Raw genomic sequence first — 55,009 nt, forward strand, 5'->3', positions numbered from 1 at the left:
GGCATCCGCCCGCGACAACGTACTCGCGGCGCCAGGGCCAGGGCCAGTGCCGTCGGCGTTGGCTGCCGCAGCCCCGGCAGCCATGCCGGCGGCCGCACCTGCGGCGCCGGCGCCGAGCACCGGCAGTGCGGAAGTGGACGTGGCGGAGCTGTCCTTGTGCCCGCCGATGATTCCAGTGGGCGCGGTGGCGACATTCACCGGAGCGGTGATGGGGCCGGTGGCAGCTTCGAACAGGAGCATGCCGGGGACGGCGGCGTGGGCCGCGCTGATGTCGCCGTTGCGGATGGCCTCGGCGGCCTCGGACAGCTTGATGGCGTTCGCCGGCCGGTTTTTGGGATCCTTGGCCAGCATGGACATCAGCAGGGCGCGGACAGGCTTGGGAAGGGTTTCGGGCAGCGGCGGCGGGGCGTCGTTGACCTGGGCCAGGGCGATGGCGATCTGGGATTCGCCGGAGAACGGCCGGTGCCCGGACAGGCACTCGTAGCCGATCACGCCGAGGGAATAGATGTCAGAGGCGCCGGTGGCGGTCTGGCCTGTGGCCTGCTCCGGGGCAAGGTACTGGGCGGTGCCCATCACCTGCCCGGTCTGGGTCAGCGGCACCTGGTCGGCCAGGCGGGCGATGCCGAAGTCGGTGACCTTGACCCGGCCGTCGGGGGTGATCAGCAGGTTGCCCGGCTTGATGTCGCGGTGGACCAGACCCTGGGCGTGGGCAACGGAAAGTGCCCGGGCGGTCTGCGCGATCATGGACAGTGTCCGGTCCGGGGACAGCACCTGCTCGTGCTCGATGATGCTGCTCAGTGGCTGGCCAGGGACCAACTCCATCACCAGGTAGGCCGAGCCCTCCTCCTCGCCGTAGTCAAAGACATTGGCGATGCCCACGTGGTTCAGGAGTGCGGTGTGGCGTGCCTCGGCGCGGAACCGCTGGAGGAAGCCGGGGTCGCCGGTGTATTCCTCCTTGAGCACTTTGATGGCGACGATCCGGCCAAGGACCTGGTCCTTTGCTTTCCAGACCTCTCCCATACCGCCGATCGCAATCCGCGTGGTCAGCTGGAATCTGCCGCCGAGGGTGATTCCTGTTGTAGGCCTCACTTATTCAACACCGCCTCAAAAATCTTCTTCGCGTTCGGACTGGTTAGCTGTGCGCCGGTAGTGATGTCCACGCCTTCCATGACGATGGTCACCGCTACCTGCGGGTTGTTCGAGGGGGCAAAGCCCGTGAACCAGGAATTGTTCAGGCCGTTGCCCAGTTCCGCGGTGCCCGTTTTGCCGGCTACCTGGACGCCAGGCACAGCCGCACCGCGGGCGATGCCCTGGCTTACCGCACTGGTCATCCACTCGGTGATCTGCTTGGCGATGTCCGGCGTGGTGGACGTGCGCAGCGCCGTCGGCTGCGGTTCGTCCAGGACACGTAGGTCCGGTGAGCGAAGGGTCTTGACCAGGCTGGGGCTCATCTGCACCCCGCCATTGGCAATCGCCGCTGTCATCAGGGCGATCTGCAGCGGGGTGGCCCGGACGTCCTTTTGGCCGATCGCAGACTGCGCCAGCCCTGGTTGGTCCAGGTCATCGGGGAAGCCCTGCAGGGCGTAGTCGAGCTTCAGCTGATCCCCCAGATTTTCGCCGAAACCGAACTTCTTCGCCTGTTCCGCGATGGCATCCCGGCCAAGGTCCAGGGCGATGCTGGCGAAGGGCGTGTTGCAGGACTGCTGCAGGGCGAACGCGAAGCTCGCGGTGTTCTGGGTGTAGCAGTTGCCGCCGGCGTAGTTGGGGAGCTTGTACGAGATCCCGGGGAAGGGCATCTCGGCCGGGTTGGGGAGTTCGCTGTCCTTGTTGTACTTGCCCGAACTCAGCGCCGCCGCCGTGTCGACGAGTTTGAAGACGGAACCGGGGGCGAGCAGCTCACCGGTGGGCCCGCTGACGGACTGGTTCAGGTTGATGCCGGGAACCTTGACCAGTTCGTTGATGTTGGTGCTCTCCGCCGTGGGGTCCTGCGTGGCGATGAGGTTGGGGTTATAGGACGGCTTGGACACCATGGCCAGGATTGCGCCGGTCTTGGGATTGGTCACCACGATCGACCCGCGCTGCCCGTCCGGAATCAGGTCGTAGGCGAGCTGCTGGATTTTGGGATCGATAGTCAGTTCCACCGAGGCACCCTTGGGCTGGTTGCCCAGGAACAGCTGGCCTATCCGGTCCAGGAACTGCTGGTCGGAGCTGCCGGCCAGCTGGTCATTCATGGCAACTTCCAGGCCTGTGGCACCGTAATTCTGCGAGAAATAGCCGGTGATGCCCGCATACAGCTCAGGCTGGGAGTAGGTGCGCTGGAATTTGCATGTCTCCGAGCCTTCAACAGATTCGGCGACCGGGGTGCCGCCCACAATGATGGCGCCCCGGTCATTGCAGTAGTCCTGCAGGATGGCGCGCTTGTTCCACGCATTGGCCTTGAGGTCGTCCGCGCCTACCACCTGAACGTAGCTCAGTGCGCCGAAGATCAGCGCGAACATGGCGATCGCGGCGACCCATGAGTTTCGTATTGCCTGGTTCACAGGTGCTTCACCGCCTCGGTTGGTGTGTCAATGCCCTTGGATTCGGCGCCTTTGGCCGGCGGCAGTGGCGTGGTGTCCACCGGGCCCCGGGCGGTGTGCGAAATCATCAGCAACAGGCCCACGATGATCCAGTTGGCCAGCAGCGAGGAGCCACCGGCCGCCATGAAGGGAGTGGTGAGGCCGGTCAGCGGGATGAGCCGGGTGACGCCGCCGATCACCACAAAGCACTGCAGGGCGATGGCAAAGGAGAGGCCGCAGGCCAGGAGCTTGCCGAAGGCGTCCCGGGTGCCCAGGGCCGCGCGGAAGCCACGCGTGAAGAGCAGCAGGAACATCATGACGATGGCGAACAGGCCGATCAGTCCGAGCTCTTCACCGAACGAGGCGATGATCATGTCGCTGTTGGAAAAAGGCACCAGGTTGGGCCTGCCCTGTCCGAGTCCGGTCCCCACCAGGCCGCCGTTGGCCATGCCGAACAGGCCTTCCACAATCTGGAAGCTGCCGCCGAACTGGCGGCCATAGACCTCGTCGGTGAACGCGTTGAGCCAGCCGTCGATGCGCAGGCCGACGTGGGAGAAGACCTTGGAGGCCACAAAGCCGCCACCCAGGATCAGGGCTACGCCGATCACTACCCAGCTGATCCGGCTGGTGGCAACGTAGATCATCACGATGAACAGGCCGAAGAACAGCACGGAGGAGCCGAGGTCGCGCTGGAAGATGAGGACGCCGATGCTCACCAGCCAGGCGGTGATCATGGGCCCCATGTCCTTGAACCGCGGGAACTGCAGCGGCCCGATTTTTCGGCCCGCCAGGAGGATCAGATCCCTGTTTGACGAAAGGTAACCTGCGAAGAATATGGCAAGCGTGATCTTGGCGATTTCACCGGGCTGGAACGTCATGGGGCCGAGTCTGATCCAGACCCGGGCGCCCAGGATTTCGCCGGCCGAAATTCCCGGAATCAGCGGGAGGACCAGCAGGAGTGCACTGGCGGCCAGGGAAATAAAAGTAAAGCGGCGGAGGATCCGATGGTCCTTGAGGAACCAGATGACGGCGATGGCCACGGCCATGGCGATCAGGGTCCAGCGGAGCTGGTTGTTGCCGGTATCGTCCCCCGGCGCGTCCAGCCGGTGGATCATGGCGAGGCCGAGACCGTTGAGCGCGACGACAAGCGGAAGTATTACCGGATCGGCATATTTCGCCCGGATCCGCAGGACCACATGGAACACCAGGGCTGCGAGGGCAAGCAGGCTGGACTGGAACCAAAAGTCGGTGTCAAAGGCCTTCTCCTGGTCCACGCCCACCAGCATGTTGGCGCCGATGCCGACAGCCAGCGCGAGCAGAAGCAGCACGAGCTCCACGTTGCGCCGTGGTTTGGGTATGGTGCTCAACTGGCTCATGGGGCCCCCTCGCAGGTGACTGTGGGACTTGGTGAGGGGGACGGTGAGGTGGGTACTGCCGCCGGATCCGACGGAGCGGGTGCAGGTGCAGCCGAGTCAGTTGGCGCAGGAGTGGCCGCGGGTGTTGTCTCCGCAGGAGTGGTGGACGGTGCCGGGCACTCGTCCGCCGGGGAGGTGGTGCCCGTGCGCTCCAGGTTCTTGACGATCCGCTGGGCGTCGTAGAGATCCCGCGCCGGGACCGTCTGCCGGACACGCTGCTGCGAGAAGGGCGGGAGTGAGTCCATCCGGATCTCCGTCACCGCTTCGAGGCTGGAAAGCTGGATGGGGCCAAGGCGCTGGGAAACTCCGTTGTAGATGGCTACCCGGGAGTCGAATTCCCCGATGTAGTAGCGTGTCTGCGTCCATGCGTACCCAAGCCACAGCCCGACCGTGAGGACCACCAGGACGGAGGCGGCGATGGACCAGGTGACCCAGCGGCGAGGCCCCGGAAGCTGCGGCGAATCATCCGCTTCCCCGGCAGGCTGGTCGGCCTTGTGCGTGAGCACCGTGGCCGCGCGCCGGGCTACGGTGCGGCCGGCGATGGTGGGAATGGAGCCGGACTCGGCCGCAGAGGCTGCTGCGCCCACGAGTTCGTGCGGGCGGGATGACAGCTCCTGCCGGAGGACTTCGGCAGAGAGATGTTCGCCGAGATGGGGGTCGGTGGAATCGGAGGGTTCCTTGCCCTGCTGTTCAGCCTCAGCCTGGCCTGCATCAGGTTGGCCAGCATCAGATAGGCCTGCGCCGGATTTTTCGGTGCCCGGCTTTCCTGCATCCATTATTTCGTCGCTGGCGTTCTGCGCGCTGGCCTTTTCCCCGCCGGGCTCGGTGGCGTCCGGAGCCGCTGCTGCATCCGGTTCGGCTTCAGCCGCCGGCTTCGTCGCGCTCGGCCCCGGAGCATCGGCAGCGGTAACCGGCGCCGCCGGTACGATTTCGACGGCGGCGGTGCTGACGTCGTCGGGCGTTTCCTCGACTATCTCCAGCATCACCACGGTGACGTTGTCCGGTGAGCCAGCTTCCAGGGTCAGGTTAACGAGCGTTTCGACGCATTCGCGCAGGTCCTTCGTTTCCCGGACCGTCCGCTCCACCACATGCCCGGCAACGTAGTTGAGCCCATCGGAGCAGAGCAACCACCGCTCCCCGGGCTTGACCTCCAGGGTATCGAGGTCCAGTTCCGGGCTGGCATCAACGTCGCCGAGGACGCGCATCAGGACGTTTTTGTGCGGGTGGGTCTCGGCTTCCTCGGGCCGCAGCCGGCCTTCGTCGATGAGCCGCTGCACAAACGTGTGGTCGATGCTGACCTGCTCGAAGGCGCCGTCGCGCAGGCGGTAGGCGCGGGAGTCGCCGATGTGGGCGAAGTGAAGTTTGCCTTCGGCCAACAGGAGGGCCGTAACGGTTGTGCCCATCCCCGCGAGCTTGGGATTGATGTGCACCAGCTCGGACAGGAGCGAGTTGGCAGTCTGGATCTCATCGGCAAGGACCGTGCCGGCGTCGCCGTCGTAATCCCCGTGATCCAGGTGGAGCATGTCCAGGACGGTGGCGGCAGAGGCCACATCCCCGCCGGCGTGTCCACCCATGCCGTCAGCGACGACGGCGAGGTGGCGGCCCACGTAGGCGGAGTCGTCATTCTTGGCGCGGATGCGGCCCACATCGGAGCGCGCTGCGTAGCGCATGATGAGGGGCCGCTGCACGGGCTGGGCCTCGTCTGCGGGAATTTCGGCGGCGGCCATGGCTACGGCCTCAATTCGATGACCGTCTTGCCGATCCTCACGGGTACGCCAAGCTCAACGGGCAGGGCGCGGGTAAGTTGCTGGTCCGCCAGGTAGGTCCCGTTGGTGGAACCCAGGTCCTCGATGAACCATCGGCTGCCCTGGGGGAACAGCCGGGCATGGCGGCCGGAGGCGTAATCGTCTTCGAGCACCAAAGTGGCTTCCTGGGCCCGGCCGAGCAGGATGGGGCTGGCCGCCAGCGGGATGGTGGTGCCTTTGAGGGGTCCTTCGACGACCACAAGCTGGTGGGCCTGCTGCTTGATCGGCTGCGGCGGCGCCTCGGCCAGTTCCGGGTTTTTCCTGACCTGGCGGGCCGTGGGTGTTCCGACGGCGGCTTTGCGGCCCACCATCAAGTCCCGGCGCATTGCCGACACGATACTGAAAATCAGCACCCACAGCAGGAGCAGGAAGCCGAAGCGGAGGGCGGTAATGGTCAGTTCGCTCATGGGCGGCCACCAGTGTTGGCGGGGAGCAAGCGGAAGATGATCTTTGTCCGTCCCATCGTGATGGTGGAGCCGTCGGTAAGTTCGGTGCTGCCGGAGACTTTGTGCCCGTTGACATAGCTGCCGTTGGTGGAACCCATGTCCACGGCGCTGGTGATTCCGTTCGTCGTGCGGATCTCAAGGTGGCGGCGGGAGACTCCGGTGTCGTCAACCAGGATGTCGGCCTCGGAGGACCTGCCCAGGATGATCGAGGGGGCATTAAGCGAGTAGCGCTGGCCGTCGATGTCGAGGACAGGCTGCAGGCGCGTGGGCTGGCGGCTTGGGGCCGCCGGGAGGTTGGGGCGGGAAGGCGCGCTGGCCGGTGCCCCGCCTGATTTTTCCGTGGAGGACTTGATGTCGAAGTCGCCGGCGCGCAGCTCTTCGGAGCGGCGGAATGAGATCCGCACGGATCCCTGGAGGGTGTAGCCCTGGCTGCGTACGTGGTTGATGACGACGTCGCACAGTTCCTCAGCCAGCGGAGTTCCCCACTCCTGAGCCCGCTTGAAGTCGTCGTCGCTGAGCAGGACGTCGAAAACGTTGGGCGCGAGGGTGCGGCCGGCGGCGATGGTGATGGCCTTGTGGTCCACCTCGCGGCGAAGCCGGCTTGCGATCTCAACCGGTTCAACCTGCGCCTTGGAACCTGTGGAGAAGACACCGCGGACGGCCTTTTCAATGCCGCGCTCGACCTTGTCCAGCAAACCCATGGTCCTTCTCCTTTCCCCCCGGCTGCGGGGCAGTTTTCGTTCCGGAACTCAACCAGCAACACAGTTCACTGCGGATCGGCAGGCCGGCCGGTGGCAGGCACTACTACATCAGATACTACTGGGCAGGCCTGTGAATGACCTTAATCCACAACGGCCCGGCCCGCGGAAAAGTTCGGTCCCGGACGTCTTCCGGGGCTCTGGCGCGGTTCCCCCGAGGGCCCGGTTGGTCCGCTGATTCCTGTGTCCGGCGACCGCGTGGACGGGGCTGCGGACGCCAATTGGTGTTTTGCCGCTGATGTCCGTTATGCTTGATCTCGCTGCTTTTACACAGTTGAGGATCAGGGAAACCGGCCGCAATTGTGGAAAAGAAGTTGCGCGCGAGTGGCGGAACGGCAGACGCGCTGGCTTCAGGTGCCAGTGTCCGAAAGGGCGTGGGGGTTCAAATCCCCCCTCGCGCACGCAATTGAAAGAGCCCCGGTCTTAGGACCGGGGCTCTTTTGTGTTTGGGCCCGAGGATGCAACGACTTATCCCCGCCGCACGGTCTTTTCCCCCGGTAATGCCTGGGGGATTGGACCATGGGGCGGGGAAAAGCCGCTGGGGCGGGTGCTTAGCGGGCTGTGGCCGGCTGCAGGGCTTCGCCGGCCTTAGCCTTGCCAGAGTCCTCCTCGGATGCGGGCGCCGGCGTTGCCGGGCTGCGGCGCTCCTTGAGGAAGTAGACGAGTCCGGCCGCAAGTGTGGACGCTGCAGCGAGGGCGAACAGGCCGGGAACTACGCTGCCGGTGGTCTCCTTGATGATGCCGAACCCGAACGGGGCCACAAAACCGCCCAGGTTGCCCAGTGAGTTGATGATCGCAATGGCCGGGGCGAGGACCAGCGGGTGCAGTCCGGACTGCGGGATGGTCCAGAACAGCGGCGACGCGCTCTTGAAGCCCATGGCTGCGACGGCCAGGAACACCAGGGCCAGGAGCGGGGTAGCGACTGCGGCGGCGAGGGTTCCGACGGCAGCGACGAGCAGCGCTGCCACCAGGAGCGGCTTTTTGGACTTGGCCTTGTCCTGCCACTTTGCGGCGAAATACATCGCGAACACGGCGCAGACCCACGGGATCGCCGACAGGAAGCCGACGCTGAGGTCGGTGGTTCCGGGAATCTGCTTGACGATGGTGGGGAGCCAGAAGGTGTTGGCGTAGATGGAGAGCTGCACGGAGAAGTAGATGCCGCAGAGCAGCAGGATCTGCGGGTTGAGCAGCATCTTCCACCGGTTGACCTTCGCGCCGGAAGTGCCGGCGTGCTGCGCGTCCTCGTCCGCGATGGCATTGGCCAGGGCGGACTTTTCGCCGGCGGACAGCCACTTGGCATCCTGGATCTTGGCGTCCAGCAGGAAGAACACGATGATGCCGACGACCACTGAGAGCAGGCCCTCGAAGCCGAACAGCCACTGCCATCCACGGATGCCCAGGACGTCGTGGAGGCTCAGGAGCATGCCGGCGATGGGTCCGGACAGTGCTGCGGCGATGGACGAGCCGGCGATGAAGATGGCGGTTGCCTTGCCGCGCTGCCCTGCCGGGACCCAGCGGGCGAAGTAGAAGATCACTGCCGGGAAGAACCCGGCTTCGGCGGCGCCCAGCAGGAACCGCAGCACGTAGAACATCATTTCGTTCTGCACGAACGCCATCAGGAAAGACACGATGCCCCAGCTGACCATGATGCGGGCCAGCCATACCTTGGCGCCGTACTTCTCCATCATCACGTTGCTGGGGAGTTCAAAGATGGCGTAGGCGATGAAGAACAGCCCGGCGCCGAAGCCGTAGGCGGCGGCGCCGATCCCGACGTCCGCTTCGAGGTGCTCGTGGGCGTAGCCGATGTTGGACCGGTTCAGCTGGTTGCAGACCAGCATGACCAGCATGATGGGCAGCACCCGCTTGAAAAACTTTTTCGTGGCCATGGCCACATCCGTGACAGCGGTGTCTACAGACTGCATGGGGGAAATTCCTTAGGCATTGCGGTGGAGGTACAGAGACCAGATTCGAGTGCGGTGGTCCGCACCACAGCGAGAGAATCCACCTTATTCAGAAATTTCGATGCGCGTCCAACACGCATATGGCATTGTTTGATGCCCTCAGGGCATTACAGCGGCTCGACGGCGACTGGGTCCTCGGCCAGCGGTCGCACCGAAGCCTTGAATCGGCGTCGGGAGTTCGCCAGGTGGCTGCGCATCGCGGCGGCGGCCGCCGTCTCGTCACCGTCGGCGATCGCCGCGGCGATGGACCGGTGCTCGTGGATCACCTGGTCGAAGTGGTCGCGGGCGTAGTGCTCGACGCCGGTCATCAGCCGGGTGCGCGGCATCGCGATCATCGTCTGGCCCAGGGCCGCCAGGCAGTCCGAGTAGAACGGGTTGCCGCTGGCTGCGGCGATGGCGCGGTGGAACTCAAAATCGAACTTCATCGCGTGCCCTGGATGGTCCGGGCTATTGGTGAACTGCTCCAGGGCCGCGTTGACTGCCCGGAGTTGGCGGTCGGTGTGGTTGCGGGCTGCCAGGGCGGCAGCTTCGGCCTCTACTCCCATCCGGAATTCGAGCAGGTGGAGGCGGTCTTCCACGCTGGCCACCGGCCGGCTGCCCGGGACCGGCTGGGGCCCGTCGTCGGGCGGGGTCAGCGCGAAGCTGCCCCGCCCCCGTTCGGTTTCCACGAGCCCTTCAGCCTGGAGCCGGGTCAGTGCCGAGCGCACCACGGTGCGGCTGACGCCGAATTCGCCCATCAATGCGTTCTCGCTGGGAAGCTTGTCGCCGGGCTGGATGACGCCGTCCACGATGCGGGTGCGAAGGTCGGCGGCGAGGTCCGCGGTCAGGTTCCGGCTCATGGGTTCAAGGTTACGCGCCGAACTCCACGGACTCGGTGGTCCAGGCGCGGGCCTGGTCGCTCAGGGTAACGCCCAGGCCGGGGCGGTCCGGAACCAGCATGCGGCCGTTCTTCGTCTCGAGGCGTTCATTGAAGAGCGGGTCCAGCCAGTCGAAGTGCTCCACCCACGGCTCCCGCGGGTAGGCCGCGGCGAGGTGAAGGTGGATTTCCATGGCAAAGTGCGGCGCCAGGCCCAGGCCACGCTCGTCCGCAAGGGCGGCAAGGCGCAGGAACTGCGTGATACCGCCGACGCGCGGAGCGTCCGGCTGGATGATGTCGCAGCCGTTGGCGTTGATCAGGCCCTTATGTTCCGCGACGGACGCGAGCATCTCGCCGGTGGCGATGGGGGTGTCCAGGACGTTGGCCAGGTGGGCGTGGCCCTCAAAGTCGTAGGCATCCAGCGGCTCTTCGATCCAGACGAGGTTGAATTCCTCGAGTTGACGGCCAAGGCGCAGCGCGGTGGCGCGATCCCACTGCTGGTTGGCGTCCACCATGAGGGGGACGTCCCAGCCGATGTGCTCACGGATTCCGGCTACGCGGCGAAGGTCTTCCTTGCTGTCGGGCAGACCCACCTTGATCTTGATGCCGCCGATGCCTTCGTCGAGCGACTGCGTGGCGCGGGCCTTGACCTCTTCCAGGGAGGCGTTGAGGAAGCCGCCGGACGTGTTGTAGGTCTGGACGGAGTCGCGGTACGAGCCCAGGAGTTTAGCCAGGGGCAGTCCGGCGCGCTTCGCCTTGAGGTCGTAGAGGGCGATGTCGATTGCGGCCAGCGCCTGGGTTGCCACACCCGAGCGGCCCACGGACGCGCCGGCCCACAGGAGTTTGGTGTAGATCTTGCCGATGTCGTTGGGGTCCTCGCCGATGATGCCCTCGGCGACCTCCTTGGCGTGCGCGTACTGGGCGGGGCCGCCGGCGCGCTTGGAGTAGCTGAACCCGATGCCGCTGTGGCCCTGCTCCGTGGTGATCTCGGCGAAGAGGAAGACCACTTCCGTCATGGGCTTCTGCCGTCCGGTGAACACCTTGGCATCGCTGATCGGGACTGCGAGCGGAAGCCTCGCAGTGGAAAGTTTGACGTGACGGATGAGGTCTACGGTGCTCATGGGTGCTCCTCGAAAACAGGCTGGCCGGGCTGCATTGCCCTCCCACTTAGAGTACAAGTATAAAACTTGTAATACAAGTGATTGAGCAAAGCCGCACCACCTTCGCCATCTGCCTGGACCTGAGTAGCGGCTTACGTTTGATGGTGGTTTCGTTGGGGCTTCTGACGGGGGTCGATGTGGGGTGGCGGGATGAACCAGGGGATGCCGGTTTTGACCTGGATTTGCCATTGCTCTTTGTGGACAAGGTGGTGGTGATGGGTGCACAGGAGGGTGCCGTTGTCAGTGCTGGTGGTTCCGCCGTGTGACCAGTAGGTGATGTGGTGGGCTTCGCACCAGGGTGCGGGGATGGTGCAGCCGGGGAAGGCGCAGCCTTGGTCCCGGGCAGTAATGGCTTTGCGGATATGGGCCGGAAAGATCCGTGTGGTGCGGCCGATGTCGAGGATGCGTCCTTCGCTGCCGAGCAGGACAGGAATGATGTCGGCGTCGCACGCGATCTTCCGGACCGTGGAGGCGGTGACGGGGCCTGTGAACGCGAACGACCCGGTGCCTGGGATCCTGCCCGAGCCCAGGTCCAGGCCGGTTCCTGGAGTGCTGCCGGGATCCGGCGCCAGGCCGTAGCCGCCGCCGGCGCCCTGCCTGGAGTCGGTGTCGCTGCCGGGGTCTGTGGCGGTGCCTGCTGTTCGGGAGCGGTAGCGGGGTCCTTGCTCTGTGGCGTGTTCGAGGCGGTCCAGGAGGTCGCGGTAGTCGATGGTGACCATTACCTGAGGGCGGAGTCCTCCTGCGGCGGGGAGTGCGTCAGTGGTGAGGGCTGCCTTGCAGGCGCCGACGAGGCCGTCGAGGAGTTGCTGGGGTCGGGTCCGCCGGTCCAGGTCGATATCAGGGTCCCCGGCTTCGCTGGCCCTCCCTGCCTCGCAGGCCTCTGTTGTGGGGGTGATGCGGGGGTTGGTGGCGGTGTTCATGACGGTCAGGAGGTGTTCGTATTGGTCGGGTGTGGCGAAGATTTCGATGTGGTTGAGTCCGCGGCGGGCCGGGCGGAGGAAGGCGCCCTGGCGTTGGCGGAGTTCGTGTTCGGTGGGTTCGGCGCCGTCCTGGTCGATCGCTTCGGTCCAGCGGCGGGCGATGCGGGTGAGGAAGTCGGTGTCGTTTTCTGTGGCGGTGCGGGTGAGGACGTGTTCCATCCGGGTGGTGGTGTCCTCGGTGGCGTGGTGCCGGACGCGGTCCAGGGCGAGGGTGATGATGGTCGCGGCGCGGGACGCGACGGTGCCTGCGGCGAGGGCGGTAGCGAGTTCCGGGCGTTCTGGTTGTTGGGTGAAGCCGGTGATCCCGGGCCGGGGAAGCACCGCGGCGGCAAGACTTATCCGGCGGTGGGCTTCGCTGACGCTGATCCGGAGCCGGGCACGAAGGAACTCGGCAGTGTTCCGGCACCCGTCATCGGCCGGCGAGGCCGGAACAGGCGCAGCTGAATAAACAGACGAAGCTCGGGCACCAGACTGGATAGCGGGGGCGGTGAAGCCGGCGTCGCCAGCTGTGGCGGGATCGGCAGTGCCATGAGGCCAGGAAGGGTCGGTTTCCGTGAGTGTTTCGGTGCTGTTGTCCCACCCGGTGATCCAGGTCCGGCCGCCTGTCCGGACGCATGCTGCTGCGTCCGTGATGGCCCGGGTGCGCGTGCGGTCCACCGCGCCGGCACCGAGGATCTGCAGGTATTCCACGGTCCGGGACAGATCCTCGACCTGGCCGGCGTACTCGGCAGCTCCGGTGTAGTTAGCCAGGGCCAGTACCTCCGGAGCGGCCGCTGCGGCCGCCTTCACGACGGCGATCGCGTGGGCGAGCCCGGCAGCATCGGGCAGGCCCGCACCTCTAGCCTCGGCAATCGGGGGCACTTCGGCGACTGCAACACCTGTTGCCTGGGCACTTCCGGGAGCTCCGCGGAGCCCGGACTCCTGGGTGCTGGACGCGTCCCAAACTGGAGAATCAGCTTGGGTGAGCAGCCCGGCGTTTCCGCCGTGCCCCGCGTGCTGAACTCTAAGAGCGCCCATAAGGACACTCTTCCAGAGGGGTACGACATTTAAGGTCCGCTCGCCTTCCGGGACCAAGAATCACCTCGTGGACCATGCGGATCCACTGGGCAGGCGGAGCCAAGCGCTCGAGTCCACCGACGTCGGTGATCGACGGGGCTGTTCCTGCTTCGCCGCTTCCGTCGGTCCCCCAAAACTCTAAGAGCTTCCATAGGAACACTCTGCCAAGGGGGTACGACATTTAAGGTTCGAGGCCTTTCGGGGCCTGAGAATCAGCTGGGTTCAGCGCTTAACCGCAGCGGACTCAGCCGGCCAAGCCCGGCATCCCGGCGCGCACTCTGTGGCGGACATGCTGGCTTGCCCAGGCGCCGCCGTCGGACGCTAAAGCGTCCTGATCCGGTGATGACCCGGGAACACTGTCTCAGGGGGTCTGACAATTAGGGCCGTGGCGGGCCCTCACACCCGCATTGCTAGTGAACCAGCCAAGCCACAACCAGCAGCGCGCCGATGCTCAGCACGGTGGTACACAGTATGACGTCCCGGGCCACGCTCATGCCGCGTCCATACGGGGAGGCGAAGAGAAAGACGTTCTGGGCAGTGGGCAGCGCGGCCATGATGACGCTGGCGAGAAGGTGCTGCCCGTCGAGCCCAAAGACAAAGCGGCCCAGAACCCACACCACGAGCGGCATCCCGGCAATTTTGAGGAAGGTGGCCACGAGAGTTTCCACCCTGCCGTCGCCTTTCTGCAATGGAGCACGGCCCGCGAGGGAGAGGCCGAAGGCCAGCAGCACCATGGGTACGGCACCACCGGCCAGCATGTCGATCGGTTTTTGCAGCAGGTCCGGTGCGGTCCAGCCCGTGAGGGCCACAACAACACCCAGTCCCGAAGCGATGATCATCGGACTGGCGAACGGCTGCAGCAGCACCTTCTTCCACGAGACCTTGGATCCTGAGGCCAGCCCAAGGACGGTGAGGTAGAACGGGGCCAGCACCAGGAGCTGGACCAGCAGCACGGGCGCGACATGCTGGGCCGTGCCCACGGCGTACAGGGAAACCGGTATGCCGATGTTGTTGGCGTTGGCATAGCTGCTGGCCATGGCCCCGACGGCGGTCTCCGCCACCGGACGCCGAAAGAACAGGAAGCTGGCCAGCCAATAGAGAAGCCCCACTATCGCTGCGGAGAGCAGCGCGAGCGGGGCATCGGTTCCCAGGGCGGCGCGGATGTCGCTTCCGGCCACGACCGTAAACAGCAGCGCCGGGTTGGTGATGTAGAAGGCCGTCCGGGTCAGCGCGCCCTGGACCTCCGGTCCGAGGATTCGCAGCCGGGCGGCGAAATAGCCCACAGCAATGACCGCGGAGACGATCAGGATTCCGGAGACAACGCCGCCCAAAGTGCGCCCTTCTATTTAACTGTTGGGATTCCGCACGGCCGTCTCCTGTTGCGAAAGGAGGGCCGGCCGTGCGGAAGCTGGATGGACGTCCTTAGCGGACCAGGCAGGGCCGCTTCGGGTCAAAGGACCAGCCATCGATGTAGTACTGCATGCCGATGCTGTCGTCGCGGGCATCGAGGCCGTGCTGCAGGTACAGCTCGTTCGCCTTGTTCAGGGCGTCCCGGTCCAGTTCGATGCCCAGCCCCGGAGCGTCCGGAACTTCGATGGCGCCGTCGCGGATCTGCAGCGGGTTCTTGGTCAGCCCCTGCCCGTCCTGCCAGATCCAGTGCGTGTCCAGCGCCGTGATCTCGCCCGGAGCGGCTGCCCCGGTGTGGGTGAACATGGCCAGGGAGATATCGAAGTGGTTGTTCGAGTGTGATCCCCAGGTGAGGCCGAACTCATTGCACAGCTGCGCCACGCGGACCGAACCGGACATCGTCCAGAAGTGCGGGTCCGCCAGCGGGACGTCGACGGCGTTGCTGCGGATGGCGTGGGACATCTCCCGCCAGTCCGTGGCGATCATGTTCGTGGCCGTCTTGAGCCCGGTGGCGCGGCGGAATTCCACCATCACCTCGCGGCCCGAGAAGCGGCCTTCCGCGCCGCACGGGTCCTCGGCATAGGCAACGACGCCCTGCGCATCCGCTTGCCCAGGCGGATGGCCTCCTCCAGAAGCCAGCCGCCGTTCGGGTCGAGGGTGACCCGTGCCTCGGGGAAGCGCTTGGCCAGGGCGGTGACCACATCAACTTCGTCGTCCCCGGACAGCACGCCGCCCTTGAGCTTGAAGTCGCTGAAGCCGTACCGTTCCTGGGCGGCTTCGGCCAGGGCCACAACAGCCTCCGGCGTCATGGCCTCCTGGCGGCGCAGCTTCTCCCAGCGGTCGGCGGGTGCGTCCTCCACCAGGTAGGGCAGGTCGGTGCGGGCGTGGTCACCAATAAAAAAGAGGTATCCGAGCATGGGCACCGAGCTGCGCTGCTGCCCGTCGCCGAGCAGTTCGGCGACGGGGACGCCGAGGAACTGGCCGTGCAGGTCCAGCAGGGCGGATTCGACGGCGGTGACGGCGTGGACGGTGGTCCGCAGGTCGAACGTCTGCAGCCCGCGGCCGCCGGCGTCACGGTCGGCGAACTCTGCAGCAATCTCGCGGAGCAGGGAACGGAAGCGGGCCACAGGCTGGCCGGCGATGAGCGTCCCGGCTTCCTCAATGGTGCCCTTGATCTTCTCGCCGCCGGGGACCTCGCCGAGGCCTGTGCGGCCCTCCGAATCGGTAATGATGACCACGTTGCGGGTAAAGAAGGGTCCGTGGGCGCCGCTGAGGTTCATCAGCATGCTGTCGTGGCCGGCGACAGGGACCACCTCAACCTTGGCGATGGTTGGCTGGGTGCTCATGCGTTGACCTCCACATCTGCGGCAACAACGCTGCCGTCGATGCGGCGGTTCAAGTTCCAGGGGTTGGCGTCCTGCAGTGCGGCAGGCAGGAGTTCCTGGGGCAGGTTCTGGTACGCGACCGGCCGCAGGAAGCGGTTGATCGCGAGGGTGCCGACGGAGGTGGTGCGGGTGTCGGACGTGGCGGGGAACGGGCCGCCGTGGACCATCGCGTGGCCTACTTCGACGCCGGTGGGCCAGCCGTTAACGATGATGCGCCCCACCTTCTGTTCGAGGGCCGGAAGCAGCAGGGCCGCCGTCGGGTAGTCCTCCGCGGTGAGCTGCAGCGAGGCGGTGAGCTGGCCTTCGAGCCGGTCGGTGGCTGTGATCAGTTCCTCCACCGAGCCGTACCGGATGACCAGGCTCGCGGCGCCGAAGATTTCCGCGTGCAGTACGTGGTTGGAGACGAATTCGCCGATGTGGGTGCCGAAGATGGTGGGGGCGGGCGCGTTCTCGGTGGCTCCGGGAGTGCCCTGTCCCACGATGTCGACGCCGGCGGCGGAACCGAGTGCCTCGGTTCCGGCATGCCAGGAACCGGCGATGCCCTCGGTCAGCATGGTCTGGCCCGCGCAGGCAGAGACGGCGCGTCCGACGGCGGCGGCGAGTTTGTCGCCTGCCTCGCCGGCGGGGGCGAACAGCAGGCCGGGGGAGGTGCAGAGCTGGCCTGAACTTCCGGTGACAGCGGTGACGTACTGCTGTGCCAGGGCATCAATTTGGTCGGCGGAACCGCTGAGCGCGCCGTCGAACACGAACACAGGGTTCAGCGATGACATCTCCGCGTACACCGGGATGGGTTCCGGGCGGGCCGCGGCGGTGCGCATCAGGGAGATGCCGGCGCTCTGGGAGCCGGTGAAGCCGACGGCCTTGATGGCCGGGTCGGCCACGAGGGCCTGGCCGATGCTGGCACCGGGGCCGTAGATCAGGGAAAACACGCCCGGGTGCAGGCCGAAGTCTTTGACGGCCTTCACAATGGCCTGGCCGACGAGTTCGCTGGTGCCGGGGTGGGCGTTGTGGGCTTTGAAGACGACGGGGCAGCCGGCGGCGAGGGCGGAGGCGGTGTCGCCGCCTGCCGTCGAGAATGCTAGCGGGAAGTTGCTGGCGCCGAAGACCGCGACGGGGCCGAGCGGGATCTGGCGCTGGCGGATGTCGGCCCGGGGCATGGGCGTGCGGTCTGGGAGGGCCGGGTCGATGCGGACGCCGCGGAAGTCACCCTGGCGGACTACCGTGGCGAAAAGGCGCAGCTGGCCGGTGGTGCGGGCGCGTTCGCCCTGCAGCCGGGCGGCGGGCAGGCCGGTTTCCTGGCCGGCCCGGATGACCAGTTCATCGCCGATGGCTTCGATGTTGTCAGCGACGGCCTCCAGGAACGCGGCGTGCGTCTCCGGGTCCAGGGTACTGAACGACGGGTAGGCAGCTGCGGCGGCGGAGGTCGCCGTCGTCAGCTGTTCCTCGGTGATCAGCGTGTACGTGGGCTCGAGTGCCCCGTTGGTGGCGGGGTTGAAGCCGAAGGCGGTCTTGCCGTCGCCGACGACGGGTTGCCCGGCGATCAGGGAATGTCCGGTGAGTGTCATAGAGCTGACTCCTTGGGAGAGGTGTTTATCAGGAGGCGGTTGTTCAGGAGACGGTGGCGATGAGGGCTTTGAGGTCCGCCAGATCCTGGGGTGCCAGGTTCTGCAGCGGCGGGCGGACCCCGCCTGCCGAGCGGCCGATGGCGTCCAGACCGCCCTTGACGATGGAGACAGAGTAGCCCTTCACGCGGTCGCGGATGTCCAGGTACGGGATCACGAAGTCGTTGAGCTTCTTGTTCACGGCGACGCGGTCGTTGTTGCGGACATCCTGGTAGAAGTCCAGGGCGAACTGCGGGACGAAGTTGTACATGGCGCTGGAATACGTGCTCATTCCAAGCTGGAGCAGCGGGAGGGCGAAAGTTTCCGCCGTGGGCAGACCGCCGAGGTAGAAGAGGCGGTCGCCGAGCTTGGCGTAGACGCGGGCGTCGTGTTCGAGGTCGCCCACGCCGTCCTTGAAGCCGATCAGGTTTTCGTGGCGGTCCGCGAGCGTGGCCACGGTGGTGTCCTTGTAGATGGCGTTGGCCCGGTTGTAGATGATGACACCGAGCGAGGTGGCGCTGCAGATGGCGCTGACGTGGTCGATCAGGCCGCCCTGGTCAGCTTCGGTGAGGTACGGGGGGAGGAGCAGGAGCCCGTCGGCGCCGGCGGCCTCGGCAGCCTTGGCGTTTTCGATGGCCTGGGCCGTGGAACCGCCGGCGGATGCCAGCACGGGAACCAGGTTGCCCACTTCCTCGACGGCGGTGCGGACCACACGCTCGGATTCCGCCGGCGTGAGGGAGAAGCCTTCGCCGGTGCCGCCCGCTGCGAAGAGTCCGGCGACGGGGAAGCTGGCCTGCCAGGCGAGGTGCTTGCGGTAGTTCTCCTCATCGAACTGCAGCTGGGCATCGAACGACGTCACCGGGAAAGACAGCAGGCCTTCCTTGAGGGTGTCTGCCAGTTCCTGGGGGGAGTACTTTGCCACGATGTTGTCCTCTGTGTGAATGCCGCTGCCGGCTGGGGATGTTGGTTCGTGACAACACTAGGCAGGCCAAGTGATGCCTGTCTAAGTGCCATTTCGTATTGATTGATACCCAAAGTGCATCGAGGTGCGGGGTTGGTGGTTCTTCGCGGCGGGGCTACTCCGTCCTGAATTCGAAGTCCTGAAGGAGCCGCCGCAGGGCCGGGTTGGCCACCTTGCGGTTCCAGATGGCATGGAGCTCAACCGGATCATCATTGCTGCTGCCGGCCAGCGGCAGGAATTCGACGCCCTTGATCGCCAGGAGCGTGGCCGAATGCGGGACAAAAGCCACACCCCGCCGGGCGGCAACCAGGGAGACCATGGTGAGGATCTGGCTGACGGTGTGGATGACGTTGCCGTGCTGGATGTTGTGCATGCGGATCACCAGGTCGTAGAAATAGGCGGCCTGGGTTGGTGAGTGCATGATGAGCGGTTCGTCCCGGAGGTCAGCGTCCTCGATGGGCCGGGAGAGGTCCGCCAGGCGGTGGCCCGCAGGCACGGCCAGCACCATGGCCTCCTTATAGAGCAGGTGCGAATCGAAGACCTCCCGGTCGAAGGGCGGCCGGGCCAGGCCCATGTCGAGTTCACCCGTCAGGAGGCCCTGGATCTGCTCCCCGGTCACCAGTTCCTGGAGGTCAATGTCCACGTCGGGCAGAATTTCCGCGATCTCTTCCAGGAGCGGCCCCAGGATGCTGAACCCGCTGGCCGCCGTGAACCCGACCCGCAGCACGCCCGAGCGGCCCGTGGCGATCCTGCGGGCGGTGAGGGGAGCGCGGGTGGCCAGTGCCATGAGCCTTTTGGCCTCTTCCAGGAACGCCTTCCCGGCGTGGGTGAGCTCGACTTTGCGGTTGTCGCGCTCGAGCAGTTCCGTGCCGATGCTCTTCTCCAGTTTCTGGATCTGGCGGCTCAGCGGCGGCTGGGTCATATTCAGTCTTTCCGCGGCCCGTCCGAAGTGGAGCTCCTCTGCGACTGCTATGAATCCGGCCAGCTGGTCGAAAGTAAACATGATGCCTTTCCGGTATCACCCGATGCATTTTGGGGCTTAGACATGCATCATAACGGCTCCCTACCCTCGTCAAGCGAGCCACAGTGATTCGGTTCACAACAGCAGCCGGTTCCGATCCGGAGATTTCCCCAAGGAGTTCCAATGATGCACTTCCCCACGCGCCGCACAGTTCTCGGTGCTGCCTCCGCCCTGACGCTTCTGGCCCTGACCGCTTGCGGCAACGTGGCCGGTGGCAAGGCAGACTCCGCAAAGTACCCGTCGGGCCCCGTCAATTTCACGGTTGGCCAGGCTGCCGGCGGCAGCACGGACCTGATCGCCCGGGCCCTCGCTGAAGGTGCCTCCAAGTCCCTAGGCCAGCCCATGCCGGTAGTGAACAAGCCGGGCGCCAACGGCGCGCTGGCCACCAAGGAAGTGGCCGGCAAGCCGGCCGACGGCCAGGAATTGGTTCTCCTCACCGCGTCCCTCATCACCATTACTCCCCTGGCCGTCAGCCAGGACGAAGCCGTGAACATCGACGACCTGGACATCATCGCGGGGCTGTCGCAGGACGACTACGTCCTGGTGGCCAGCACGCAGTCGGGATTCAAGACGTTCGACGACGTAGCCGGCGCCGGCCGCAACGTCACCTTCGGAACTACTGGTGTTGGCACCGGAAGCCAGCTCGCCCAGACCGTGCTCTTCAAGCAGGCCGACGTCAAAGGCACCGACATTCCCTTTGACAGTGGCAAGCCGGCCCTGACGGCGGTCCTCGGCAACCAGGTTGAGCTCGCCACCATCCAGCTCGGCGAGGCGATGCCGCAGATCGAGGCCGGCAAGGTGGCACCGCTCCTGGTCTTCTCGGAGGAGCGCAACAGCTTCCTGCAGGACACCCCCACCGCCAAGGAAGCGGGCTATGACGTCCCCGTTGCGCAGTACCGGGCCGTCGCGGCTCCCAAGGGCACTCCCGCCGACGTCAAGGAAAAGCTGCTCGCCGCGTTCCAGGACACCTTCAAAACGGAGGCCTACAAGGAGTTCAACAAAAAGAACCTGCTGACTCCGAAGGAGATTTCCGGTGAGGAAGTTGTCGCCGAGTGGAAGGAATACGCAGCGAAGTACAAGGAACTGGTGGAGAAGTACGACATCAGCCTCAGCGGGACTAAGTGATTCCTATGAAGGAAACTCCTGCAGAGTCGGTGGTCGGGCCCGTCGAAACCCCGACGTCGACAAGCTCGATCACCGAGGATGACCTGACTCCCGAGCAGCTCGCCGCCCAGTGGGAGGAGGAAAAGCCTCCCGCGGCCGGTGCCCTGGCCAATGCTGCCTCATCCCTGGTGGTCATCGGTGTGGGCGTCGGGGCCACCATCCTGTCGGCAGCCATGGGGCTGGGCACGCCCGACAAACCCCAGCCCGGTCTGTGGCCGTTCATCATCAGCCTGGTGATGGTTGCCCTCGGCGTTTTTCAGCTGGTCCTTGGCCGGCATAACAGGGATGCGGAGAAGTTCACCCGCATGTCCACCGCGCCGCTGACCGGCCTGGTGACGCTCGCCGCCATGGTTGCCCTGATGCCTCTCATTGGCTTCGAGCTGCCGGCGCTGGTGCTGTGCGTCATCTGGATGCGCTTCCTTGGCGGCGAAACGTGGCGCTCCACGCTGGTGGTCAGTGCCGCCGTCGTGATTGCCTTCTACGCAATCTTCGTGCTCGCGCTCAAGACCTCCATCCCCCACCTCTTCTAGGAGACCCCCGTGGATTTTCTGAATCCCGTTATCAACGGATTTGCGGTTGTCCTGGAGCCGACCAACCTCCTGTACTGCCTGGTCGGCGTCGTGATTGGCATGCTGATCGGTGTGCTTCCAGGCCTGGGGCCCGCGGCAACCATCGCCATCCTGCTTCCGCTCACCTACAACGTCGAGCCGGTGACGGCCATCATTATGCTGGCCGGAATTTTCTACGGTGCACAGTACGGCGGCACCATCACCTCCGTGCTGCTGCGGCTTCCGGGTGAAGCGTCCTCCGTGGTCACCGTCTTCGACGGCTACCAGATGGCAAAACAGGGCAGGGCCGGCACCGCGCTGGGGCTGGCTTCCATCGGTTCGTTCATCGGTGGAACGGCGGCCATCATCGGACTGACCTTCCTCGCCCCCATCGTGGCCAGTTTCGCCCTGGACTTCGGCCCGCCCGAGTACACCGCGCTGGCGATGCTCGGCATCCTGCTGGTGGCCACCATCAGCAGCGGATCGAAAGCCAAGGCGCTCGTCGCCGCGGCCCTGGGACTCCTGCTGGCCACAGTTGGCCGGGACATCTTCACCGGAGAAAGCCGCTTCACCTTCGGCAGCCTGCAGCTGGCCGACGGCATCGATTTCGTGCCGATCGCCATGGGCATCTTCGGCCTCGGCGAAATCCTCTACAACCTTGAGGAACGGCACCGGGCCGCCAAAGCGCCGTCGAAAGTCACGAATGTCTGGCCCTCCCGCCAGGACCTCAAGCAGGCGTCCGGAGCCATCGGCCGCGGATCCGTGCTCGGCTTTTTCCTGGGAATCCTGCCGGGCGGCGGCGCCACTATTGCGTCGATGGCCTCCTACGCCATGGAGAAGAAGCGGGCCAAGCAGCCTGAGCGTTTCGGCAAGGGCGCCCCGGAGGGCGTCGCCGGACCGGAAACCGCCAACAACGCTGCCGCGACGTCGTCTTTCATCCCGCTGCTGACGCTTGGCATTCCGGCCAACGCCACGATGGCACTGATGTTCGGTGCGCTGCTGATCCAGGGCGTCACCCCCGGCCCGCAGCTGGTGGAACAGAACCCGGAGCTGTTCTGGGGCGTGGTGAACTCCATGTACATCGGCAACATCCTGCTGCTGATCATGAGCCTGCCGCTGGTGGGGATCTTCGTGAAAATCCTCCGGGTCCGGGCCGCCATCCTGGCGCCCGTCACGGCCCTGATCACGCTGTTGGGCGCCTACACCATCAACAACAGCATGTTCGATGTCACCCTGGTCGTGGTGTTCGGCATCATCGGCTACCTCATGAAGAAGTTCGGCTTCGAACCGGGTCCCTTGGTGTTGGCCTTTGTGCTCGGCGAACTGCTGGAGAGCTCGATGCGCCGTTCACTGCTGGTCTTCGGCGGAGATCCCCTCGGCTTCTTCGGCCGCCCGATTTCGGCGACCCTGCTGGCGGTCTTCGTGCTGGTGGCGGTCCTCCCGGCCATCCGCGGTGCCCTCACCAAACGGAAACCCATTGCCATCACGGCCGTCACGCCTGAAATCAAGGAGAAGGTATGAGCATCATCGTCGGATTCGTCCCCACACCCGCAGGGGAAGCCGCGCTGACAGCGGGCATCGCGGAAGCCAAGCTCCGCAACGAGGACCTGGTGATCGTCAACTCGGCCAGGGAAGGCGCGCTGGTGGACAAATCGGTGGCCGCCGACGACGTCCTGGAACAGGCAGCCCGCCGTGCTTCGGAGGCCGGCGTCAGTGCCACCGTGATCCAGCCTCCGTACCAGCACGATCTGGCCGACGAGTTCCTGGATGTCGCGCGTGAGGCTGATGCGTCCCTGATCGTCATCGGGCTCAGGCACCGTACCCAGGTGGGGAAGTTCATCCTGGGAAGCCACGCCCAGCGGATCCTGATGCAGGCCGACCGCCCCGTTCTGGCGGTCAAGGCCGAGGGAGCCGGTTTCTAGCCGAGAAGACGGTGAGTCCCGCCGTCGTGGGGCACTTTGGGCAACAAAACCCTGGGAGCAGGCCGAAACCGCGGCGTGTCCGTGTCAAAGTGCCCCAGTTCGGCGCGGCCCACCCTTCAAGAGCCGTCAGCGCCGCAGCGCCCCGAGCCCGGTGATGAGGGCCTCAAGCCCCAGGCCGAAGGCCACGTCCGCCGGACGCTCGTCACCCCGCGCCGCCAGGCTCCGCACGGCCGCCGTGAAGTGCGGGGTGGCACCGGCCATGCTGCCGGCGTCGAAAATATCCGCGGGCGCCGTGACGTCGTAGGCCGAACCGAAGATGAACGATTCCAGGGCCACGATCGCCGACACTATCCGTTCCTCCGGGAGGCCCGCCGCCAGGAAACCGCCGCTCACGGTCTCGTACATGGCCAGCGTCTGTGGCGCATCCGTCACGGGCAGGACTGCGATGACCGGAATGAGCGGCGTGTGCTGGGCAAAAACGTCCCGGTAGCTCCAGGCCCACGTCCGCACGGCATCCTCCCAGGACCCCGCTCCGAATCCCGAAACGTCCACCAGCGCCGCGAGGTGGTCCTCCACCAGCAGCAGGACATCCCGTTTGGAGGCCACATGGTTGTAAAGGGCCGACGGCGCCACGTCCAGCTGGCGTGCCAGGGCAGCCATCGTGAGGCCGTCGTAGCCCTTCCTGCCGATGAGTTCCAGGGCTGCGGCCGTGATTCCTGCCTGGTCCAGCAGGGCCGCAGAGGGGCGGCCCGCCCGGCGTCGAACGCTTTTTGACGCGCCTGCGGAGTCGGCGCTGCTGGTGCCGGCCGTTCCGGCGGTGGTTCCTGGGGCGGCGGCTGCCGGCATGGTGCGGGCCTTTCGTGGGGGTTCCCCAGCATTATTCCATCCGCCTCTTCCGGAGCCGCGGACAAACCGCTATAGTTCTTATAAATGAATGCCATTCATTTAGTGATGCGCATCACCCGCGCAGCCACAGAGAGGACATCATGCTGAACCTAAACCGCGACGTTGTGGTCGTGGGAGCGGGACCCTCCGGGTTGACCGCCGCCCGTGAACTGACAAAAGCCGGCCTGAGCGTGGCCGTGCTGGAAGCCCGCGACCGCGTGGGCGGCCGGACCTGGACGGACACCGTTGACGGGGCCGTGCTGGAGATCGGCGGCCAGTGGGTCTCGCCGGACCAGACAGTCCTCCTGGACCTGCTGGACGAACTGGGCCTGAAAACCTACTCCCGCTACCGCGACGGCGAGTCCGTCTACATCGGCGCCGACGGCAAACCCGTGCGCTACACCGGCGACTCCTTCCCGGTGGACCCGGCCACCGCCGTCGAAATGGACAAGCTCATTGCCCTGCTGGACGGCCTGGCTGCCGAAATCGGTGCCACCGAGCCTTGGGCGCACCCGAAGGCCCGCGAACTGGACACCATTTCCTTCCACCACTGGCTGCGCGCCAACTCCGACAACGAGGAGGCCTGCAACAACATTGGCCTGTTCATCGCCGGCGGCATGCTCACCAAGCCCGCGCACGCGTTCTCAACACTGCAGGCCGTGCTCATGGCCGCCTCCGCCGGGTCGTTCACACACCTCACCGACGAGGACTTCATCCTGGACAAGCGTGTGGTGGGCGGGATGCAGCAGGTCTCCCTGCTACAGGCGCAGGAGCTGGGTGACGACGTCGTCCTTAACAGTCCCGTACGCACCATCAACTGGACGGAACTCGGCGACGGCGGCCACCGCGTGACCGTCGTGTCCGAGCGGGCCACCGTGAACGCACGGTTCGTGATCATGGCCGTGCCGCCCAACCTGTACTCGCGCGTGTCCTTTAACCCGCCACTGCCGCGCCGCCAGCACCAGATGCACCAGCACCAGTCGCTGGGCCTGGTCATCAAGGTCCACGCCGTCTACAGCACGCCCTTCTGGCGCGAAGACGGCCTGTCCGGCACGGGCTTCGGCGCCGGCTCGCTGGTCCAGGAGGTCTACGACAACACCAACCACGGCGATACCCGCGGAACGCTGGTGGGCTTCATTTCCGATGAAAAGGCCGACGCCGTCTTCGAGCTGGGTGCCGACGAGCGAAAGCGCGTGGTGCTGGAGTCGATCGCCGGGTTCCTGGGGGACAAGGCGCTGGCGCCCGAGGTGTACTACGAATCGGACTGGGGCTCGGAGGAATGGACCCGGGGTGCCTACGCCTCCAGCTACGACCTGGGCGGGCTCCACCGCTACGGGAAGGACCAGCACGCCCCGGTTGGCCCCATCTACTGGTGCTCGTCGGACCTCGCCGCCGAAGGCTACCAGCATGTGGAGGGCGCCATCCGGATGGGCCGGCTGACCGCAGCCCGCATCGCCGAAGTGGCCCGCGTGGCCGAGCCCGCAGGGGTGTAGCCGGGCGGCTCCGGCGAAGCGTCCGCTGGAAAATAAGCATACTTACCAATAGGCTGGCGCGGGGGGGAACTTCCCCTTTTGACCAGAATGAGGTGAGGGCATGACTGACTCTGAGAGCATCAGCAAAGTTACGGACATCATCAACGATTCCCGGATCGGGATGTTGACCACCATCAACGAAGAAGGTGCCCTGGTCAGCCGGCCGTTGGCCGTCCAGGACGTGTTGGACGACGGCGACATGTGGTTCTTCACCGGCCTCGGCACCTCTCAGGTGGCCCATGTCCGGGCTGATCCGCGCGTGAATGTCTCATTTGGTAATCGCACCGAATGGGTTTCCGTGGCCGGAACCGCCGAAGTGGTCACCGACCGAGCCAAGATTCACGAAATGTGGAACCAGGTTGTTGAGGCGTGGTTCCCGGACGGGCCCGACACCCCCGAGGTGTGCCTGCTCCGGGTGGACTCGGACTCCGCCGAATACTGGACCAGCCCCGGCGGGACGGCCGCCACGGTCCTGCAGTGGGTGAAGTCCAAGGTCACCCACAGCCGGATGAGCGTGGGCGAAAGTGGCACCGTAGAGCTGTAAGAAAAGGTGCGGGCTGGCCGTAATTAGCGGTCAGCCCGCCCTTGTTGGCGCTAACATCCCGTGTAGGATAGTATCGAGAACTTTCTGAAACGATGCTTCCCACACGGCGAGGAACTCCAATGACGTACGCTCCTGTCCTGCTTAACAACAACGGCGCCTGGTGCTGGTTTCAGGACGAACGGGCGCTGGTGGATCCGGCGAACAACACGCTCCTGGTGGGATCGGTCGCCGCGCCTGAGGGGCCCGGCGGCGAAAGCCGCGGCGGAAACATCGAGGTGGCGGTCCTGGACCTTGCCACGGGTGAAAGCAAGGTCCACGTCCTCCATGAGCAGCTCGAATCGGATGACCACAACGCGCCGGCCCTGCTGATCCGGCCGGACGGCCGCTACCTGGCGATGTATGCGAAACACAAAACGGACAACTACTCGCGCTGGCGCGTCTCGGTCCGGCCGCATGACGCCAGCGAGTGGGAGGCGGAGCAGGTCTTCGACTGGACCGAACTCGCGGACGGCCGCGGCGCCACCTATTCCAACCTGCACCGCCTCGCCGCTGAGTCGCGGACCTACAACTTCGTCCGTGCCATCAACGATGACCCCACCCTGATGGTTTCCGACGACGACGGCAGCACCTGGAGTTACGGGGGCAAGCTCTTCACCCGGCCCAAGGTGGGCTACGTCAACGGCTACACCCGGTACAGCTCCAACGGCACGGACCGGATCGACCTGATCACCACGGACCACCACCCCCGCGATTTCAACAACAGCATCTACCACGGCTACGTCCAGGGGGACGCGCTCCATGATGCGGCCGGCCAGGTCATCAGCAAGCCCGTGATCGGGTCCGCCGGAGTCAGCCAGGTTGGGCTGACCACCATTTTCGCGGCCGGTACCGAGCTCGACGGCGACGTCCTCACCCACGGCTGGACCGCCGACCTGCGGCGGCAGGGAACCCAGCTCGCCGCGATCATCACCTGCCGGGCCAACGACGTCACCGGTGTCCTTAAGCGGGTCCAGCAGCTCGACGTCGACGATCACCGCCTGCTGTACGCGCGCTTTGACGGCTCGGCCTGGACCCTGCACCCGCTCGCAGTCGCCGGCCCCGGTTACCTGCCGCACGAGCAGGACTACACGGGCCTGGGGGCCGTGGATCCATACGATCTTGACCACGTCTACATCTCGGCCCCGGTGGATCCGCGCTCCGGCCAGCCGACGGAGCACTACGAGATCTATTCCGGACGGACGGCTGACGGCGGCGCAAGCTGGGCCTGGGAGGCCGTCACCGCGGATTCGGCCGTGGACAACCTGCGGCCCATGGTGGTTCCCGGCGACGCCGGCGTGCACGCCCTCTGCTGGTTCCGCGGCTCGATGCGGTCATCGCAGGCGTATGAAACGGAGATTGTCGCCGTCGTCAGGGAGAACGTGGCTGCCGGGTAGCAGGCGGATGGCCGCCCGCTGACCGGAACCGGCTATTTGCCGGCGGTCAGCGCGGCGCGGACGGCCGGCAACAGGACGTCATTCCTGCCCCACGCGGGGTCCAGGATCTCCACGTACCAGGAGTCGGCGAGCAGCAACGCGAGGCTGTCGTTGGTTTCCTCGGCCCAGTCGCGGATCTGGTCCTCGGTAACCGGGTTCTCGCTGGAGCCCAGGACGGTGACCACCTCGCCGCCGTCGAGCGTTACCGGGATTGACGCGCTGCTGGCCTCCCCGGGGGCGTGGGCCACGGTGACGAGTTCGGACCGGGTGGACAGGGCCAGGAGGCCGGCGGCCGTTTCGGCGCTGCAGAATCCTGTGACGTACTGGCGCTGGGCGGTGCCGTCGGCCTGGAGGCCGGGCTGGGATTCCTTGGTGAAGAGGCCGCTCCTGTTGAGGGCGGCCAGTTCGACGGCGATGGGTTCCGTTTCGTCGTCGTAGCGGGCAGTGAAGGTGGCCGGCTGGTACTCGCTGTTGCCTTCGAGCCAACGGGCCGTCAGTTCCCCGGCGGCGTCGAGGGTGGTGGCCTGCCGCCAGGCACCCTTGTCCTCCAGGTTCCTGCCGAACTGATCACGGACTTCCGCTTGTGTGGGTTCCATCCTCGGATGCTACCGGCGTTCTGTCGCGGCACTCCAGTGACAGCGACACAGCACTTAACCTCCGGCTGTCCGGCAGTGCATCAAAAAACCCGCGGCCCGGAATGGGAGCCGCGGGTTTTGATACGCATGGATCGGGCTATTAACCGACCGGCGGCGTCAGGGTAAAGGTGGCTGCCTTGTCGCCGAAGTCGTCGCTGATGTTGATGGTGGTCGGTCCATTCTTGATGTCGAACGCAACGACGCCGCTGTGGACCTGTCCCGCCGTGCTGTCTTCGGCCTGCAGGCCCCCGGTCTCCAGATAGATACCCTCGCCTTCCTTGCCGTCTGCATCGTAGGCCTCGAAGTTTGCGGGGTTCGGGAAACTGGTTCCGGTCAGGGTCTCCCACGAGACCTCCACCAGCAGGAATCCACCGTTGTTCGGCTTCATGTAGGACATGGTGGGAATCTCAGCCACGTAGAGGGAGTCGACGACGGTGACCTTCACCGTGTTGCCCCCGAATACGGTGATGTCGAAGGCGTTCGCATCAGTGCCGGCTCCCTCGGACGGAGCAGGCGCCGCCTTGGTAGCCGCGGTGTCCTCTGCGGCGGCCGACTGGCTGGTCGACTTCTGAAGTTCGTTCACCACGGCGGCAGTGGAGGCAATGGACGCCAGCGTGACCACGGTTCCCACCACCATGCCGAGGACCCAGACGACGCCGGTGATGATCCAGGCCTTCACCTTGTGCTCCGGGTAGCCTTCCAGCGGACGGCCGTCCTTGTCCCTGGTGTTGCCGGTCAGGGTGATGATCAGGTCCACGATGGACCAGATGCCGAGTCCGCCGGCGGTCAGCAGCTTGGCGATGCCGGTGCCGATCTTGCCCAGGTAGAAGCGGTCCACACCCAGGTTGCCCAGGAGCAGGGATAGGAGCCACGTGGTGAGGAAGGACTTTCCCGGACCCGTGGCGTACGGAACGTGTCCATAAGGGCCCTGGTCGGGCCCCGGCTGGTATCCGCCTGGCTGTCCGCCCTGGTAGTACTGGCTTCCGAGGCTGGAGGGTGCATTCGGGATGGGCGGAGCTCCCGCACCGGCGTCATTCTGGGGCGGGTGAGGGTAGCTGGGGTGACTCATGGTTCCTGGATCCTGTTTCTGTTGGCCGACGGCGCTCACAGCACGGGGGATCCATGATCGGCTGCCCCCAGTACCGATGATGCTTCAAAGAGTCTAGACGACGGTTGGGCGCAAGGGGCCCCGAAGTCCCGCGGGCTTCTTCGGCTAGGCAGGCTTGGGCCGCGCGCGTACGTGCATCCGCTCGCCCTGCTGTCCAAACAGGCTGATGAACTCAACGGGCCTGCCGTCGGCGCTGGCGAACCAGTGCGGTGTGTGGGTGTCGAATTCCGCTGCTTCGCCGGGGCGAAGTTCAAAGTCCTTGTCGCCCAGCACCAGGCGCAGCCGTCCGTTGAGGATGTAGAGCCATTCGTAGCCTTCGTGAACGCGGGGGTCGGGCTCGGCCCCGCGGCTATCGCCGTCGAGCACCATCTTGAAAGCCTGCAGGCCGCCTGGGCGGCGGGTGAGGGGAACGGCTGTCATGCCGGCGTGGGTGATGGGCCGGAGGTGGATCCTCGGATCCCCGGTGGGCGGGGCGCCGACCAGATCATCGAGGGGAACGCCGTACAACCTCGCGAGGGGCAGCAGGATTTCGAGGTTTGGCCTGCGCTGGCCGGATTCCAGGCGGGACAGGGTGCTCACCGATACGCCGGATGAGGAGGAGACCTCTCCGAGGGTGAGGTTCCGTTCAGTGCGGAGGGCCCGAAGCCGGGGACCGACCGCACCGAGAACGTCGTCAAGTTCAGTTGGCATTCCGCCATTTTGCCATATTGGCAAGAATGTTTGCCAGCATTTGTTCCTGCGATGGAAGCTGGTGTCACCGCCCAAAGACGCTGGCGGCGAACTTTCAGGACGCGACGAAGGACGAACTTGTATGGACACCACACGGTATGACGTAGTCATTGTTGGCGGCGGTGCGGCGGGACTCAGCGCGGCCACCACTCTGGCCCGGGCGTTGCGCCCGGTGCTGGTCATCGATTCCGGAACTCCACGGAACGCACCGGCGGCCGGGGTGCACGGTTATCTTTCGAGGGACGGCATGAGCCCCGGGGAACTCCTGTCCGTCGGTCGCAGCGAAGTGCACTCCTACGGCGGAACGGTCATTGACGGCGAAGCCGTCTCGGCACGGCGGACATCAGACGGATTCGAGGTGACCCTCGGCGATGGCCGCCGGTTCTCCGGCAGGCGCCTCCTCGTCACCACAGGCTTAACAGACGGACTGCCTGCCATTGACGGGCTCCGGGAGCAGTGGGGAAAGGGCGCGGTGCACTGCCCTTACTGCCACGGCTGGGAAATCCGCGGGCAACGGATCGGAGTGCTGGGCACCGGCCCGCTGTCCGTCCATCAGGCACTGTTGTTCAGGCAGTGGTCCCCTGAGATCACCCTCTTCCTCAATGACACCGTGGAACCCACCGACGAGGAGTGGGAAAAGCTCGCGGCCCGGTCCGTGACGGTCGTTGACGGCGCCGTGGCCTCCATTGACGCAGTCGATGGTGTCCTCACGGGGCTTACGCTCCGCCAGGGCACCTCCTTCGACGTGCAGGCCCTGGCTGTCGGAACCCGGATGGAGGCCAGATCCGCGCTTCTGGAATCACTCGGGCTGGAGTCCCAGGTGCACCCGTCGGGCGTCGGGCGCTTTATCGAGACTGATGCCATGGGTGCCACGGCCGTCCCCGGCGTGTATGCGGCGGGCAACGTCTCAAACCTGATGGCCCAGGTGATCACTGCTGCGGCCGAGGGTGTCATGGCCGGTGCCAGGATCAATGCCGACCTCATCGAGGAGGAAACCCGTTGGGCGGTTGAAGGGCACTTCGGCCCCTTCTCCACAGTGGAAAGGCAAACAGCTTGAACCATCAGACCCACCGGCACTCTGGCAGCCAGGACCAGCACCGCGTCCTGGACCTCGACGCCGAAGTGTTCGGCGGCAACCTCGCAGCGGTCCTGGACATCGCCGGGGTATCGGCCGCGCGCAGCGTCGTTGACCTCGGCGCAGGCACTGGCGCAGGCAGCCGGCTTCTGCGTGCCCGGTACCCTGACGCGTCGCTGACGTGCATAGACAACGACCCGCAGATGCTCGGACTGCTGCGCGGGCAGGGGTTCGCCGTGCTCGAGGCAGACCTGGACCACGGCTTCCCCGTGCTGGCCCGCTCCCTGGTCACCGCGGATGCGGCAGAGGCAGCGGATACAAAGGCCAACGCGCCGGTTGACCTGGTGTGGGCATCGTCCTCGCTGCACCACGTCGCCAACCCTGCCCGGCTGCTGTCGGGGGTCCGCCGCGCACTGGCGCCGGGTGGGGTGCTGGTCGTCGTCGAGCTCGCCACGCTGCCACGCTTCCTCAGCGGCCCGCCCGGGGCGCTGCTGGAGCAGCGCTGCCACGCCGCTGCGGCGGCCGAGGGGTGGAACCGCCACCCGGACTGGACGTCGGTTATCGAAGCCGCGGGGTTCAGTGTCACGCGGTCCGAGGTGACAACAACCGCACCCGTGACTCCGGCTGCCAGGGAGTACGCCCGGCAGTGGTTCGCGCGCTTCCCGCAGCTGGCGGCCCTGACCGCAGACGACCGCGGCGACGTGGAAAACCTGCTGGAGCAGGTCTTCGGCGACATCGAACTGGAACCCCGGGCCACCCGGAGCGTCTGGGTTGCCACCCCGGCTGAGCCAGGAGCACCCACATGATCTAGTGCGACGCCGCGTTGGCGCCAGCGCGCTCAGTCGGCGGCGGCCGGGATTCCTGCTGCTTTTTCGGCTTCCGTCAGGGCCAGGCGCAGGCGCGCGACGGCGGGGACGTACCCCTGCTGGGGGACCGTCCGGAGCTGCTCGGCGTCCCGCATTGCCCTGATCACTGCGGCGGTTTCGGGCTGCCGGACGTCGGTCATGGCCGGGTAGTCGATGCAGTATGCAGGGTCCAGCTCGTAGCGGCTCCAGCGGGCAAGGAGTGTGGTGTGTTCAGCCTGCGCGGCCGTATGGAGGGGCAGTTCCTGCCTGCGCTGCCGCCGGCTGGTGTGCCACGCCATGATCCGGGGATGGCCCCGGTAGGCGGCGACGCCTGTTGCCCCGCCCACCGCGGCGAGCACCAGCCCCGACCATGGCGAGGCCAGCGTGGGGATCAGGAGCGCGGGGACTGCCACGGCCGAGCCCATAAATAGGTCCCAGAACAGCGTGTCCGAAGCGCGGCCGGCCGGCTCCGGCGCGGAGTGCAGGCGTACCGCAAAAACCGTTGCCGCTACCGCGCAGGCCAGTACGGCTCCCCAGAACAACAGCTGCCAGGCTCCCGAAAGGACGGATTCCAACAAGTCGGCCACCGCGGCACCTCCAGCGTCAGGCCCGGCCCAGGACTCCGGGTTGCTACTTCCATTCCAGCCCCTGCGGCCATCCGGGTCAATGGGCAGGCTCCCGGGCACATGCGGCGCCGGGATGAGGAGCTACTGAGCAGTGGCGGCACCGCGTAGCGTGGGACCATGCGACTCAAAATGTGCAGCATCCATGTCCAGGACCCCGCCGCCGCCCACACGTTCTACACGCAGACCCTGGGTTTTGAGACCCTGATGGCCATGCCCGAATACAACCTGTTCATCGTCAAGGACCCGGGCGCGGAAGCCGGTTCGGTGGGCCTCCTGCTGGAGCCCAGCGACAACCCGATCGGGGCAAACTACATGAACGCCCTGCACGACGCCGGAATCCCGGCCATCGTCTTCGGCGTTCCGGATGTCCAGGCTGAGTACAGCCGGCTCATCGAGGCAGGCGTGGCGTTCAAGGGTGAACCGTCCGAGGACCCTTCCGGAATCAGCGCGGTGTTCGACGACGGCTGCGGCAACTTCGTGCAGCTGCACCAGGACTGACGCCCGCCGGGAGTAGAGGCCGGGTACAACAAAGGCTTGTCCGCGGATCCGGCCCCTGAAGGTTCGGATCCGCGAACAAGCCCAGGTTCGCGGAGCGAAACGGCCTACTCGGCCTTGGCGCGGGCCTTCTTGGCGTCCTTCTTGGCTGCCTCGTCCTTGACCCGCTGGGCCTCGGCGCGGACGGCTGCGTGGGTGGAGCGCTCGGTGACCAGCCACGCCGGGGGAGCCTGCAGCAGCGCGGTGATTTCCGCCGTCGTCAGCGCCTCCTCAACACCCCCGCGGGCCAGGCCGCTGATGGAGACGTTCAGTTTCTGGGCCACCACGGGGCGCGGGTGCGGCCCGTTGCGGCGGAGTTCCGCGAGCCACTCCGGCGGGTTGGCCTGGAGCTCGGCGAAATCGGCGCGGGTAATGGTTGAATCCTGGAACTCCTGCGGTGTTGCGGGCAGGTAGATGCCAAGCTTCTTGGCAACGGTGGCCGGCTTCATGGACTGGGAGTTTGCAGAGGTCATGCTTCAAGGGTATCCGGGCGGGCGGTACTGTGAAGACGTGCCCGCTGACAATGAATCCCCGCAGAACCCCAGCCCCTCCGAATCAACGGAGGAAGAGGCCCCGCGGGTGCTTCGTTTCGCCTACGTCGCCGGCGTCACGCCGGGCAAATGGATCCGCCGCTGGGAAGAGCGGGTGCTGGACATCCCGCTGCAGTCCTTTATGTCCGACGACGGCGCGCAGCTGCAGGTGCTGCGTGACGGTTCCGCGGACCTCAGCTTCGTCCGGCTCCCCGTGGAGCGCGAAGGCCTCAGTGTGATTCCCCTGTATGAGGAGCAGCCCGTGGTGGTGGCTCCCAAGGGGCACGAGATCTCGGTGTTTGAGGAAGTTGCCCTGGCCGACCTGGCCCAGGAGACGTTCCTGGATGTGGCTGAACTTGGCGGCGCGGAAATGGCCATGCAGGTGGTGGCGTCCGGGGCGGGCCTGATCATTCTCCCGATGTCCGTGGCACGCCACTTCAACGTCAAGGACACCGTGGCGAGGCGCCTGACCGGTGCCCCCGCCACGGAAATCGCGGTGGCGTGGCTGAGCGACTCGACGGATGAAATCATCGAGGAGTTCATCGGCATTGTCCGTGGCCGTACGGCACAGAGCTCCCGGCAGCCGTCAGCCCAGCAGGAGAAGCCCAAGAAGGAACCGAAGCCGGACCGGCGGGGGCCTGCCGTCAAGAAGCCGAAGGTGGCCCAGCGCTACGCCCCCAACCCCGACAAGGGCCGGGGCAAGGGATCGCGGAAAAAGGGCAAGCGCTAGGCCGTTCGGAAAGGGCTCAGTCGTCGTACGTGTTGGCGATGTAGACGTCGCAGGGGGCATTGTGCGCCACGCTGTTGGCCACGCTGCCCAGGACCCGGCCGATGCCGCGCATCCTCCTGTTGCCCACCACAATCATGGCGGCATCCAGGCGGGTTGCTTCCTTAATAAGGGCCTCGGCCGGCTTGCCGCGGGCGGCTGAAAAAGTCACGTCCAGCGCCTGCCCGGCTGAACCGGCAAGCTTCTTGGCGACGCGCTCGGCACTGTCGGCCTCGGAGATGACGATCTGGTCCGTGCCGCGGCCGATAACCTCCGCCCGCTCACTCTCGAACGCGGTCACAACGTGAAGCGAGGCTCCCAGGGCTACCGCCAGGTCCCGTGCGCATTCGGCGGCTTTGCTGGCCGTTTCGCTGCTGTCGACTCCAACGACGATAACTCCACCCATGTTGCTGCTCCTTCGTTTGCTGAAACCAGCAGTCGTCCACCGCTGGACGCTGCGGGCGCCGGACACCGGCAGCTTCAACGAGGATACAGAGGGTCAGCAGCGGCCGCATGTGTGGCGAGGAATAATAAGCATACTTGCAATAGGCATGGTAAGCATGCTTATGGTGGAGGCGGAAGTGATGCACCAATTGGGGCGACGTTGCGCCCGATCCGCCATCCACAGGAGGCAGCGGCCGATGACCAGCAATCTTGATCCAGATGCCCGGAACAGCTACCGCCTGCTGACGCTCGCCGCACGGATGGTCCAGCGCCGGCAGGATGACGCGCTCGCGCCGCTGGGCCTGACCCGGGCCGCCGTCATAGCCCTCGAGGGGCTTGCTGACGGACCCCTTAATCAGGAGCAGCTGGCGGAAGTGGTCCACGTGCAGAGCCAGACCCTCGGACGTGTCCTGCTCCGGCTTGAGGGAACGGGCCACATTACGCGGACGCGGCAGGCGGTTGACCGGAGGCAGTTCCGGGTGGAGCTTACCGAAGCGGGCGCGGCCGCCCTGGCTGCCGCGGGGCAGGCCGAAATCCGCGCCTATCCGCAGGACCCGGCCATCGGCTGGAAGGTGCTCCAGCAGGAGCTGGCCAAGCTGGTGGGTTCCCTGCCGAGCCCGGGGCCGGACTCCGCCGTCGTGCCGTTCCCGGAGCATGACGACCGGCGCGCCCGCCACACGGGAGACCATGCCCCCAACCTCCACGGAGTGGACAACCTCGACAACTGGCGCGGATGACCAGCACCGCGCCCTTTAATCAGACGGGAATTAGGCGGGGCAGGCTGCCTTCAGGGCGGTGACTGACTCGGCCGGAACCTGGTCGCCGGCATCCGCGATCTGGCCCAGCGGCGTCGTAATCTCGGCGGGGACGCCGGCTGTTTCGGCGGCTGCTACCAGCCCGCCGAGCGCCGCCTGGTCCTCCACACTGACCAGGCCGTCCTGGATCACCGCGCAGACCTGCCTGGTCACTTCATCGGCCGCGGCGGTGGCAACCTTGGAGGCGGCGTCGCTGGCCGCCGTTTCGGCGGCCTCCTGCACGGATCCGCAGCCGGCGAGGACGAGCATCAGGGGGACGGCGGACAGGGCAGCAAGGCAGCGTTTCATTCATCCAGCCTAACGGCGCGGAAAAATCCTCAGATTCAACATCGTTGGATTGTTGAACAATTTAGGGTTTTAGGGCATTCTTGGTAGAGCACACCCATGAGATGAGGATCACAATGGCAAGCATCGACCTGAACAGTGACGTAGGCGAATCATTCGGGCGCTGGACGCTCGGCGATGATTCGGCCATGTTCCGCTCCGTCAGCAGCGCCAATGTGGCGTGCGGTTTCCATGCCGGCGATCCCAGCGTCATCAGGGCCACCTGCCGCAAGGCTGCGGCCGCCAACGTGGTCATCGGCGCGCACGTGGGCTACCGGGACCTGGCAGGCTTCGGCCGCCGTTTCCTGGACATCAGCCCGGGCGAACTCGCTGACGACGTGGTCTACCAGCTCGGCGCCCTGCAGGCCCTGGCGGCCGCAGAGGGTGCCCGGGTCCGGTACGTGAAACCCCACGGCGGCCTCTACAACGCCATCGTCCACCACACCGCCCAGGCGCAGGCCGTGGTGGACGCCGTGAAATCCGTTGACCCTTCACTTCCCATCCTTGGCCTGCCGGGGTCCGAAGTGGTCCGGCTGGCCGAAGCCGCCGGACTGCGGCCCGTCACGGAGGCCTTCGCGGACCGGGCCTACAACCCGGACGGCACCCTGGTGTCCCGTTCCCTGCCCGGCGCCGTGCTGGATGACCCGGCCCAGGTGGCCGAGCACGTGCTCCGGATGGCCACCGAATCATCCGTCCGCGCCGTTGACGGCTCTGTCCTGAAAATCCACGCCGAAAGCATCTGCGTCCACGGTGACTCCCCGGGGGCCGTGGAAATGGCCACCGCGGTCAGAGCCGCTCTTGCGGCCGCCGGCGTCACCATTTCGGCATTCGCCTGAGCCGCGGAATGATTCCCATGGAAACAGTCAGCGAAACCAGCGCGGCAGCCCGCGTGCTCGCCGTCCGGCCGGTAGGCACGACGGCGGTGCTCGCCGAACTCTCCGGCCTCCACGACGTGCTGGCCCTTCAGGCCCTGCTCCTGGAGGAGCCGCTGCCCGGCCAGGTGGACGTCCTCGCGGCCGCCGAAACCGTGATGGTCAAGGCGGACTCACCCGCCGCCGCCCGCCGGATGGGTGCCCTGCTGCTGGGGATGGACCTGGCGGTCCAGTCCCATGCCGAAGGGAAGCTGGTGCAGATCGATACCGTGTACGACGGCGAGGACCTCGCCGAAGTAGCGCGGCTCACCGGCCTCAGCGCCGAGGGCGTCGTCGCCGCCCACACCGGACAGATCTGGACCGTGGCCTTCGGCGGCTTCGCCCCGGGCTTTGGCTACATGGTGGGCGAGAACCAGGCTCTGGAAGTACCGCGCCGGAGCTCGCCCCGGACTGCCGTCCCCGCAGGTTCCGTTGCGCTGGCCGGCAACTACTCCGCTGTATACCCGCGGAAGTCCCCGGGCGGCTGGCAGCTGATCGGCCGCACCGCCGCGCACATGTGGGACCTCAGCCGCGAACAGCCGGCCCTGGCGGCACCGGGAGACCGCGTGCAGTTCCGGGCAGTGCGCGAGCTCGTTGAAGTTGCCCAACCCGCCGCTTCCGATACGGGCGCCGCGGACATCCAGTCCGGCCTGCGGATCCTCTCGCCGGGACTGCAGAGCCTGATCCAGGACCTCGGCCGTCCCGGCCACGCCGGCTTGGGCGTCTCCTCCGCCGGAGCCCTGGACCGTTCCTCCGTGCGCCGCGCCAACCGGATCGTGGGCAACCAGCCGTCCGCCGCCGTCGTCGAATCCGTTGCCGGCGGGCTGCGCGTGCAGGCCGTGGGGGACCAGGTGCTGGCGGTCGCCGGCGCACCGTCGGCACTGACTGTGGTGACGCCGTCGGACGGTCCCGACATGGACGGCGCGGACGACGGCGGGCAGCCGGAGCAGGTGCGCACCGTACCCATGGCCACGGCGTTTGCCCTGCTCGACGGCGAGATCCTGACCGTCGGGGCGCCGGAGCGCGGCTTCCGCAGCTACCTCGCCATCCGCGGCGGAGCGATGGCTGACGCGGTGCTGGGCAGCCGGTCCACGGACACGATGTCCGGGATCGGGCCTGCGCCGCTGGCAGCCGGGCAGCTGCTGGCCGCGGGGGTGGCCACGTCCTCCAACGTGGTGGGCAGCCCCGAACTGCAGCCGGAGTTTCCGGACACCGGCGTCACCGTACTGGACATCGTGCCCGGCCCGCGCGACGACTGGTTCGACGCCGCCGCGCTGGAGTCGCTCTGCAGCCAGGACTGGGCCGTGACGCCCCGCTCCAACCGGGTGGGCATGCGCCTGGACGGAACGCCGCTGAGCCGGAGCCGGGACGGCGAACTGCCCAGCGAAGGCACCATGGCCGGTGCGCTGCAGATCCCGCCCGAAGGCCAGCCCGTGCTGTTCCTGGCCGACCACCCCATCACCGGCGGCTACCCGGTCATCGGTGTGGTGGTGGACCACCAGCTGGACCTGGCCGCCCAGGTCCCCATCGGCGGCTCCATCCGGTTCCGCTGGGCTCCCGGCTACGGGCTGCCCACCAGCTTTTCTTCCCCCGACGTTTCCCAGACAAAAGTGAGCAACTGATGCGCAAGGTCCTGATCGCCAACCGCGGAGAAATCGCCGTCCGCATTGCCCGTGCCTGCGAGGACGCCGGCCTGGAATCCGTGGCCGTGTACGCGGACGTGGATGCCGATGCCATGCACGTGGCCGCCGCCACCGAGGCCTACAGCCTGGGCGGCAACGCGCCGTCGGAAACCTACCTGGACATCCCCAAACTGCTGCAGGCAGCCGCCGATTCCGGTGCCGACGCCATCCACCCCGGCTACGGCTTCCTGTCCGAGAACGCCGGCTTTGCCCAGGCGGTCCTGGATGCGGGCCTGACCTGGATCGGCCCCACCCCGGAGGCCATCCGGCAGCTGGGCAACAAGATCACCGCGCGAGAGATCGCCGTCCGCGCCGGAGCCCCGTTGGTGGCCGGCAGCGACGGCCCGGTGGACTCGGCCGCCGAGGCCCGCGCATTTGCTGAAATGCACGGCCTGCCCATCGCCATCAAGGCGGCCTTCGGCGGCGGCGGACGCGGACTCAAAGTGGTCCGCGAGATGGACCAGATCGAGGAATCCTTCGATTCGGCCGTCCGCGAAGCAGTGGTGGCCTTCGGCCGCGGCGAGTGCTTTGTGGAGCGGTACCTGGACCGGCCCCGGCACGTGGAAGCCCAGGTCCTGGCCGACCAGCACGGCAACGTGGTGGTGGTGGGCACCCGCGACTGCTCGCTGCAGCGCCGGCACCAGAAACTCGTGGAAGAGGCCCCCGCCCCGTTCCTGACCGACGAGCAGACCCGGCAGATTTACGACGCCGCCAAGGCAGTCTGCCGCGAAGCCTCCTACTCCGGGGCCGGCACGGTGGAGTTCCTGGTGGCCGCCGACGGCACCGTGGCATTCCTCGAGGTGAACACCCGCCTGCAGGTGGAGCACCCCATCACCGAGGAGACCACCGGCATCGACCTGGTCCAGGAGCAGCTCAGCATCGCCGCCGGCGAGCCGCTGCGCTTCACCGCCGATCCCGCACCGCGCGGCCACTCCTTCGAATTCCGGCTCAACGCCGAGGACGTGGGACGGGGCTTCCTGCCGTCGCCCGGAACCATCGCCACGTTCAGCGGTCCCACGGGTCCGGGTATCCGGCTGGACTCCGGGGTCCGCTCCGGCTCCATCGTGGCGCCGCAGTTCGATTCGCTGCTGGCCAAGCTGATCGTCACCGGCGCCGACCGCCAGCAGGCGCTCCGCCGGGCCCGCCGTGCCCTCGCGGAAATGGAAATCACCGGTGTGGCCACCGTCCTGCCGTTCCACCGCGCCGTGGTCCAGGCGCCGGACTTCACCTCGGAGACGGCACTCGGCATCCACACCCGCTGGATCGAAACTGACTTCGCCGATTCCATCGCGGCGGACCCGGAATACGGCACGTCCGTCCCCGACGGTGCGCGGCGAACCATCACCGTTGACGTCGATGGCCGGCGCCTCGCCGTCGGCCTTCCCGCTGACCTGCTGGATGGCTGGGCGCGGTCCGGCGGCGCTGTGCCCGCGGGGGTTTCCTTTGACGGGGAGCACGACGGCGGTGCTGCCGCCGGCGCCGCTGATCCCGGTGAGCTTCGGGCTGGCATGTCCGGCACGGTGGTGAAGTGGCTCGTGGAGCCCGGCGCCGAGGTTTCCGCCGGCGATCCCGTGGTGGTGCTCGAAGCCATGAAGATGGAAACCCAGGTGGCAGCGCACCGTGACGGGACGGTCACCGACGTCAGGGCCCAATCCGGCGGCGTCGTGATGGCCGGAGCCGTGCTGGCACTGATCGGCTGACGCCAAAAGGGAGTCCGCCCAGTGCCTTTGCTGGGCGGACTCCCTTGCTGTTGGACCTTTAGTCGGTGTGGTTGGCGAGTGCCACCAGGACGCCTGCGATGGCGAAGTACTTGTTGCTGCCGAGATCCCGGATGGTCTTGATGCCGAGGCTGGCGAACAGCTCGTTGTGGCGTTCTGTCACCCCCGCCAGTGCAGACGGAGGCGAGTCCAGGAGTTCTTCGAGGCTCTTGTTCTCGTAGTCTTTGTCGAGTTTCTTACCAAGCTCAATGGAAACGGCCATCTTCATCCTTTTGCGTGAACGAATCAGTCAAAATCCTGCAGCGATGGCTCCAGCCTCCACCGCGGATTCTGGGAATCCAGGTGGTCCCCGGCGCCCTGCCCGCAACGCTAGCGCAGCTTGGGCCGAAGCGGGAGGGGTGCGCCGGTAATTTCCTCAGCCATGCCGTGGCTGAGCCCCGGCGTTCAGCGCAGGCTGGCCGCCGGTGCGCCGAGAATGCTGTCCAGCAGGCCGTTGCGGAACTTGCCGGCGGGATCGTGCTCCCCGGCCAGGGGGCGGAAATCGGCGAACCTCGGGTACAGCGCCTCCCAGTCGTGGCCGGCCGGGGTGAACAGTTTGCCCCAGTGCGGCCGTGCCCCGAACGGGCGGAGCAGTTCCTCCAGCTCCGGCAGGACGGCCTCCACCTCGGCCTGAAGCGGCTTCCACGTGAAGTGCAGGGCCACGCTCTGCTGGCGGTAGAACGGGCTGAGCCAGAACTCGTCGGCGGCGCCGGTGCGGATTTCGGAGACGAACAGCAGCGGCGCCAGCTTGCCCGCGAGGCCGCGGACAGCCTGGATGGCTGCGGGTCCGTGCTCCAGGGGCAGGATGTATTCGCTCTGCAGTTCCTCGCCGTTGCTGGGCGTGAATTCGTGGCGGAAGTGCGGCAGCCGGTCCAGCCACGGGCCGGGTTCGTCCAGCTGCGCCGTGCAGTTTTCGCCGGACATTCCGGGCAGCGGGTGGCGGGCTTCCACTGCCGGGGTGGCGCCGAAGAGGTCGGTCAGGGCAGGGTCCGAATCGAGGGCCTTGAGCCACACCTGGTTGATGTCCTCTCCGGCGTAGTCGGTGAAGAGGCTGACGCTGTAGGCGCTGGATACCAGGGCAGGGAAGTCAGCCAGGGCCCGTTCCCACGGCAGGTTTTCCAGGACCCGCTGCCGCATCTGGAAGCTGGGCCGGACGGACAGTTCCAGGCCGGTGACGATGCCCAGCGCGCCGAGGCCCACCACGCTGCCCAGGAATTCGTCCCCGTCCGCGCGGGACAGGGACACCTGCTCGCCGGAGGCGCGGACCAGGTCAATGCGTTCGACGGCGCCGGCCAGGGAGGGGTTGTCCACTCCCGAGCCGTGCGTCCCCGTCTGGATGGCTCCGGCCACCGAAATGTGGGGCAGGGACGCGAGGTTGTGGATGGCGACGCCGGACTTTTCCAGCGTCCGGCACAGTGCTCCGTAGCTGATGCCGCCGCTGACGCGGACGGTCTGCCGCTCCGAATCAAGCTCGATCTCCTGGGGCAGGGCGTCCAGCAGGATGTGGACGCCGTCGGTATCGCCCACGCGGTTGAACGAGTGCCGCGACCCGAGGGCCTTCACCCGGGAGACGCCGGCCACCACCTCGGCGAGCCCGGCCACCGAGTCCGGACGATGGACTTCGGCGGAGGAGTATTCGAGGTTTCCTGCCCAGTTCTTCATTGGATCGCTTTCCGGTGGAGGGTGTGGCTTCCACGCTACTTTGCTCAAGAAAGTTGTCAAGGATTTCGTAAAGTTTCTCAGAATCCGGCCAGCAGGGGAGTGCTGGTGCTTCAGTTTATATCGTTGTAAATTGGCCCGATGACACTTGCGCAGACGCCGCCGATGGGCTGGAACAGCTGGGACTGCTACGGCACCACCGTGACGGAGGAGGAGGTGCTGGCCAACGCCGCTTTTATGGCTGAGCATCTGCTCCCGTATGGCTGGGACACCGTGGTGGTGGATATCCAGTGGTACGAACCGGCGGCGCGGGCCGGCGGCTACAACGACGGCGCCGTACTGGAGCTGGACCGTTTCGGCAGGCAGCTTCCCGCCGTCAACCGCTTCCCCTCCGCGGCGGACGGCAGGGGATTCGGGCCCCTCGCCGAGCGGATCCACGGCATGCGCCTGAAATTCGGGCTTCACATCATGCGCGGCATTCCCCGCCAGGCCGTCCGGGACAGGCTGCCCGTTGAAGGCGCCGACGCCACGGCTGACCAGGTCGCCGACACGTCCTCCACGTGCGAGTGGAACACCGATAACTTCGGCCTCAACCACGGCCACCCCGGCGCGCAGGCCTACTACGACTCCCAGCTGCGGCTGTTCGCGGAGTGGGGCGTGGACTTCGTCAAGGCCGACGACATGCTGGGGCCGTACTTCGCTGCGGAGATTGCCTCCTACCAGCGGGCCATTTCGCGCTCCGGCCGGGACATGGTGCTCAGCCTGTCGCCGGGCCGTGCTCTCTCCTTGGCCCACCTGGAACACCTCCGCGGCAACGCCCAGATGTGGCGCGTCTCCGATGATCTCTGGGATGTCTGGGACGACGTTGAGGCCCAGTTCGCGCGGATGGCCCGCTGGGCGCCGCACCAGCGTGAGGGCGCGTGGGCGGATGCCGACATGCTCCCGGTGGGGCGGATCGCGCTGCGGGCCGAGCGCGGCGGTGAGCGGCTCAGCCGCCTGACCCTGGACGAGCAGCGGACCATGCTGACGCTCTGGTGCGTCTCGCGGTCGCCGCTGATGCTCGGCTGCGACCTGCCGTCGTCGCCGCCCGAGACGCTGGCACTCCTGACCAACACCGACCTCCTGGATGTGCTCAACGCGAGCCGCAACAACCGTGAACTGCTCCGCGACGGCGGCCTGGTGCTGTGGGCGGCGGAGAGCACGACGTCGGAGGACCGCTTCGTCGCGGCCTTCAACACCGGGGAAGCGGACCTGGTCCGGACGGTTCCGTTGGGCGATTTGGGTGTGGATGCTGGTGTCCTACGGGGCGAAGCCCGGGAGGCATGGAGCGGGGAGCACGCCGCGCTCGGGCTCAGGGATGGATTGCCCGCCCTCGAAGTGAAGCTGCCCGCGCACGGTGCGAAGCTCTATCGCTTCCCCGCCCACTAAGCGCGAACGTACATTTGAGCACCCGCGCCGGACCGCGAACGTACACTTCCGGCCCGGGCCCCAAGTGTACGTTCGCGCATAAACCGATGAACTCGCCGGTTCAGCCATCCTGCCAGTGCGGCGGGGCGGACAGGCCAGGCGGCACGAGGGTTGTGCTGCTGCCCCGGGCCGAGTTGAGCTGCGGCTGGGTGACGAACAGTGCAGCGGCGAGGTCGGCGCCTTCGAGCCTTGCGTCCCGGAGATCCGCACCCAGCAGGTCCGCGCCCGCAAGGTCGCTGCCGCGCAGGTCGGCAGCAATCAGGCAGGCGCCCCGCAGGTCCGCCCCGCACAGTTTCCGGGCGCGCAGGTTGGCGCCCGCCAGGTCGGAGCCGGGGTGGAGCGCGGCATCCAGCTGGTCGGTTCCAGCAGCAAAGTAGCCCGCGCGCACTTCCTCGCTGACCGCCACCAGCATGGTCCTGACCGCCGAGTGGAGGCTCTCGAGGTCGCAGGCCAGCAGCCCCGGCAGGGGACCGCGGGTAAGGTCCCCGATAACCGTCCGGAGGTCCTTCGCTTCCCGGGCGGCGTCGGCGTCGAACGTCTTTTCCTGTGCCTCAGCCAGGTGCCAGAGCATCTCGTGCAGCTGCCGCGTGACCTTGAACGCGGCGAACATGTCCTGCCGGGAGTCCGGGGCGTCGCGCCAGCTGATGCCGGAGAACAGCTGCTGGGACACGGCCTGGCCGGCCCCGAAGCAGTCGAAAACCGTGCAGCCGCGGAATCCGCGGGGCCGCAGCCGGTCATGGATGGTGCAGGAAAAGTCCTGGTCCAGGTTCGGGCAGGGGGTGGCGGCGGGCTTGTCGATGGCAAAATCCGCGGACCGGGCAAAGCCGAAGGCGGTACAGCACAGCGCGAAGCAGTTGCTGCAGTCCGGGCGAAGGCTGTCCCGTCCGGGGCCAGGTGTGGTGCCTGAATGGTTTTGTGTCGTGTACATGGGTTCTCCCGAGGGTGGTTCCGGTGTGTGCGGGGAGAGGGGGAACTCGTGGCGAGTTCCCCTTGTGGGCACGCGGAATCAGCGCTCCTGGACGGGATGGCCGGCGGAGCTGTGGGAGGCTGCGGGAACTCTGGGTCACAGAGACATATGAAGAATCACTGCGGTCCAGAATACTCGCGGGATGGCCTGCTGTCAGGCGGCTTTGACCAGGGGGAGTTCGTCCCAGTGGGTGGTGTAACGCGGGGAGCGCATGCCGCGCTTCATGCTCCAGTCCGGTCCGCCGCGGATGCCTGCGTGGCCCAGCCCGATGGAGCCGCGGCCGTAGCGGCGGGCGATGTCTTCAAGGAGGGGGCCGATGTTGCGTTCCTCGTGCGGGTTTTCGAAGATTTCCAGGGGTTTTTGGTTTCCGGTGGGCCGCAGGTCCGTGACCATGATCCCGGCGCGGGCGTAGTTCACGCCTTCGTGGATGGCGGGCAGCAGGGCGTGGGCGGCCTTGGTCAGGATCACCGGGTCTGCGGTGGGCATGGGGAGCGGGACGCAGACGGAGGGGTAGGAGGTGTCCTTGGGGTTGTAGTGCGAGGTGCCGGCGAAGGCTGTGAGGACCTTGGCCTGGAGGTGGTGTTTGGCGAGTCGGGCGCTGGCCTGCTGGCCGTAGACGCTCAGGACCTGGCGGAGTTCGGCGGTGGTGGTGATGGGGGTGGAGAACGAGCGGGAGAAGATCAGCTGGTCCCGGCCCACGCGCTCCTCTTCCATGGGAATGCAGGGGGTGCCCTGCAGTTCCAGGACGGTCCTCATCAGCACCACGGAGAATTTGTCGCGGATCCGGACGGGGTCCGCCCGGCTGAGGTCAAGGATGGAATGGATGCCGATCGCGTTCAGGCGTTTGGTCAGGCGCGTGGCCACTCCCCAGAGTTCGACGACGGAGAGGCCCGCCATGAGTACCTCCCGCCGGGCCGGGGGCACCGAATCCCAGCGGCAGACGCCGTCGAACGCGGGGTTGTGCTTGGCCCATTTGTTGGCGAGCTTGGCCAGTGTCTTGGTCCGGGCGATGCCAACGCAGACGGGGACCCCCACGTTCCGGGCGGCGGCGGCTTTTATGTCCCGGCCCAGCTGGAGCAGTGCCTCGGGGGAGCCTTTGACGCCCAGGAAGGCCTCGTCGATGCTGTAGACCTCCAGCCAGGCGGAGTACCGGCCCAGGAGTTCCATCACGCGGGCGCTGATGTCGCCGTACAGCTCGTAGTTGCTGGACCTGGCAATCAGCCCCCACTCTTTCGCCCGTGGCGCGATCTTGAACCACGGCTCCCCGACCCCGATGCCCAGGGCCTTGGCTTCCGGGGAGCGGGTGACGGCACAGCCGTCGTTGTTGGACAGCACTACCAGCGGTTTGCCCTCGAGGGACGGGTCAAACGCGCGTTCCGCGCTGGCGTAGAAGCAGTTCACGTCCACCAGGGCGATCTCCTGCATTTGACGCATCAGTGCTGGTTTAGACATGGGGCCGGCCGCCGCTCTCGGTAGAGTTTCGGCTATGGACACCGAGGTGAAAGTTCGCCAGGCGCGCGTCGAGGACGCTCCCGGGATGGCACGCATGCATGTGCGGTCGTGGCGTGAGACGTACCGCGGTGTGATGTCGGACAGCGTCCTCGACGACCCGGAGCTGCCCGCCTACCGGGAACGGTTTTGGACGGCCGCGCTCAGCGACGAGCGCTACCGGGCGAACCGCGTCGCGGTGGCCGAGCGCGGCGGCGAAGTGGTCGGGATTGCGATGGCGGGGCCCCCGCAGGACTCCGGGGTGCAGTGGGGGACGCACCTGTATGTGCTGTACGTCCTCGCGGCCGAGCATGGGACCGGCGCCGGGGCTGCCCTCCTCGATGCCGTCATCGGCCCGAACGAAGCTGCCGCACTCTGGGTGGCCGATCCGAATCCCCGGGCGCAGGCGTTCTATCGCAAGCACGGGTTTGTGGCGGACGGGACCGTGATGGTGGACGACGGCGTGCGCGAGATCCGCATGGTGCGGCTCCTCTGAACGCGCCCTCGGACCCCCGCTGAAATTCCGCGTCCTAGACATGGTGCAGGCACCTTGTGGCGACGCCCCAGATGGTCAGCTCGCTGAGGCTTGGCACGCGGATGTCCGGGTAGCGGGGGTTCTCTGCCTGCAACACCACGCCCGTGGCGGTGATGCGGAGCCGCTTGACGGTCAGTTCGCCGTCCAGGACAGCGATGACCACGGAGCCGTCCTTGGGTTCCAGCGCCCGGTTGACGATGAGTTCGTCGCCGTCGCTGATCCCTGCCCGTTCCATCGAGTCGCCGGTCACGCGGACAACGAAGGTGCTGGTGATGTCCTTGATGAGGTGTTCGTTCAGGTCGATCCGGCCGTCGAAGTAGTCCTGGGCAGGCGATGGGTAGCCCGCGGCGACCGCCACCGGGGCTATCAGCACCAGCCGCAAGGAGAGGCCCGCATCTATCACACGGGGACCGACAACAACGCCCACAACACACCTTTATTCGAATATATGTTCGATACATTGAGTGTACAGGCCGGGGGAGACAGTGGCGTGGCTGGATCGCAACTCCCACGAGAATTGGCCGCGGACCACAGGTCGGTGCGTGAACCATGATGGGAGCACTGCCCGGGTGTTAGGGCTGACTTCGGAGCGCCCCTCCTCGGGAGAAGCCGGGACTGTTGGTCAGGGGAGCGGAGTGGGGAGAAGCCAGTTCAGGGCCTCATCGCGGGAGGTGAAAAAGCGCGTTGGGCACGGCAGGGTCTGGCGTGCGATGGTGAAATTGGCAATGACCCGGTCAACCGGACTTGAGCCAAGCAAGGCAATACGCGAAGCGGCGCAGGGGATCTGGAAAGCGGACTTGGCCTGACGGGTCACGGCTTTTGTGGTCCCCATGTCGACCAACATCGGATATTCGGAACCGCCGGCAATTTCATTGAGCGTTGCCATGGCCCCGTGCACGTCATCACCGTCCAGAACGATCCCGGGTTTCCATTTGAGATGGATTATTCCGTCGACACTGAGTTCGATTGTGCCCTTGCCGCCATCAACAGTGATTGGTTCCATTTCTGCTCCCCAGCATTTTCTCTAAGCCCAGCTTTACTGTCAGCGTAGATCGGGATGACCAGTAGAGAATCCTTTAACGAGGGGTTTCATGCACAATTCATTCGCCAATTACTGGGCCGGTGCCAGGGTCAATGATCATTTCATCCCTTCATCTCCTATGAATGCGGGTACGCACCCTATATGCTCCGGTCAGCATCCACTTATGAGGGAGCGCAATGAAACGGGTTAAGTTGTGGCAATTCATAGTTCCGTGCCTGCTTATCACCATGCTGCTGACATCATGCGGCGACAACGTGACCGGCGGACCGGGAACTGCGGAACCCACGCCGAACCCCACCAGCTCAACCACTGGTTATGTCAGCAGCCGCGTCACAGGCGGTGGCCCTTTCGCGTGCGTTGACTGGGTCCGGTTCGCGACCCCTCAGGACCAATACGACAACGCCGGCGTGGTGCTCATCGGAAGGTCTGTAGGCCCGGCCGGCGAAACCAGCATTTACGGTTCCAAAGCCACCACCCACGTTGTAGAAGTCGAGCAGGTCTTCAAGGGGAATCCCGGAGGGGGGAACCTGCGCATCTCCTCCATGCCCCCGACCTGCACGGGAGGCGAAACGTATCCGGACGGCGATCCGCTTGATACAGCTGAAAGAGTCATTATCTTTGCGACCAAGCAGGGCGGCGAGTGGTTCACCCATACCCCTGCGCAAGGGGTCCTTCCTTTCCCGCACGGCGCAGAGATTCCCTTTCACTAGTGGGAGCCGACCCCAACCTTGAGCGGGCAGCATCCTTTGAATTGGGGGACCAAGTATGGTCAGCATTATGCGTGAACTTGGGGCTGAGGGAACTACGGCGGGGAAGGGTTCCGACTTCGTGGCGGCACTCTCGGTTTTTTCGGCGCTATGGATGGTCGGCTGCGCTCCTGAACCGCCAGCGCCGGATCTGAACCTTCGGGAGTCTTTCGCTCGAAGCGTCGTGGCCGCGGCCACCTCAGGCTCCGTGGAGCAGGTCGAGAGGCTCGCACCGGACGACTTCGTCAATGTCCGTTCTGAGGCCCAGAGGCTGGTCGACTCCATGAACGCCTGGGACCCGGCCTCCGTGGATGTCAGGATCAGCAACGATTTCCCCGAAGTCGCGCATGTCCAGGCGCTAGTGCCTGGCGGGACGGCACACGTTGGATACGTGATCTCGTGGAGCCGCGAACGCTGGGCACTTTTAATCGGGACCGCGAGCCACCCGGTGACCGGCGGGGCAAAACCCGGCATCGCCGGAGACGAATCTCATCTGAAGTCGAAAATTCCGAAATGATCGGTGTTCCTTGGGGAGCCCCGCATGGACAAACTCGAGTGCACGAGAGGGGTCCTCAGCCGGCTATTCCCCGCGGGGTTCGCGTCGGCGCCATGGATTAGGGTGTCGGTATGGAGTGCCGGATCAACGAAGTTGTGGTCCATTACGTCGAGCATGGCGTCGGCGTGCCGCTCGTTGCGTTACACGGCGCCGGTGTTGATCATCGCGAGATCGAGGCGGCGCTTGAGGCCATCGTTCCCGACACGGGATACCGGCGGATCTATCCGGATCTGCCGGGGATGGGCCTGTCGACGACCGGCGGCCTGACCTGCAACGACGACGTGGTGATGCTGCTCGGCGATTTCATCGATCGCCTGGGCGCGGGACCTGTGATGCTGCTCGGGCACTCGTACGGTGCCTACCTGGCTCGTGGAGTGGCTGCTCGGCGACCGGACACAGTACTCGGACTGGCGTTGTTGTGCCCTGTCGCCGAGCGGTCGGGCAGCGTGCCGGGCCACGACGTGGTTCGCGAGGACGCCGATGCGTACGACGAACTCGAACCCGCACAGCGGGCGGGGTTCGAGGAGTACTTTGTCTTGCGAACACGGGCCACGGCTCGCCGTTATCGAGACCGCGTTGCGCCGGGTACGGCGCTTGTGGATGAGGCTGGCTTAGGGCGCATCTTCGCCGGGTGGACGGTCGACGTCGGGTCGACCTCGTTCTCTGCGCCGACCTTGGTCGTCGCGGGACGACGCGATGCGGTCGTCGGGTATGCCGACGCGGCCGAATTGCTCGAGCGGTACCCGCACGCCACCCTGGCCGTCGTCGAGGACGCCGGCCATGCGCTCATGCACGAGCGGCCCGAACTGCTCGCCGCGTTGTTCGGCGACTGGCTCGATCGAGCTCGACCCAAAGACGACTGACCGGCCTTGGTGTGCAGTTCATCGGGGGGACTGACAGGGGGAACGCTCTCCGGTCACGAACTTGCGGGCACGATGGCAGTCATTGCCGACAACCTCGTTGACCGATTGGGACCGGTGGGGCAGGCTGTGATGACATCAACGGAGAGGGGACCCTGATGAAGTGGCCTCGCGCCTCGGCCACCGTCGCCGCGCTTCTCACTTTCGCCCTTGCCGGATGCCACCCGGCAGCAGTCCCTCTCACGGTCGGATCGTCCGCGGCAGTGGCAACCCCGTCATCGTCGGAGCTGGTGGCCATCGTCCGGGCCGCCGTCGAGGATCGCAACGGCACAGTCCTCGACAATCCCCCCGCCCCGCGCCTCAGGGACGGGCAGACGACGGCGGCCTACCGGGCCAAGCGCGAGCGGGACTTGTCAGTGGTTACCCGGTCGAAGTCCGGCTTCAAGTCAACCGGCTTCTGGTACACGTCCTTTTCGACGACGATCGCAGTGGAGTCGATCGACGTGAGCGGCTCCCAGGCGAGCGTCCGATTCAATGAATTGACCGAGGAATACCTGGCCTCGTCGGCGAACGGGCCGAGCAGCGTCCCGAGTGGTTACTCCTTGCCGCAGACCGCAACGTTTCTGGCGTCGGCGGACGGATGGCAGCTGGATAGCATCGCCCCTTCCGTTCACGGGCACGGCTTGCCCATGTCCGTCGTCGAAGGCTGAGAACTGCCCCGTTAGACGGTCGGCTACAGCATTACCCCATCATTGAGGCGGAGCTTTGCGGAGCGGCGGGGGATGCCCTGGGCCCAGAATGCGATCATCAGTCCTGCGGCAGCGGCTCCGCCGGCGTGGATGAGCGGCGAAGACCACGACCCTTCCGGGGCGGGCAGTATGAGGGCCAATACGACGGCGGCCACCGACAGGAGGACTTCCACACCCGTTTGCAGAAGATGAGCACGGAAGTCCGGGTAGGCAAGGCGAATCGGGACCAGCGGAAGCAGGAAAATCGCGAGGCTGAAAACGAGGAATAGTCCAATAAACCCGTTGAGCATGAAGATCGCCAAGCCCAGAACCAGCAGCGCCAGAAACTTCAGGACTCGGACTACTGGGAGCTTGTTCTCCGGAGTCCATCGGCTGAGCAGGAGTCCCCACGCCGGGAGTCCGAGGAGCCAGCCTCCGCACCAGAAGCCAAGATCCAGGAACGCCAGCATCACGAGCAGGGCACCGGGCAGCAGGAACGCTACGGTCTGGCGCGGTGACGGCATTCTTCCGACGGGACCGAAGATGCAGGCGCCGATCAGAAAGTAGGCAGCAACGTAGCCGGGCAGCAGCTGGATAGCCGGCATCTGGGACAAGCCATGGACCAGAAGCGTGACAGCGATGACCATGACGCACACGGCGGCGAACGTCCAAGGCTGACGGTGGGCAGTGGCGTTCACAGCTCGACCCCACCCACGCCTCGCACCCTCCTGCTCGAAATGCAACCCGCCACGGGATGCCCCTGGCAGACAGAGTTAGATCGGGCCAGCGTGCTAGTTGGCTTGGTCGCGGAGATGCGGGCCAAAGGATTCCCTACGCCCAATTACGAACCATAGAACCGAACCAAGAAATGGCAGAGCAAGGACAATCAAAGCCCACACGACGGTCCCGCCAGTGGCGTGTGTCTTATTCCGCGCAATGCTCACCAGCGCGGCGATGAACAGGACTGCGTTCAGAATCAGAAAGAGTCCGAGAGTGCCCCAGCCAGGCACGAGTTGAATTGCTTCCGATGTGGATAGCGTCAGTAACATTTTTCCCCCGAAATAGTGATCCAACGTCCCGTAACCCTATCTTCGGCGTTCCGCATGGCAAAGGGAACAACGAATCAGATACCGCGCATAACTCTAAGGGCTCCAGCCGTCCCGTACGTTGCCTCTAAATCGTCCCGTTAGCAGGTCCGTTATAGGAACATTTACCGGACGGTGCGCTTACAAGGTCTTGGCCAAGCTCAACAGTAGGAGGCCGAAGCGTGCGCCGAAGCTGATTGGATGGCGGCGAGGAAGGTACTACTGTTGCTGGTGATCCTGCCCTAGCGCGTCAGACACCGGCAATGGCGCGCCGTCTCTGGAGAGGGAGGCCGCCCGTTCGAGCCGGGCCAGGACCCGTAACTCGATCCTTTACCGGGCGCCCCCGATGCCTATTCGGGCGTTTGAAACGGTCATCTGTAGCCGGATACCGCCTTAATGTCCTCTGGGTCGTGCCCCGCGACAACATCCTCGACCAAACGCTCACGTTACTGGCTGTCTAATCAAAAGTACGGACCACTGAAATGCGTCTCGCCAGGGGTGAAGCCCTAGGCTAAGGCTGATCGTAATAACAGGGGGTAAGCGACTTGAGCAGCGTAGAAGCCGTAGATGATCACTATGAAAATCACTTTGGCGGCAAACCCGATCTGATGATTTCCCTCGATCTTCGTTGGACCACCGAGCTGACCAATTATGACTACGAGGATCTGGCCGCGCTGTTCGATAGCGAATACGAAGAGGGCTGGGGGAAGTGGAGCCCTAAAACCGGTTACGGATATGCCCGCGGTGAGCTCCACGCTCTGGCCAGAAGCAGGGGACAACTTCTCGGCTACGCGGCGACTGCACGACGCTTCATCGGTGTAGGGCGGAAGGAAGTGCTCATTGCTGGAACGGGCGGAGTCATCACCCGGAAAGATTCAAGAGGAACCGGTGTCGGCCGCCAGGTCCTGGCCGCGCTCCAAGAAGCCAATCGCGAGTTCGCTCCAGCTGATTTCGGGTTCCTCGGCTGCCGCGAAGCCGTTGTGCCCTTCTACGAAGCCTGCGGTTACGCCCGTCTGCATAAGCTCACCAAAGACGTGTCCCCGCAGGACGCGATGACCGTAATCAGGAGCAATGGCCCCACCATGATTTGTGCCGGAACGAAACCCATAAGCAGCTGGCCAGATGGAACCATTGACCTTAGAGGGCTCCCTTGGTGACCTACAGGAGTTGCCCGTAAGCCGGTCCATCAACGGGACACGTGCCGTCGATGGGTGCCGGATCGCGATCGCTGTGTTTACAAGACCATGCGATTCCCACATGACCCACCCGCAAAACTGCCCGGTGAAGGGACCCTACACGCTACGCCCCGGGGCATGCTCATCGGATACGCCCGTGTCTCCACCACGAGTCGAAAGAAAACCTGGCTCAGCTCACAGTTCACTGACGGCGCGCACGGTCATGCGACAGCGACCCAGTAGCGGCGCTTGCCGTTGCGAGTGTCCTCGTAGACACCGCCGTTCTTTTCGATGGTCCCCCGTGAGCCGGCGTTATTCTCGTCGCACGTAAGAAGGACCCGGGAGATTCCCAGTTCCCGGGCGATCGGCAGGGCATCAGCCAGCGCCTTCGCTGCGTGGCCGCGCCGCCTCGCGGAGGGCCTCACGCTATAGCCGATGTGTCCACCTTGGTTGAGGAGGGCATCGTTCAGTTCGTGCCTGATGGCCAGGGAGCCAAGGAATGTGTCGCCCTCCACGATCCACAAGTACGTGCAGGGTACATGCCCCGGCTTGCGCGGGCTCTCCGGCAAGGCATCGTTGAGGAGGGCGTCGACAAACCGGCGGAACGACTGGGCGTCTTTGAGGTCTTCCAGCGGCCAGTCCTCCGCGCCGCCGCCGTCCCGGTGGGCCCCGTCAAATTCTGCGGATCCTTCCAGCCAGGAGGAGTGGTAACTGACGTCCGGAGCGATAAGGAGAGGCATCACAATATCGTATTCGACGGGCTATTCATTCTTCCGTCTGGTGGTCGGGCAGTACCTGCTGGCACCGCTGGCCGGACTGATACTACGGACTCTAAACTGGATCATGACCGGTGCCCCTGCCCGTCTTCTGGCGTGGCTCGTCGTCCTGGCGACCCTCCTCACGGCCTGCACGCCCGCCGTCGACCTCGACGAGGCCGCCACCGAGCGAGCGATCACGGCTTCCTCGGCCCCGCCGGCCGACGTCGATCCCTCCCCCCAACCCACCCCTACAGCCACGCCGACGCCGACGGCGGTACCCACGCCACCCCCGGTGCCCCAGGCGTTCGCCGTCAACCTCTACCAGGAGGGGGACTTCGTGCCTCAGTACACCTTCGACTGGTGTGTGGCGGCCAGCATCCAGATGGCGCACAACCTCATCGATGACACGGGCGGCGCTTCGTGGGCCGATCCTGCCCAGCAGGGTGAGCTGTGGGAGATGGCCCGGGCGCGGTCGTCCAACTCGTTCAACGGTGCCAACCCGCTCGGTTGGGCCCAGGTGCTGACCGAGGTCGGGATGGGGCCATACACCGTGGTCAGCATCGCCGACCGTGATCAGGCCCTGCAGACCGCGGCCCGCGCCATCGCCGCCACGGGCCGGCCAGTCGGGCTGGTCATGTGGAGCGGTCGCCACGCATGGGTGATGAGCGGGTTCGAGTCGCTCGGCGACCCCGCCCAATTCCCGGAGTTCTCGGTCACCGGCGTCCGCGTCCAGGATCCGCTCTATCCGCACGGCAGCGGGCAGTGGGGTCCGTCGCCCGCGCCGAACAGCCTGCTCACCCCCGAGCAGCTGGCGACACAGTTCGTAGTCCGCGAGCCGCGACGGTGGAGCAGCGACCTGCCGGCCGGCTACCTGATGGTGCTGCCGCTCGCCGCGAGCTGATCAGGCCCCATGCGCAAAATCATGCTGATGTCGTCGGTTTCCCTGGACGGATTCTTCGAGGGGCCGGACCGGGACATCAGCTGGCATTTGGTGAACGAGGAATTGAGCCGCTACTTGAACGAGGAGTTCCGGACGATGGGAGCCTTCATGTTCGGGCGGGTCACCTATGAGCTGATGGCCGGTGTATGGCCCACGGCCGACAGGCATCCGGACCTCTCGGCGTCCCAGATCGAGTTCGCCGGGATCTGGCTCGACATGCCCAAGTTCCTCTTTTCGCGGACCGTCACGGAGGCGGGCTGGAACACCACGGTGATTCACGACGTCGTGCCTGAACAGATAGCGGAACTGAAGGCGCAGCCCGGCGGCGACATAGTCCTCAGCGGCGCCAATTTGGCCGCCACGTTCATGCGGCAGGGTCTCATCGACGAATTTCAGATTTTCGTCCATCCCGTGGTTCTGGGCCAGGGCCGGCGGCTGTTCGAGGTCGCTGACGTCCGGGTGAACCTCAATCTTGAGGGGACGCGGACGTTCAGTAACGGCGTGGTTTCGCTCCGCTATTCGGTCGACCGCGCGTAAGAAGCCCAGCCGTCGCCACCGGGCTTGCATCCGGTAGTCTGCTGGGATGGTTGGGGACGAGCAGGAACTGACGGGCGGAAATGCGTCCGGGCGAGTGGTCCGTGTTGGTCACACCGTCCGAAAACCCTGGCTGGAAAACTCAGCCGCCGTGCAAAGCTACCTTGGCGCGCTCCGCGCAGCTGGAGTGGATGTTCCCCAGCCTCTGGGGCGGGACGACGACGGCCGAAATGTGGTCGAGTATGTCGAAG

55 protein-coding genes, 1 tRNA gene and 1 pseudogene (2 of these 57 running past the window's edge) are annotated in these 55,009 nt (G+C 66.0%); 26 read left to right on the forward strand and 31 right to left on the reverse strand.

Annotated elements, in window-relative coordinates:
* The 6 genes in view from EYS21_RS04725 to EYS21_RS04750 are tightly spaced (at most 2 nt apart) and all read right to left on the reverse strand, a layout consistent with a single transcriptional unit that may run on beyond the window.
* Positions 1-1,089, reverse strand: partial view of a serine/threonine-protein kinase gene (locus tag EYS21_RS04725; protein WP_131132053.1) — the 5' portion only. It extends 624 nt beyond the left edge of the window; 1,089 of the gene's 1,713 nt are visible here — the first part of the coding sequence; it begins with the start codon at positions 1,087-1,089; its stop codon lies beyond the left edge, outside the window.
* On the reverse strand, positions 1,086-2,540 hold the full coding sequence (locus tag EYS21_RS04730; protein WP_131132054.1) for a penicillin-binding protein 2: 1,455 nt from the start codon (positions 2,538-2,540) through the stop codon (positions 1,086-1,088). The genes EYS21_RS04725 and EYS21_RS04730 overlap by 4 nt, the downstream gene beginning before the upstream one ends.
* Positions 2,537-3,934 (reverse strand): FtsW/RodA/SpoVE family cell cycle protein, encoded by a 1,398-nt coding sequence (locus EYS21_RS04735; RefSeq protein ID WP_131132055.1) that lies wholly within the window; start codon positions 3,932-3,934, stop codon positions 2,537-2,539. The genes EYS21_RS04730 and EYS21_RS04735 overlap by 4 nt, the downstream gene beginning before the upstream one ends.
* Positions 3,931-5,700 (reverse strand): PP2C family serine/threonine-protein phosphatase, encoded by a 1,770-nt coding sequence (locus EYS21_RS04740; RefSeq protein WP_131132056.1) that lies wholly within the window; start codon positions 5,698-5,700, stop codon positions 3,931-3,933. Before EYS21_RS04740 ends, EYS21_RS04735 begins: the two co-directional genes overlap by 4 nt.
* Before the next feature lie 2 nt (positions 5,701-5,702).
* Complete coding sequence (locus EYS21_RS04745; RefSeq protein ID WP_131132057.1) at positions 5,703-6,185, reverse strand: FHA domain-containing protein; 483 nt, start codon at positions 6,183-6,185, stop codon at positions 5,703-5,705.
* Positions 6,182-6,925 (reverse strand): DUF3662 and FHA domain-containing protein, encoded by a 744-nt coding sequence (locus EYS21_RS04750; RefSeq protein ID WP_131132058.1) that lies wholly within the window; start codon positions 6,923-6,925, stop codon positions 6,182-6,184. Before EYS21_RS04750 ends, EYS21_RS04745 begins: the two co-directional genes overlap by 4 nt.
* Before the next feature lie 375 nt (positions 6,926-7,300).
* Here EYS21_RS04750 and EYS21_RS04755 point away from each other — a divergent pair.
* Positions 7,301-7,383 (forward strand) — tRNA-Leu (locus EYS21_RS04755).
* Positions 7,384-7,533: 150 nt separating this feature from the next.
* Here EYS21_RS04755 and EYS21_RS04760 read toward each other — a convergent pair.
* The 9 genes and pseudogenes from EYS21_RS04760 to EYS21_RS04805 form a co-directional block, all read right to left on the reverse strand.
* The gene (locus EYS21_RS04760; protein ID WP_131132059.1) at positions 7,534-8,904 is read right to left on the reverse strand and encodes an MFS transporter; all 1,371 of its coding nucleotides are present in this window, start codon (positions 8,902-8,904) and stop codon (positions 7,534-7,536) included.
* Between the two features lie 146 nt (positions 8,905-9,050).
* On the reverse strand, positions 9,051-9,782 hold the full coding sequence (locus tag EYS21_RS04765; RefSeq protein WP_131132060.1) for a FadR/GntR family transcriptional regulator: 732 nt from the start codon (positions 9,780-9,782) through the stop codon (positions 9,051-9,053).
* Between the two features lie 10 nt (positions 9,783-9,792).
* Entirely contained in the window at positions 9,793-10,920 is a 1,128-nt protein-coding gene (locus EYS21_RS04770) for a mandelate racemase/muconate lactonizing enzyme family protein (protein ID WP_131132061.1), read from the reverse strand.
* A gap of 131 nt (positions 10,921-11,051) precedes the next feature.
* Positions 11,052-12,956: an HNH endonuclease signature motif containing protein gene (locus tag EYS21_RS04780; protein WP_242633291.1), complete on the reverse strand. Its 1,905-nt coding sequence runs from the start codon at positions 12,954-12,956 to the stop codon at positions 11,052-11,054.
* A 449-nt stretch (positions 12,957-13,405) separates the two neighbouring features.
* A complete protein-coding gene (locus tag EYS21_RS04785) occupies positions 13,406-14,326 on the reverse strand; it encodes an AEC family transporter (RefSeq protein WP_131132062.1) in 921 nt (306 codons plus the stop codon).
* Between the two features lie 91 nt (positions 14,327-14,417).
* A pseudogene (locus tag EYS21_RS04790) lies at positions 14,418-15,748 on the reverse strand (enolase C-terminal domain-like protein).
* Complete coding sequence (locus EYS21_RS04795; RefSeq protein ID WP_131132063.1) at positions 15,745-17,352, reverse strand: aldehyde dehydrogenase (NADP(+)); 1,608 nt, start codon at positions 17,350-17,352, stop codon at positions 15,745-15,747. The pseudogene EYS21_RS04790 and the gene EYS21_RS04795 overlap by 4 nt, the downstream one beginning before the upstream one ends.
* Positions 17,353-17,395: 43 nt before the next feature.
* Complete coding sequence (kdgD, locus tag EYS21_RS04800; protein WP_131132064.1) at positions 17,396-18,310, reverse strand: 5-dehydro-4-deoxyglucarate dehydratase; 915 nt, start codon at positions 18,308-18,310, stop codon at positions 17,396-17,398.
* 154 nt (positions 18,311-18,464) lie between these two features.
* Positions 18,465-19,352 (reverse strand): LysR family transcriptional regulator, encoded by an 888-nt coding sequence (locus tag EYS21_RS04805; RefSeq protein ID WP_131132065.1) that lies wholly within the window; start codon positions 19,350-19,352, stop codon positions 18,465-18,467.
* A 141-nt stretch (positions 19,353-19,493) separates the two neighbouring features.
* On the opposite strand from EYS21_RS04805, the gene EYS21_RS04810 reads away from it, so the two are divergent.
* Genes EYS21_RS04810 through EYS21_RS04825 form a run of 4 tightly spaced genes read left to right on the forward strand, consistent with a single transcriptional unit; the run spans position 19,494 to position 23,004 of the window.
* Positions 19,494-20,495: a tripartite tricarboxylate transporter substrate binding protein gene (locus EYS21_RS04810; protein ID WP_131132066.1), complete on the forward strand. Its 1,002-nt coding sequence runs from the start codon at positions 19,494-19,496 to the stop codon at positions 20,493-20,495.
* 5 nt (positions 20,496-20,500) lie between these two features.
* Positions 20,501-21,064, forward strand: coding sequence for a tripartite tricarboxylate transporter TctB family protein (locus EYS21_RS04815; protein ID WP_131132067.1), 564 nt, complete (start codon positions 20,501-20,503; stop codon positions 21,062-21,064).
* 9 nt (positions 21,065-21,073) lie between these two features.
* The gene (locus EYS21_RS04820) at positions 21,074-22,603 is read left to right on the forward strand and encodes a tripartite tricarboxylate transporter permease (protein WP_131132068.1); all 1,530 of its coding nucleotides are present in this window, start codon (positions 21,074-21,076) and stop codon (positions 22,601-22,603) included.
* Positions 22,600-23,004: a universal stress protein gene (locus EYS21_RS04825; RefSeq protein ID WP_131132069.1), complete on the forward strand. Its 405-nt coding sequence runs from the start codon at positions 22,600-22,602 to the stop codon at positions 23,002-23,004. The genes EYS21_RS04820 and EYS21_RS04825 overlap by 4 nt, the downstream gene beginning before the upstream one ends.
* A 126-nt stretch (positions 23,005-23,130) precedes the next feature.
* On the opposite strand, the gene EYS21_RS04830 is transcribed toward EYS21_RS04825, so the two are convergent.
* The gene (locus EYS21_RS04830) at positions 23,131-23,850 is read right to left on the reverse strand and encodes a TetR family transcriptional regulator (RefSeq protein WP_131132070.1); all 720 of its coding nucleotides are present in this window, start codon (positions 23,848-23,850) and stop codon (positions 23,131-23,133) included.
* A 140-nt stretch (positions 23,851-23,990) separates the two neighbouring features.
* On the opposite strand from EYS21_RS04830, the gene EYS21_RS04835 reads away from it, so the two are divergent.
* The 3 genes from EYS21_RS04835 (at position 23,991) to EYS21_RS04845 (ending at position 27,398) form a co-directional block, all read left to right on the forward strand.
* A complete protein-coding gene (locus EYS21_RS04835; protein WP_131132071.1) occupies positions 23,991-25,382 on the forward strand; it encodes an NAD(P)/FAD-dependent oxidoreductase in 1,392 nt (463 codons plus the stop codon).
* 100 nt (positions 25,383-25,482) lie between these two features.
* Complete coding sequence (locus EYS21_RS04840; RefSeq protein ID WP_131132072.1) at positions 25,483-25,965, forward strand: pyridoxamine 5'-phosphate oxidase family protein; 483 nt, start codon at positions 25,483-25,485, stop codon at positions 25,963-25,965.
* A 119-nt stretch (positions 25,966-26,084) separates the two neighbouring features.
* Positions 26,085-27,398 carry a BNR-4 repeat-containing protein gene (locus EYS21_RS04845; RefSeq protein WP_131132073.1) on the forward strand — a complete coding sequence of 438 codons (1,314 nt, stop codon included), beginning with the start codon at positions 26,085-26,087 and terminating at the stop codon, positions 27,396-27,398.
* A gap of 32 nt (positions 27,399-27,430) precedes the next feature.
* Here the strand turns inward: EYS21_RS04845 and EYS21_RS04850 are convergent, their stop codons facing one another.
* The 3 genes from EYS21_RS04850 to EYS21_RS04860 form a co-directional block, all read right to left on the reverse strand.
* A complete protein-coding gene (locus EYS21_RS04850; protein WP_131132074.1) occupies positions 27,431-28,033 on the reverse strand; it encodes a hypothetical protein in 603 nt (200 codons plus the stop codon).
* A 139-nt stretch (positions 28,034-28,172) separates the two neighbouring features.
* The gene (locus EYS21_RS04855) at positions 28,173-29,141 is read right to left on the reverse strand and encodes a TM2 domain-containing protein (protein ID WP_131132075.1); all 969 of its coding nucleotides are present in this window, start codon (positions 29,139-29,141) and stop codon (positions 28,173-28,175) included.
* A gap of 144 nt (positions 29,142-29,285) precedes the next feature.
* Positions 29,286-29,870, reverse strand: a complete 585-nt coding sequence (locus tag EYS21_RS04860) for an XRE family transcriptional regulator (protein ID WP_131132076.1) — start codon at positions 29,868-29,870, stop codon at positions 29,286-29,288.
* A 121-nt stretch (positions 29,871-29,991) separates the two neighbouring features.
* Here EYS21_RS04860 and EYS21_RS04865 point away from each other — a divergent pair, with 121 nt between their 5' ends.
* Both EYS21_RS04865 and EYS21_RS04870 read left to right on the forward strand, forming a co-directional pair.
* Entirely contained in the window at positions 29,992-30,966 is a 975-nt protein-coding gene (locus EYS21_RS04865) for an NAD(P)/FAD-dependent oxidoreductase (protein WP_131132077.1), read from the forward strand.
* A complete protein-coding gene (locus EYS21_RS04870) occupies positions 30,963-31,790 on the forward strand; it encodes a methyltransferase (RefSeq protein WP_131132078.1) in 828 nt (275 codons plus the stop codon). Before EYS21_RS04865 ends, EYS21_RS04870 begins: the two co-directional genes overlap by 4 nt.
* Before the next feature lie 32 nt (positions 31,791-31,822).
* Here the strand turns inward: EYS21_RS04870 and EYS21_RS04875 are convergent, their stop codons facing one another.
* On the reverse strand, positions 31,823-32,416 hold the full coding sequence (locus tag EYS21_RS04875) for a hypothetical protein (RefSeq protein ID WP_242633292.1): 594 nt from the start codon (positions 32,414-32,416) through the stop codon (positions 31,823-31,825).
* A gap of 156 nt (positions 32,417-32,572) precedes the next feature.
* Between EYS21_RS04875 and EYS21_RS04880 the strand changes: the two genes are divergently transcribed.
* Entirely contained in the window at positions 32,573-32,953 is a 381-nt protein-coding gene (locus EYS21_RS04880; RefSeq protein WP_131132079.1) for a VOC family protein, read from the forward strand.
* 104 nt (positions 32,954-33,057) lie between these two features.
* Here EYS21_RS04880 and EYS21_RS04885 read toward each other — a convergent pair whose 3' ends face one another.
* Positions 33,058-33,462, reverse strand: a complete 405-nt coding sequence (locus EYS21_RS04885) for a DUF5997 family protein (RefSeq protein WP_066288419.1) — start codon at positions 33,460-33,462, stop codon at positions 33,058-33,060.
* 37 nt (positions 33,463-33,499) lie between these two features.
* Here EYS21_RS04885 and EYS21_RS04890 point away from each other — a divergent pair, with 37 nt between their 5' ends.
* Positions 33,500-34,249 carry a LysR family substrate-binding domain-containing protein gene (locus tag EYS21_RS04890; protein WP_242633293.1) on the forward strand — a complete coding sequence of 250 codons (750 nt, stop codon included), beginning with the start codon at positions 33,500-33,502 and terminating at the stop codon, positions 34,247-34,249.
* A gap of 16 nt (positions 34,250-34,265) precedes the next feature.
* Here the strand turns inward: EYS21_RS04890 and EYS21_RS04895 are convergent, their stop codons facing one another.
* A complete protein-coding gene (locus EYS21_RS04895; RefSeq protein ID WP_131132080.1) occupies positions 34,266-34,691 on the reverse strand; it encodes a universal stress protein in 426 nt (141 codons plus the stop codon).
* A 235-nt stretch (positions 34,692-34,926) separates the two neighbouring features.
* On the opposite strand from EYS21_RS04895, the gene EYS21_RS04900 reads away from it, so the two are divergent.
* The gene (locus EYS21_RS04900; RefSeq protein ID WP_131132081.1) at positions 34,927-35,466 is read left to right on the forward strand and encodes a MarR family transcriptional regulator; all 540 of its coding nucleotides are present in this window, start codon (positions 34,927-34,929) and stop codon (positions 35,464-35,466) included.
* A gap of 30 nt (positions 35,467-35,496) precedes the next feature.
* Here EYS21_RS04900 and EYS21_RS04905 read toward each other — a convergent pair whose 3' ends face one another.
* The gene (locus EYS21_RS04905) at positions 35,497-35,832 is read right to left on the reverse strand and encodes a hypothetical protein (protein WP_131132082.1); all 336 of its coding nucleotides are present in this window, start codon (positions 35,830-35,832) and stop codon (positions 35,497-35,499) included.
* A 113-nt stretch (positions 35,833-35,945) separates the two neighbouring features.
* Between EYS21_RS04905 and EYS21_RS04910 the strand changes: the two genes are divergently transcribed.
* The 3 genes from EYS21_RS04910 to EYS21_RS04920 are packed head-to-tail and all read left to right on the forward strand — an operon-like array spanning position 35,946 to position 40,161.
* Complete coding sequence (locus EYS21_RS04910) at positions 35,946-36,704, forward strand: 5-oxoprolinase subunit PxpA (RefSeq protein WP_131132083.1); 759 nt, start codon at positions 35,946-35,948, stop codon at positions 36,702-36,704.
* Positions 36,705-36,721: 17 nt separating this feature from the next.
* Positions 36,722-38,401, forward strand: a complete 1,680-nt coding sequence (locus tag EYS21_RS04915; protein WP_131132084.1) for a carboxyltransferase domain-containing protein — start codon at positions 36,722-36,724, stop codon at positions 38,399-38,401.
* On the forward strand, positions 38,401-40,161 hold the full coding sequence (locus EYS21_RS04920) for a biotin carboxylase N-terminal domain-containing protein (RefSeq protein ID WP_131132085.1): 1,761 nt from the start codon (positions 38,401-38,403) through the stop codon (positions 40,159-40,161). Before EYS21_RS04915 ends, EYS21_RS04920 begins: the two co-directional genes overlap by 1 nt.
* 58 nt (positions 40,162-40,219) lie before the next feature.
* On the opposite strand, the gene EYS21_RS04925 is transcribed toward EYS21_RS04920, so the two are convergent.
* Positions 40,220-40,441: a hypothetical protein gene (locus tag EYS21_RS04925; protein WP_131132086.1), complete on the reverse strand. Its 222-nt coding sequence runs from the start codon at positions 40,439-40,441 to the stop codon at positions 40,220-40,222.
* A gap of 182 nt (positions 40,442-40,623) precedes the next feature.
* Positions 40,624-41,880, reverse strand: coding sequence for a D-arabinono-1,4-lactone oxidase (locus EYS21_RS04930; RefSeq protein ID WP_131132087.1), 1,257 nt, complete (start codon positions 41,878-41,880; stop codon positions 40,624-40,626).
* A gap of 138 nt (positions 41,881-42,018) precedes the next feature.
* Here EYS21_RS04930 and EYS21_RS04935 point away from each other — a divergent pair, with 138 nt between their 5' ends.
* Positions 42,019-43,305 (forward strand): glycoside hydrolase family 27 protein, encoded by a 1,287-nt coding sequence (locus tag EYS21_RS04935; protein WP_131132088.1) that lies wholly within the window; start codon positions 42,019-42,021, stop codon positions 43,303-43,305.
* Between the two features lie 100 nt (positions 43,306-43,405).
* Here the strand turns inward: EYS21_RS04935 and EYS21_RS04940 are convergent, their stop codons facing one another.
* Together EYS21_RS04940 and EYS21_RS04945 are read right to left on the reverse strand one after the other, a co-directional pair.
* Entirely contained in the window at positions 43,406-44,272 is an 867-nt protein-coding gene (locus EYS21_RS04940; RefSeq protein ID WP_131132089.1) for a pentapeptide repeat-containing protein, read from the reverse strand.
* 192 nt (positions 44,273-44,464) lie between these two features.
* The gene (locus tag EYS21_RS04945; RefSeq protein WP_207307680.1) at positions 44,465-45,763 is read right to left on the reverse strand and encodes a Y-family DNA polymerase; all 1,299 of its coding nucleotides are present in this window, start codon (positions 45,761-45,763) and stop codon (positions 44,465-44,467) included.
* Between the two features lie 94 nt (positions 45,764-45,857).
* Between EYS21_RS04945 and EYS21_RS04950 the strand changes: the two genes are divergently transcribed.
* Positions 45,858-46,295, forward strand: coding sequence for a GNAT family N-acetyltransferase (locus EYS21_RS04950; protein ID WP_242633294.1), 438 nt, complete (start codon positions 45,858-45,860; stop codon positions 46,293-46,295).
* A gap of 34 nt (positions 46,296-46,329) precedes the next feature.
* On the opposite strand, the gene umuD is transcribed toward EYS21_RS04950, so the two are convergent.
* Together umuD and EYS21_RS04960 are read right to left on the reverse strand one after the other, a co-directional pair.
* The gene (gene umuD, locus EYS21_RS04955; protein ID WP_131132090.1) at positions 46,330-46,761 is read right to left on the reverse strand and encodes a translesion error-prone DNA polymerase V autoproteolytic subunit; all 432 of its coding nucleotides are present in this window, start codon (positions 46,759-46,761) and stop codon (positions 46,330-46,332) included.
* Positions 46,762-46,956: 195 nt separating this feature from the next.
* On the reverse strand, positions 46,957-47,337 hold the full coding sequence (locus tag EYS21_RS04960) for an STAS/SEC14 domain-containing protein (RefSeq protein WP_131132091.1): 381 nt from the start codon (positions 47,335-47,337) through the stop codon (positions 46,957-46,959).
* Positions 47,338-47,603: 266 nt separating this feature from the next.
* Here EYS21_RS04960 and EYS21_RS04965 point away from each other — a divergent pair, with 266 nt between their 5' ends.
* The 4 genes from EYS21_RS04965 to EYS21_RS04980 all read left to right on the forward strand — a co-directional run bounded on the left by EYS21_RS04965 (position 47,604) and on the right by EYS21_RS04980 (position 50,248).
* Positions 47,604-48,086 carry a hypothetical protein gene (locus tag EYS21_RS04965; protein ID WP_131132092.1) on the forward strand — a complete coding sequence of 161 codons (483 nt, stop codon included), beginning with the start codon at positions 47,604-47,606 and terminating at the stop codon, positions 48,084-48,086.
* 55 nt (positions 48,087-48,141) lie between these two features.
* Complete coding sequence (locus EYS21_RS04970; protein WP_131132093.1) at positions 48,142-48,639, forward strand: hypothetical protein; 498 nt, start codon at positions 48,142-48,144, stop codon at positions 48,637-48,639.
* Positions 48,640-48,749: 110 nt separating this feature from the next.
* A complete protein-coding gene (locus EYS21_RS04975; RefSeq protein ID WP_131132094.1) occupies positions 48,750-49,541 on the forward strand; it encodes an alpha/beta hydrolase in 792 nt (263 codons plus the stop codon).
* A 155-nt stretch (positions 49,542-49,696) separates the two neighbouring features.
* Entirely contained in the window at positions 49,697-50,248 is a 552-nt protein-coding gene (locus EYS21_RS04980; RefSeq protein WP_131132095.1) for a hypothetical protein, read from the forward strand.
* Between the two features lie 23 nt (positions 50,249-50,271).
* Here the strand turns inward: EYS21_RS04980 and EYS21_RS04985 are convergent, their stop codons facing one another.
* Complete coding sequence (locus tag EYS21_RS04985) at positions 50,272-50,964, reverse strand: hypothetical protein (RefSeq protein ID WP_131132096.1); 693 nt, start codon at positions 50,962-50,964, stop codon at positions 50,272-50,274.
* A gap of 932 nt (positions 50,965-51,896) precedes the next feature.
* Here EYS21_RS04985 and EYS21_RS04995 point away from each other — a divergent pair.
* Positions 51,897-52,508 (forward strand): GNAT family N-acetyltransferase, encoded by a 612-nt coding sequence (locus tag EYS21_RS04995; RefSeq protein WP_131132098.1) that lies wholly within the window; start codon positions 51,897-51,899, stop codon positions 52,506-52,508.
* A 239-nt stretch (positions 52,509-52,747) separates the two neighbouring features.
* Here EYS21_RS04995 and EYS21_RS05000 read toward each other — a convergent pair whose 3' ends face one another.
* Positions 52,748-53,266: a GNAT family N-acetyltransferase gene (locus EYS21_RS05000; protein ID WP_131132099.1), complete on the reverse strand. Its 519-nt coding sequence runs from the start codon at positions 53,264-53,266 to the stop codon at positions 52,748-52,750.
* Between the two features lie 103 nt (positions 53,267-53,369).
* Between EYS21_RS05000 and EYS21_RS05005 the strand changes: the two genes are divergently transcribed.
* The 3 genes in view from EYS21_RS05005 to EYS21_RS05015 are tightly spaced (at most 46 nt apart) and all read left to right on the forward strand, a layout consistent with a single transcriptional unit that may run on beyond the window.
* Positions 53,370-54,185: a hypothetical protein gene (locus tag EYS21_RS05005; protein ID WP_131132384.1), complete on the forward strand. Its 816-nt coding sequence runs from the start codon at positions 53,370-53,372 to the stop codon at positions 54,183-54,185.
* 9 nt (positions 54,186-54,194) lie between these two features.
* Positions 54,195-54,761 (forward strand): dihydrofolate reductase family protein, encoded by a 567-nt coding sequence (locus EYS21_RS05010; protein ID WP_131132100.1) that lies wholly within the window; start codon positions 54,195-54,197, stop codon positions 54,759-54,761.
* Positions 54,762-54,807: 46 nt separating this feature from the next.
* On the forward strand, positions 54,808-55,009 hold the beginning of the coding sequence (locus EYS21_RS05015; protein WP_131132101.1) for a phosphotransferase. 548 nt of this gene lie beyond the right edge of the window; 202 of the gene's 750 nt are visible here — the first part of the coding sequence; it begins with the start codon at positions 54,808-54,810; the stop codon falls past the right edge of the window.

Origin of the sequence: Arthrobacter sp. S39, assembly GCF_004320525.1 — a bacterium.
GTDB lineage: Bacteria > Actinomycetota > Actinomycetes > Actinomycetales > Micrococcaceae > Arthrobacter.

Coding starts and splice junctions, on each gene's coding strand:
- EYS21_RS04810 (WP_131132066.1), top strand. CDS start 19,494: ATGATGCACTTCCCCACGCGCCGCACAGTTCTCGGTGCTGCCTCCGCC.
- EYS21_RS04900 (WP_131132081.1), top strand. CDS start 34,927: ATGACCAGCAATCTTGATCCAGATGCCCGGAACAGCTACCGCCTGCTG.
- EYS21_RS04735 (WP_131132055.1), bottom strand. CDS start 3,934: ATGAGCCAGTTGAGCACCATACCCAAACCACGGCGCAACGTGGAGCTC.
- EYS21_RS04940 (WP_131132089.1), bottom strand. CDS start 44,272: ATGTACACGACACAAAACCATTCAGGCACCACACCTGGCCCCGGACGG.
- EYS21_RS04895 (WP_131132080.1), bottom strand. CDS start 34,691: ATGGGTGGAGTTATCGTCGTTGGAGTCGACAGCAGCGAAACGGCCAGC.
- EYS21_RS04885 (WP_066288419.1), bottom strand. CDS start 33,462: ATGACCTCTGCAAACTCCCAGTCCATGAAGCCGGCCACCGTTGCCAAG.
- EYS21_RS04945 (WP_207307680.1), bottom strand. CDS start 45,763: ATGTCTAAACCAGCACTGATGCGTCAAATGCAGGAGATCGCCCTGGTG.
- EYS21_RS04865 (WP_131132077.1), top strand. CDS start 29,992: ATGGACACCACACGGTATGACGTAGTCATTGTTGGCGGCGGTGCGGCG.
- EYS21_RS05010 (WP_131132100.1), top strand. CDS start 54,195: ATGCGCAAAATCATGCTGATGTCGTCGGTTTCCCTGGACGGATTCTTC.
- EYS21_RS05005 (WP_131132384.1), top strand. CDS start 53,370: ATGACCGGTGCCCCTGCCCGTCTTCTGGCGTGGCTCGTCGTCCTGGCG.
- EYS21_RS04910 (WP_131132083.1), top strand. CDS start 35,946: ATGGCAAGCATCGACCTGAACAGTGACGTAGGCGAATCATTCGGGCGC.
- EYS21_RS05000 (WP_131132099.1), bottom strand. CDS start 53,266: ATGCCTCTCCTTATCGCTCCGGACGTCAGTTACCACTCCTCCTGGCTG.
- EYS21_RS04795 (WP_131132063.1), bottom strand. CDS start 17,352: ATGACACTCACCGGACATTCCCTGATCGCCGGGCAACCCGTCGTCGGC.
- EYS21_RS04880 (WP_131132079.1), top strand. CDS start 32,573: ATGCGACTCAAAATGTGCAGCATCCATGTCCAGGACCCCGCCGCCGCC.
- EYS21_RS04760 (WP_131132059.1), bottom strand. CDS start 8,904: ATGCAGTCTGTAGACACCGCTGTCACGGATGTGGCCATGGCCACGAAA.
- EYS21_RS04840 (WP_131132072.1), top strand. CDS start 25,483: ATGACTGACTCTGAGAGCATCAGCAAAGTTACGGACATCATCAACGAT.
- EYS21_RS04780 (WP_242633291.1), bottom strand. CDS start 12,956: ATGGGCGCTCTTAGAGTTCAGCACGCGGGGCACGGCGGAAACGCCGGG.
- EYS21_RS04925 (WP_131132086.1), bottom strand. CDS start 40,441: ATGGCCGTTTCCATTGAGCTTGGTAAGAAACTCGACAAAGACTACGAG.
- EYS21_RS04825 (WP_131132069.1), top strand. CDS start 22,600: ATGAGCATCATCGTCGGATTCGTCCCCACACCCGCAGGGGAAGCCGCG.
- EYS21_RS04860 (WP_131132076.1), bottom strand. CDS start 29,870: ATGCCAACTGAACTTGACGACGTTCTCGGTGCGGTCGGTCCCCGGCTT.
- EYS21_RS04970 (WP_131132093.1), top strand. CDS start 48,142: ATGGTCAGCATTATGCGTGAACTTGGGGCTGAGGGAACTACGGCGGGG.
- EYS21_RS04765 (WP_131132060.1), bottom strand. CDS start 9,782: ATGAGCCGGAACCTGACCGCGGACCTCGCCGCCGACCTTCGCACCCGC.
- EYS21_RS04975 (WP_131132094.1), top strand. CDS start 48,750: ATGGAGTGCCGGATCAACGAAGTTGTGGTCCATTACGTCGAGCATGGC.
- EYS21_RS04915 (WP_131132084.1), top strand. CDS start 36,722: ATGGAAACAGTCAGCGAAACCAGCGCGGCAGCCCGCGTGCTCGCCGTC.
- EYS21_RS04980 (WP_131132095.1), top strand. CDS start 49,697: ATGAAGTGGCCTCGCGCCTCGGCCACCGTCGCCGCGCTTCTCACTTTC.
- EYS21_RS04965 (WP_131132092.1), top strand. CDS start 47,604: ATGCTGCTGACATCATGCGGCGACAACGTGACCGGCGGACCGGGAACT.
- EYS21_RS04830 (WP_131132070.1), bottom strand. CDS start 23,850: ATGCCGGCAGCCGCCGCCCCAGGAACCACCGCCGGAACGGCCGGCACC.
- EYS21_RS04850 (WP_131132074.1), bottom strand. CDS start 28,033: ATGGAACCCACACAAGCGGAAGTCCGTGATCAGTTCGGCAGGAACCTG.
- EYS21_RS04740 (WP_131132056.1), bottom strand. CDS start 5,700: ATGGCCGCCGCCGAAATTCCCGCAGACGAGGCCCAGCCCGTGCAGCGG.
- EYS21_RS04805 (WP_131132065.1), bottom strand. CDS start 19,352: ATGTTTACTTTCGACCAGCTGGCCGGATTCATAGCAGTCGCAGAGGAG.
- EYS21_RS04845 (WP_131132073.1), top strand. CDS start 26,085: ATGACGTACGCTCCTGTCCTGCTTAACAACAACGGCGCCTGGTGCTGG.
- EYS21_RS04745 (WP_131132057.1), bottom strand. CDS start 6,185: ATGAGCGAACTGACCATTACCGCCCTCCGCTTCGGCTTCCTGCTCCTG.
- EYS21_RS04835 (WP_131132071.1), top strand. CDS start 23,991: ATGCTGAACCTAAACCGCGACGTTGTGGTCGTGGGAGCGGGACCCTCC.
- EYS21_RS04770 (WP_131132061.1), bottom strand. CDS start 10,920: ATGAGCACCGTAGACCTCATCCGTCACGTCAAACTTTCCACTGCGAGG.
- EYS21_RS04815 (WP_131132067.1), top strand. CDS start 20,501: ATGAAGGAAACTCCTGCAGAGTCGGTGGTCGGGCCCGTCGAAACCCCG.
- EYS21_RS04920 (WP_131132085.1), top strand. CDS start 38,401: ATGCGCAAGGTCCTGATCGCCAACCGCGGAGAAATCGCCGTCCGCATT.
- EYS21_RS04935 (WP_131132088.1), top strand. CDS start 42,019: ATGACACTTGCGCAGACGCCGCCGATGGGCTGGAACAGCTGGGACTGC.
- EYS21_RS04750 (WP_131132058.1), bottom strand. CDS start 6,925: ATGGGTTTGCTGGACAAGGTCGAGCGCGGCATTGAAAAGGCCGTCCGC.
- EYS21_RS04930 (WP_131132087.1), bottom strand. CDS start 41,880: ATGAAGAACTGGGCAGGAAACCTCGAATACTCCTCCGCCGAAGTCCAT.
- EYS21_RS04950 (WP_242633294.1), top strand. CDS start 45,858: ATGCATGTGCGGTCGTGGCGTGAGACGTACCGCGGTGTGATGTCGGAC.
- EYS21_RS04960 (WP_131132091.1), bottom strand. CDS start 47,337: ATGGAACCAATCACTGTTGATGGCGGCAAGGGCACAATCGAACTCAGT.
- EYS21_RS04905 (WP_131132082.1), bottom strand. CDS start 35,832: ATGAAACGCTGCCTTGCTGCCCTGTCCGCCGTCCCCCTGATGCTCGTC.
- EYS21_RS04855 (WP_131132075.1), bottom strand. CDS start 29,141: ATGAGTCACCCCAGCTACCCTCACCCGCCCCAGAATGACGCCGGTGCG.